This window comes from Streptomyces sp. NPDC002513 (genome assembly GCF_053595355.1).
In genome coordinates, this window is record NZ_JBSFXK010000019.1 from 1 (window position 1) to 56,284 (window position 56,284).

The window sequence follows — 56,284 nt, forward strand, 5'->3', positions numbered from 1 at the left end:
GTGGCCCGGATGTACTGCGGCGCCTTGGGCAAGCGCGGCAACTGCCAGATAGGCGTGAGTGTCAACCTGGTCAGCGACCACGCCTCGGCGGCCGTGTTGACACTTTGGCACTCAGAGAGACCCCATCGTAGACGCAGAGTGACACTTCTGGTGGCTCCGCACACTCTCCGTGACCTTACCGTGCGGAGGGGCGGGCGTTGGCTGACGTCGACGAGGCACCCACGAACGCGCGGAAGCCCGCTCCCGGGAGTCCCGGGGCGGGCTATCCGTCACTGACTGTTACTTTGTTCTCGCCTCTTCCTCATCCAGCTTCCTGCGGAGGTAGGCGGCGTTCCACGCAAGATCCTCGGGCGGCTCTTGCAACGCGCCCTTGATGGTCACCCGAGCCCAGATGGCCCTGTCGACGACGCGACGGTCCGCGTCGGCACCCTCTGGCACCGTCAATGCCTCCAGAGCGGCGCTCAGCAGGTCGCGGAGATCACGCGCCTCGCTCATACCGCCACCTCCAGGGCGACGGGGAGGACGCCAGGGGCCGTCAGTGCGGCCACCCGCGCGGCCTCAGCAACGCAGGGAGCGCACACGGACACGGTCCAGGTGTCGCCGACAAGGACAGGGGCCGCACTCGGGTCCATCTCGAAGCAGTGACCGCACGTCGTGGTGGGCTCGAAGGAGTACAGCGTTCGCGTGTCGATGCAGAACATGTCTGCCCCTTGTGCCTCGACACCCAGGACGACGCTGTCGACGCTGTCGAGCCAGTTGTCCGCCAACACGACACCGTCGAAGTCCGTGACGTCGTAGTCGCGGCCGACGGCCACCTTCGCAGGGACCTGGAGGCGGTCGGCGACGTCGAAGGCAAGGGCGGTGAGGTCTTCCAGGTCGACGGGGGAAGATGTGTTGCCGACGACGAGAACGGCGGGCTGTGCGAGCATGGTGGCTCCTTCGGGAGGTGGGGCCCGGCGTCTCGGGAAAGTCGCTCCGGGCCCCGTTTAACCTTGTCCAGGGTGGTTAACCACCTCGATAGTGACACAGCCTTGCCGGGTGGTCAACCACCCTGGCAGACTGAGGTCATGGCCAACATGCACAGTCAGAAGCTCCGCGGCATCCGCGGGATCAGCGACGAGAAATGGACCGCCTTCGACGCTGCCACCAAGAGCGCTTCGACGGACCGATCAGCAGCAGTACGGACGTACGTGGATTGGTACTTGGGGCGCACCGACGAACTCCCTCCCCGTCCGCCTGCGGGGCCATGGAGCCAGTTGCCCGCAGAGTGACGAGAGCCCCCTCCCGGCGTGGTGAGGGGGCTCTCTGGCGTCATTCTGGCGTCACTCCTCTGCGGGAGTCGCCCACTCGATGTCACACCGGGCGTCGCCGTCGAACGGGGCGCCTCGTCGAGCCGCTTGCGTGACGGTGATCTTCTCGATGGCGACGCGGAGCAAGTCCCTCTGTGTCGGCAAGTCGGCCGCCTCCCACGCCTCTTCGAGCATGCCAGCATCGTCGAACATGGTCAGATCGATGCGTCGCCCGCTCAGCGCGTCCGCGCGCTCCTGCGTCTCCCTGAGTGTCTCCTCCGCCTCCGCGACGAGGCGGGGGAAGTGCTTCCCCATGGCGCCGTCATAGAGCCCTTTGGCGCGGTCGTTGGCGAGGCGTTCGACGGCCGCCTCCGCCGCCTTGACGGCCCCCAACGCCTCTTGTGTCTCCTCAGTCTCCTCCGGGGCAACGAGGGCGGTCCACCGTTCCGCCACAGCGATCATCAGAGGGTCGCCCGCGTCGACGTCGGCCGCGCTGACCGTCCCAACCCACTCGCGGTAGACGTAATCCTCAATGCGTGCACGCATGGCCGATGCCGGGGCGGGACAGGGCTTGCCCATCGCATGGCCATTGCATACGTAGGAGCGTCCGCTCGTCGGCATCTTCGAGCCGCAGCCTGCGCACCGGAGGAGATCAGTCAGCAGATGCGATGCCTTGCCGACGCGAGGTCCCAGCGAGCCACGCTGGTGACCGGCGTGAACTCTGCGAGCCTTCGCCGCTAGGTCCGCGGGTGCTGGCTCGACGCCGTCAGCAAACACGCGGACACGTTCCCCCGCTTCGTTGCGGTAGGCGACGGGCCATGTGTAATCCCGAGACAGGGCGACCACTTGCCAGCCTTCGTATACCGGGTTGTAGACGATGCGACGAACGGTCGACGCGTTCCACGGCCCGCCCTTCGGTGAGGGCTTCCGGTCGTCGGTCAACCGTCGAGCGACGACCCGGGGCGCAAACCCGTCCGCGACGTCGGTAAGGATGTGAACGACAGTCGACCATTCTTTGCCGTGGTGCAGCTTCCCGTGTTTGTCCTTACGCAGGCCGAATGGGGCGGCGCCAAGCCAGACGCCCTTTCGCCGCTGCACCCTCTTCGTGTCGCGCACACGGTGCGACAGGAGGTCCGACGCTGCCTTCGCGCGCTCCGCGTCACTGACGATCCGCTCACGGTCGCGCGGATCCGCGCTGTCTAGCCGTTCGTAGTCGAAGATGATGCGTACGCCGGAATCGAGTAGCTGGAGTACCGAGAACGCGCCCTTACGGTCGAATCGGTCGACGGCATAGCACCACAGCGCAGGGACCTCTTTACGTCGAAGCGCTGATAGCGCCTTCTCGAAGTCAGGCCGTTTCGCGTCAGTCCACGCGCTGAGGTTGTCTTTCCAGACCTTTCGGACACGGTAGGCGTGACGACTTGCCCACTCCCGCCCCCTGGCCTCCTGTGTCTCGAAGGTGAGGGCCTCCACGCCCTCCCGTACGATTTTGCTCTTCCTCAGATAGAGGTCGATCTCCTCCATGTTCCCACCCCTCGTTGCCCCTTGGTGCGAGTATGACAGGGTGCGTGAACCACGTACGTCAAGAACATGGTCACCGGGGCCGCCCAGCTCGACGGGGCGATCCTCGTCGTCTCGGCGCTCGACGGGATCATGCCGCAGACCGCCGAACATGTGCTGCTGGCCCGGCAGGTGGGCGTCGACCACATCGTCGTAGCCCTCAACAAGGCCGACGCGGGCGACGAGGAACTGACCGACCTCGTCGAGCTGGAGGTCCGCGAGCTGCTGAGCGCGCAGGGCTATCCGGGCGACTCCGTCCCGGTGGTCCGCGTCTCCGGGCTCAAGGCCCTGGAGGGCGACCCCCGTTGGACCGCGGCGATCGACGCGCTGCTCGACGCGGTGGACACCTACGTGCCCATGCCCGAGCGGTACCTCGACGCGTCGTTCCTGCTGCCCGTGGAGAACGTGCTCACCATCACCGGGCGTGGCACGGTCGTCACAGGCGCGGTCGAGCGCGGCACGGTGCGGGTCGGCGACCGGGTCGAGGTGCTCGGCGCCGAGGTGGAGACCGTGGTCACCGGTCTGGAGACCTTCGGCAAGCCCATGGAGGAGGCGCAGGCCGGGGACAACGTGGCGCTGCTGCTGCGCGGAGTGCCGCGCGACGCGGTCCGGCGCGGGCACATCGTCGCGGCGCCCGGCAGCGTCGTGCCGAGCCGCCGCTTCTCGGCGCGGGTGTATGTGCTGTCGGCCCGCGAGGGCGGCCGTACGACTGCGGTGTCCACCGGATACCGGCCGCAGTTCTACCTCCGCACCGCGGACGTCGTCGGCGACGTCGACCTCGGCGAGACGGCGGTCGCCCGGCCCGGCGACACGGTCACCATGACGGTGGAACTGGGCCGCGAGGTCCCGCTGGAGCCCGGCCTCGGCTTCGCGATCCGCGAGGGCGGCCGGACCGTCGGCGCGGGCACGGTGACGACGGTGGGCTGAGCCGAACGCACGGCTGACGGCCGCCGACCCGGAAGCATCAGGGTCGGCGGCCGGTCCCGGGCGGCCGTCTTCGCCGCCTCCGCCGTGTCCGGCGGGTTGGGGTGGGGGTCGGGCGGTCGGACGTGTCCGGAGGGTTCGGCCGGTCCGGCGGTGGGGCGCCGGCCGCGTTCGGCGGATCCGAGGCCCGGCCGGACGGGTGGGGCCGCCCTCGCGCCGGCCGGTGAAATGCGCCGTACGGCCCTCCTGCGGCGGCCCGGCACAATGGAGCCGTGACTGAGTCGATACCCGTGACGCGTGCCGTGGACCACGGGACCGCCAAGCTGATGCCCGACGTGGACCGTGACCGGGCCTGGCTGCTCACGGTCGACGGGGCTCCGCAGTCGTACGTGGATCTCGACGCGCCGACGCATCTGGAGTTCGAGTACGCGCGACGGCTCGGTCATGCCCTGGACACGCTGGCGGAGCCGGGCCGTCCCCTGGACGTGCTGCACCTCGGCGGAGGCGCGCTCACCCTGCCGCGGTACGTCGCCGCGACCCGGCCGGGGTCACGGCAGGACGTGGTCGAGGCCGACCGGGGCCTGCTGGACCTCGTCGTGGAGCACCTGCCCCTGCCCGACGGTGCCGACGTCACGCTGCACCCGGCCGACGCGCGCGCCTGGCTGGAAGCCGCCCCGCCGGACTCCGCGGACATCGTGATCGCGGACGTCTTCGGCGGCTCCCGGGTGCCCGCCCATCTGACCACCGTGGCCTACGCCCACGCCGCCGAGCGTGTGCTGCGCCCGGACGGCGTCTATCTCGTGAACCTCGCGGACGCCGCGCCCTTCGCCTTCCTCCGCTCCCAACTCGCCACGCTCGCGGTGGTGTTCGAGGAGCTGGCGTTGATCGCCGAGCCGGGTGTGCTGCGCGGCCGCCGCTTCGGGAACGCCGTGCTCGTCGCCGCCCACCGGCCCCTGGACACGGCCGCCCTCGCCCGCCGCACGGCCGCCGACGCGTTTCCGGCCCGGGTCGAACAGGGCCCCGTCCTCCGGGAGTTCATGGGCGCCGCCGAGCCGGTCCACGACGAGGACGCCGTCCCGTCACCCGAACCGCCCGACGGGACCTTCACCATCGGCTGAGCGGGCCGGGACGAAACCACCAGGACGCGGTGACGGCCGTGGCGCGCGGGGCAGGCGCTTCTCGACCCGCCCGGGCGGTCATCCCGCGGTGATCGTCGTGCGACCCTGGCCGGGAGGGCTACTCATGGGTAACATCTCGCTCATGACAGTTGAGAGCGCCTCGATGGGCGACATGCTGGCCGCCGCTGTTCCGATGGTGCGGACCCTGAACCTGGAGTTCGTCGAGGTCACCCCGGAACGCGCCGTGCTTCGGCTGCCGGACCAACCGGACTTCCACAATCACATCGGCGGCCCCCATGCCGGTGCCATGTTCACCCTGGCCGAGTCCGCCAGCGGTGCCATTGTGCTCAAGGCCTTCGGCGATCAGCTCTCCCGTGCGGTGCCGCTCGCCGTGCGGGCCGAGATCGACTACAAGAAACTGGCCATGGGGCCGGTGACGGCCACGGCGACCTTGCGCCGTCCGGCCGCCGAGATCATCGCCGAGCTGGATGCGGGTGGGCGGCCGGAGTTTCCGGTCGGCATCGCCCTACAGCGCGAGGACGGGGCCGTCACGGGTGAGATGACGGTCGTGTGGACCTTGCGGCTCAACGGGTGACGTGCAGGAGCGAGGTAGACGTGGGTTCCGGTCGCCAGCACCGTGTCCGCCGTCGGGCCGCTGATGCCTGAGCACCTGTCGGACGCCGTGGAGGCGTCGGCGAGGTCGTTGACGGCCACGATCTCGACGCCGCGACGCCGCGACGCTGGATCGCGGCCCGGGCGACGGTGCGTCCGATGCGGCCGAATCCGTTGATGGCGATGCGTATGGCGAGAAATCTTCCTCCATCTCTTTTCATCGTTGTGGCGGTCGGTCGGTTGGTCTTGAATGCGGCCGCAGGCGTGTGCCGTTTTGGAGGCTGCATTTGGGTGACGCCCGAGCCACGCTGACCTTGGGGGGAACATGGAGATACGCTGGTTGGAGACGTTCGCCGTGGCAGCCCGGGAGGGCAGCATGAGCGGTGCCGCCGAGCGGCTTGGCTATGCGCGCTCCACCGTGACGGGCCATATTCAAAACCTCGAACGCTCACTGGGTGCCAAGCTGTTCGACCGCCGCTCCCCGGGCCATCCGCTGACCATGTCGGGTGTGGCCCTGCTGGAGCACGCGGAGAACGTCCTCGACAGCATGGAACGGGCCCGGGTCGCCGTCATCGAGGCGGAGGGCGGCCACAAGGCCCCGCTCCGCCTCGGCGCCACCGACTCCGTCTGCGCGTATAGGCTGCCAATCTTCTTGCGCATGCTGTCCCGTTTCATCCCCGATCTGAAGGTCGAGGTCGAGACGGGTCCGGCCACCGAGCTGCGGCAGCAGGTCCTCGGCGGCCGGCCAGAGGTCGTCCTCGTCAACGGGGTGTGGACCGAGGACGACCGCGGGGTGTCCGACTCCCAGCTCCTCGCCCGGCAGGGCTTGTGGGAGGAGGAGACGGTAGTGGTGGGCACGTACGAGGCGGCCGCCTCGCCGAAGCGGGTACTGGTCACCGGCCCGGAGTGCGTGTACCGCAATCTGACGGAGCGAGAGATCCTGCGCCAGCTGCCCGACGCAGAGGTGCTCCAGGTCGGCAATCTGGAAGGCGTGAAGTCGGCTGCTCTCGCTGGCCTGGGCGTCGGCCTGCTGCCGCTGGTGGCGGTCAGGCCGTGGTTGTCCAGCGGACACCTGAAGGAACTTCCGCTGTACACCGGCGCCAAGGTGATCACCGAGGTGGTGTGGAACCTTCGGAAGTGTCCGGCAGATGTGGCACTCCACCTGCAAAGGCTGCGGCTGTCCACACCTGACCACACCGCATGAGCGTGCGTCATGCCCTGTCGGCCTTCCGGGCGCGGTGCGCGGCGACGTAGTGGCGGTTGCCGCATGCCGCGGCGGAGCACCAGCGACGGCGGTGACCTCGGGAGGTGTCGAGGTACACCATGTCGCAAGTGGGGCCTTGGCAGACCCGCAGGTGCTGGCGCTCCGGCAAGCTGAGCAGGCGGATGGCGTCGTCGGCCACTGCGGCCAGCAACTGGTCGAGGCGGGGCGGGTGAGCCAGTCGGCGGCTCACCCGACCCCGCTCGCCCCGGACCAGCCGCAGCGTCGGCTGGCCCGCCGCGGCGGTGAGGTTCAACTGGGCGATGTCGGCCTCGGCAGGCTCTTCGCCGTGCAACGCGGTGTGCACGATCCGGTGCAGACGGCCGCGTAGTGCCGTGAACCCGGCCCGCCAGTCCGGCCCGACAGTCAGCGGCTCGTCATCGGGGACGAGTCCCGAGCGGTGCAGCCATTCGGCCAGGCGCTCGTCGCTGTCCAGGCGCTCCACCGGCCTCGGCGACAGGCGGGCGCCCACGGTGGCGAGCAGGTCCAGGCAGACCCGGCCGGTGTCGAAACGCAGTTCCGTGCTGGCGTACATGGATGCGTCACTCCCTCCCGGGTGCCAGCGGCACGGCCAGCAGTGTGGCAGCGGCACAGGTCACCCAGACCAGCGGCCAGGAGACCCCGGCTAGCAGGGGCACCATAAGCGGGGCAATGAATCCCGCTGCGAAGACTGTGGTGTTCTCCAGGTCGAGGGCGGTGCCCGCCCGGGCCGCCCCGGCCATATGAGCGATCTCGGTGTAGGCGACGCCGTGCCAGGCGTTGGCGAGGATGCCGGAGACGATCAGCGCGGCGACGACGGCAGGGGTGGGGGCGTGGCTCAGGACGGCCGCCGCTGCCAGGGCCACGGTGGCACTCACGCCCACTGCGCGCACGTACGGCCGACGGGTGCCGGCGTGCTTGTCGGTCCAACGGCCCGAGGCAACACGGGCGGCGGCCCCGCCAATCTGAACGATGACGATGGCGGTGGCCCCGACGGCGAGCGAGGCGTGATGTGCGTCGTGGAGGAAGACGCCGACGAAGGTGAGGATGGCGAACTGCGGGATCGTCAGCAAGCCCGAGGCGAGCGCCAGGCGCCACATCTTGCCGTCCTTCAGGGGCGAGGTCCGCAGCGCTGACGCTGCGGCCCCTGTGCCGTCGACCGAGGACTCCTCCTCCGGGGAGTGCATCCACCGGTAGGTCGCCGCAGCCGCGGCGAAGCAGAACAAGGCGAGGACACCGTAAACAGCGCGGAAGCCGAATCCGACGGCAAGCCAGGGAAGCAGGGCGGAGCCGATGGCTCCACCGGCGGGGATTGCCGTCTGCCGCAGGCTCATGGCCAGCCCACGCTGGCCGTCCTTGAACCATGCCATGACCGCACGTCCGGACGAGCCGTTGACCGATCCGCCGAGCATGCCCACCAGGAGCAGCCCCGCGCCGAGCAGGCCCACAGCCGGCACGGCGCCGCCGGTGGGAACGACCGCGCTGGCCATGAGGGCCAGCAACAGGCCAGTGGAGAGCAGTCCGGCGAGCAGGATGCGGCGCTCGCCGAACCTGTCGGTCCATATTCCCCAGGGCACCTCCGAGATCGCGATGCCCAGGGAGATGGCCGACAGGACGATACCCAGGGTGCCGTTGGTCAGGTGGTAGGCGGTGCGCATCACGGTCGAGGTGGTCGGGATTCCCTGGAAGGCGGCCGAGAAGGCGGCCTGGGAGGCGATGCCGATGCCGAGGATGACCCAGCGGTGGCGGGCGCCGAACCGGCGTGTCCCGGTCTTCATGCGCCCTCCGCCTGCGGGCACGTGCGTGCTGGTGAGTGGTACAGACACGAGTGTGCTCCTCCGTCCGGTGCGTGGACCGCGTCGCTGCGTCGATACAGCAAGTCAGGGGTGGTGCGGTGGTCCGCACCCGAGGTGTCGGTGATGCCGCTGCCGCGCGATCCGCTCGCGCCGGCCAGTCAGCGAGTAAGCGTTCCAACTACTTACGTGAGGATCGTGGCCGCCTGCCGGTGGCACAACCCGCCACCGGCAGGCGGCAACACGGTTCACAAACCGTGAACCGGGCTTGCTGTGCCGATCAGAGCGTGGTAACCGGCTGCTCCCAGACCACGAGCATCACCGCGCCTTGTAAGGAGTGCGGCACGTGGATCGATCCAGGTTCCATGACCAGCAGGCCCCCGGCGGGGTGCGCACCGGCGTCGGTTTCCAGCTGGCCGCTGAAGACGTAGATGATCTCGAAGCCCTCGTGCCGATGGGGCTGGGACGCCGTTCCCGGGGCCTATCGGACGATGCCGGCGGCCGGGCCCTGCGGGCCGGTCTGCTCACAGGGGCTCACCGGCAGGGCGGTGAGCGGATCCGGCGCCGGGGGGAGCGGTCACGGCGCCCCGTTCCGGCCTGAACCGACCAGCGTACGGACCTCGAACTCGTCGTAGGAAGCATCTTCCTGACGGTTGCTCAGAAGGCTCCCGAGCCAGCCGAGGAGGAAGCCCGCCGGGATGGAGACGATGCCCGGGTTCTGCAGCGGGAACCAGGCGAAGTCGGCGTGGGGGTACACCGAGGTGGGCTGGGAGGAGACCACCGGGGAGCACACCACGAGGAGCACGGAGCAGATCAGGCCGCCGTACAGGCTGAGCAGGGCACCCCACGCGGTGAACCGGCGCCAGAACAGGCCGTACACAAGCGCGGGCAGTATGGCCGACGCGGCGATGGCGAGGGCGAGGAACGCCAGGTTCGCCGTGCTGATCTCCCACGGCTGCAGGGCGAGCAGCATGGCCAGGGCCCCGATGACGGCGGCGCACAGGCGCGCCACGCCCAGCTCTTCCGCCTGGGTCGCCCTGCCCTTGCGGAGGACCTCGCCATAGAGGTCGTGGGCGAGCGAGGAGGCCGCGGCGAGGGTGAGTCCGGCCGCGACCGCGAGCAGGGTCACAAAGGCCAGGCAGGAGATCAGTGCGGTCAGCACGCCACCGCCGAGGGACTGGGCGAGCAGCAGGACGGCCGCGTCGCCCGTGGGGTCGGTCTGTACGATCGCCTCGCGGCCCAGGACGGCCGTCGCGCCCAGACCGATGACGCCCGCCGCGAGACAGACGAACCCGACCAGCCCCATGGCCCACACGGTGGAGGTACGCAGCACGCGGTTGGTGCGCGGGGCCAGGAGCCGCATCACCACGTGGGGGAGCGCGGCGAGACCGAGCACGATGGCCAGTTCGAGACTGAAGAAGTCGAGCTTGCTGGTGATGCCGTCGCCGTAGCGCAGCCCCGGCTCGAGGAAGCGGTGCCCGAGATCGCTGCCCTGCTCGGCGGCCGACAGGAGCGCGGCCACGTTCCAGTGGAAGTGGGCCAGCACGATCACCGCCGTGACCGCGATTCCGGACACCAGTATCACGGCCTTGACGACCTGGATGAAGGTCGCGCCGGGCATCCCGCCGAGCGCCGCGTACACCACCACGATGGTGCCGATGGCGACCACGCACAGGGTGCGCGTGGCCTGGTTCGGCTCGCTGATGAACTGGGTCAGCAGAGCCACCCCGCCGACCAGTTGGGCGACGAGATACAGCGTGGTGACGATCAGGGTGCACACGGTGAGGGCGAGGCGTACCGGCCGCTGGAGACGGGGCAGCCGCAGCGCCAGGGTGTCGCCGAGGGTGAACCGGCCCGCGTTGTGCAGGGGTTCGGCGATGACGAGCAGCACCGCCAGCCACGCGACCGTGGTTCCGGCCAGATACAGCAGGCCGTCGTAGCCGGTGAGGGCGACGAGGCCCGTGCCGCCCAGCAGGGTCGCCGCCGACACGGAGTCGCCGCACATCGCCAGGCCGTTGCGCAGCGGCGACATGTTCCGGTTGCCGAGGTAGAACTCGCCGATCTCGTCCCGCTGGGGGGCGGTCAGCAGCGCGGTGAAGAGAGTGACCACGACGACGGACAGGAAGAGGACGAAGGTCAGTTGCAGGCTGAACCGGTTCGCGACACTCGCGGAGACGGTCACCACGTGCGCGGCCACCTCTGCTGCGCGGGGCGCGGCCGGCCCCCTGGTCGCGTGCGGTCCCGTGCGGAGCGCAGGCGGCGCACCGCCGGGTCGACGCGCCTGCTCATGTGCGCGGTGTAGCGCCACACCGTGAGCGCCATGAGGCCGAACTGAGCGAGGCCGAGCGCGAGGCCGAGAGTGAGATGGCCTGCCAGCGGCTGGTTCATCAGGCCGGGAGCGAAGCTCGACAGCAGGACGTACAGCAGAAATCCGCCGACGGTGAGGGCCGCCGCCCTGGCGCCCACGGTGCGGAACGCCCGGCGCAGGGGCGGGAATTCAGGATGGTCGCGCAGCGGCGAGGGGCTCGCGGAATCCGCTGCCGTGGCGGGAGCAGTGGAGGGCGGAGCGGACGGAGAAGGGGAGCGGCCGGCGCGCTGCGGCGGATATCCGTTCATGATGCACCTTCTTTGCTGCCGTGTGCCGCGCTCCCGGTGGGCGGTGCCCGGGCCGGTCGGTTTCGAAGGGAGGTGAAGAGAAAGGGGAGTGAGGAGAAGGGGAGCGGAGGGAGGAGCGAGCCGTCGTCAGGTCTTTCCCGGAGGAATGGTCCGTCGAGGACTTCGGGGGGTCGAAACCGGGTTTTCGTGCGGCATGCGTGGGGGGTGTGCGATGCTCCGTTCCCGGCTTCTCCGGGAGGTGGCGACGGCCCTGTCCAGGGTGTCGACGGGGTCGGAAGCGGAGTATGGCAGTGGGCCCGTCGGCCGATCAACTGCCTGGACGCGGGGAGAGCGAACAGAATCGATTCCGCGTTCCGGGCCGCTCCGGTCAGGGTGTCCCAGGGCGTGGCGTACGCCCCCTCGCGACGCCCCCTCTCCGCCTGCCGGCACCGCGGCTGAACGCCGTCCTCGCCGGGCTCGCCCGCTGTGTAGGCTTTCAGGGGGTCCGTCCAAGGGGGCGAGCCCGCAAGGGGAAGCGGACGCGAATCCGGGAGGGCATGGCTTTGCACGTCCAGGAATGGCTCGACACGGTACCCCCGGCCGCCGTCTACGCCGTGGTGGCCCTCGTCATCGGGGTGGAGAGCCTCGGCATCCCGCTGCCGGGCGAGATCGTCCTGGTGTCGGCGGCGCTGCTCTCCTCCCAGCACAGCGGCATCGATCCGGTGGTCCTCGGGGCCTGCGCCAGCATCGGTGCGATCGTCGGCGACTCCATCGGCTACGCGATCGGGCGCAAGGGCGGACGGCCGCTGCTGGCCTGGCTCGGGAAGAAGTTCCCCCGGCACTTCAGCGAGGGCCATGTCGCGACGGCCGAGCGGTCCTTCGAGAAGTGGGGCATGTGGGCCGTCTTCTTCGGCCGCTTCGTCGCCCTGCTGCGGATCTTCGCCGGGCCGCTGGCCGGTGTGCTGCGGATGCCCTACTGGAAGTTCCTGACCGCCAATCTCCTGGGCGGTGTGATCTGGGCGGGCGGTACCACCGCGGTCATCTACTACGTCGGTATCGTCGCCGAGGCGTGGCTCAAGAAGTTCTCGTGGCTGGGGCTGGTGGCCGCGGTCCTCATCGGACTCGTGTCGATGCTGCTGGTCAGGCGCAAGGCCAGGAAGACCGCGGCGCAGCGGGAGGCGGCCGAGCCGGAGACCGTCCCGGCCGCCGACCGCGCGTAGTACTACAGGAACACTCAGTCCTGCCGGTGTGCGTCGCGGTGGGCCTTCGCCAGCTCCGCGTACATCGTGCCGTTCAGCGTGATGCCCTCGCGCTCCTCAGCGGTCAGTTCCCGCTTCACCTTGGCGGGCACACCGGCCACCAGGGAGCCCGGGGGCACTCGCATGCCCTGCGGCACCAGGGCCTGGGCCGCGACCAGGGAGCCCGCGCCGATCACCGCGCCGTTGAGGACCGTGGCGCCCATGCCGATCAGGCAGTCGTCCTCGACGGTCGCGCCGTGCACCACGGCGTTGTGCCCGATGGACACCCGCTCGCCGACGGTGACCGGGAAGCCCGGGTCGGCGTGCAGCGTGCAGTTGTCCTGGACGTTGCTGCGCGCGCCGACGGTGATCCGCTCGACGTCGCCACGCAGCACCGCGCCGTACCAGACGCTCACGCCCGCGTGCAGTGTGACGCCCCCGATCACCACGGACGTGGGTGACACGAACGCCTCCCCGTCCACCTCGGGGTCCCTGCCGCCGATGCCCGTGATCAGCGCCTTGTGCGTCATTGCCGTCTCCTCGTGGTCGGTCCCCCGGCACCGTACGCCATCGGTGGGGCGAAGATCACAGCGGTACGGGCTCATGGGCGTACCCGGTGCTGAGTAACGTGAGCGGGTGCTCACGAGCAAGAACACGTTCTCGTCATGGCGTCGCGGCTTGGCGCAGCGCGCCGTCCACGCGGGCTGGGCCTGGGTGCAGCGCGCGGGTTCCGTGACCGCGGAGCACCCCGGGCGCTTCCGCTTCGGCGCGATGGGAACGGGTACCAGGCTGGCCTTTCCGCTGGGCACGGTTTTCGGTGAGCCGTGGATCCGCGTCGGCGCCCACTGCATCGTCGGCGAACAGGTCACCCTGACGGCCGGACTGATGCCCGGCCTCGACCTCGGCTCCGACCCGATCCTGCGCATCGGCGACGGGGTCGTTCTCGGCCGGGGCAGCCATGTCATCGCCGACACCTCGGTCACGATCGGCAGCGACTGCTACTTCGGCCCGTACGTCTATGTGACCTCCACCAACCACTCGTACGACGACCCGCACGAGCCCATCGGCAAGCAGTGGCCGCGGATGGAACCGGTGGAGATCGGCCCCGGCTGCTGGATCGGGACCGGCGCGGTGATCCTGCCGGGTGCGCGGATCGGGCGGAACGTGGTGGTGGCGGCCGGGGCGGTGGTGCGGGGAGCCGTGCCGGACCACGCGGTGGTGGCCGGGGCGCCGGCCCGGGTCGTACGGCGCTGGACACCCGAGGACGGCTGGCAGCCGCCGCTCAGAACACCGGCCCCGGTGCCGGTACCGGACGGGGTCACGCCGGATCAGCTGCTGGCCCTGTCCGAGCTGGACGAGGCGGACGTCGCCCGGCTCGCGGAGCTGGAGGCCGAGTCCTGAGGGTCCGGGACGTGGGGCCGGCCGCCGAGGGGTGACGGCTTGGCTCGCCTGTCCGGCCGCCGAGTGCCGACGACTGTCAGACTCGCGGATTCGGTCGAGGAGTGCCGACGGCCATCCGGCTCGCGGATCCGGTCGTGGAGTGCCGACGACCATCAGGCTCGCGGATCGGGTCGCCGGTTGCCGAGGTCAGCCGGTGGCCGGCGGGTCCTGATGTCAGCCGGTGGCCAGCAGCAGCGTACCGACGAGCGCGAGGCCCGCTCCCGCGGCCTGCACCGCGCGCAGCCGTTCCCTGAGGAAGCCGCGCGCGGCGAGCGCCGTCACCACCGGGTAGAGCGAGGCGAGGACGGCGGCCACTGTGACCGGGCCGTGCTGGGCCGCGAGCGCGTACGTGCCGTTGGCGGCGACGTCGGCGAGACCGACGAAGGCGAGCGCGGGCAGGGAACGCCACGGGAAGTCACCCTGCGGGAGCGCCTGGGCGCCGCGCCGCTTCGCCGCTCCCAGGGCGGCACCGCCCACGACGACATTGGTGACGCGCTGTACGAACAGCGCCAGGAACAGCCCGGTCACCGTCGTCGACGCCTGGGCGATCAGCGCGAACACCGTGCCGAACCCCAGCGCCGCGACGAGGGTCAGCAGGATCGCCTGCCGTTGTACCGGGGCACCCCGTAGCTGCGGGCCGCCCGCGAGCGCCACACCGGTGACGGCGACGGCGATCCCGGCGGCCTGGAACAGTCCGGGGCGCTCGCCGAGCACGAGCGCCACGCCGACGGGGACCGCCACGCTCAGGGTGGCGAGCGGGGAGACGACGCCCATGGGGCCGAGAGCGAGCGCCTTGTAGAAGGAGAGCAGGGCGATCGGGCCGACCAGACCCGCGGCGAACGCGAACCACAGCCGGGGTCCCGCCTCGCTCCAGGCGCCGGTGACCACCACGACGGCGCCGAGCACGGACGCCGCGACGGTCTGCGAGACGACCACCACGGTCAGTGCGGGCATCCGCCGGGTCAGCAGGCCCCCGCCGAAGTCGGCCAGCCCCCACAGAAGGCTGGTGGCCAGGGCGAAGAGTGCTGTCATGGCCGCCTCGCAGTACAGTTCGGTGAACGATGGGGTGCACCACACCATAGTTCAATAAAATGAAATCTGTCATACAGAATATTGGACTCAATGTGTCGGATCTCGACCTGCTGACCCAGTCACTGGCGCGCAACGTGAAGCGCTGGCGCGGCGAGCGCGGCTTCACCCTGGACGCCCTCGCCGCCCGTGCCGGAGTCAGCCGGGGCATGCTCATCCAGATCGAGCAGGCCCGCACCAACCCGAGCATCGGCACGATCGTCAAGATCGGCGACGCGCTCGGGATCAGCATCACCACGCTGCTCGACTACGAGCAGGGCCCCCGGGTCCGGATCGTCCCGGCCGAGCAGGCCGTACGCCTCTGGCGCACCGAGGCGGGCAGCTACAACCGTCTCCTCGCGGGCACCGAGGCGCCCGGCCCGCTGGAGATGTGGGACTGGCGGCTGATGCCGGGGGACCGCAGCCCCTCCGACCCGCACCCCGCCGGCACGGTCGAACTCGTCCATGTCACAGCAGGCCGGCTGACGATCACCGTGGACGGCGAGGACTATGACGTCCCGACCGGCGCCAGCGCCTCCTTCGAGGCCGACACCCCGCACACCTACGCCAACGACGGCGATGAGCCGATGGAGATGGTGATGGCGGTCTCGGTGCCGCCCGTCCGCTGAGACACCGGTCCGGCCGCCGCCGCACGGCTGTTAGCGTGCCGTCATGCGCGCACCCATCGGAGACTTCGACCAGGCCACGCCCGCTCCCGACTGCCTCGACGAGCTGACCCGCCCGGTGGCCGACGCCGTACGCCACTGGAGCGGCAGCGTGCCCGCCGACCAGATCGTCTACGTCGACACCGAGCCGGACTGGGCCGACACCGCGACCTTCGTGGAGCACTACGGCAGGGACCTGCTCGACCGGTCCGCCAACTGCGTCGTGGTCGCGGGCAAGCGGGGCGGCGAGACGATGCTGGCCGCCTGTGTGGTCCTGTCGGCCACCCGGGTCGACGTCAACGGCGTGGTCCGCCGCCAACTGGGCGCCCGCAAGGCGTCGTTCGCGCCGATGGAGGTGGCGACGGGGGAGACGGGCATGGAGTACGGCGGCATCACGCCGATCGGACTGCCCGCCGACTGGCCGGTACTGATCGACTCGGCGGTCGTCGACCTGCCGTACGTCCTGGTCGGCAGCGGCAGGCGCCGGGGCAAGCTGCTGGTGCCGGGGAAGGCGCTCGCGGAGCAGGCGAACGCCGTGGTCCTGGAGGGGCTGGGCGTCTGAGCGTCGCGTGACCACCGCGCGGGATCCGCACCGGCAACGGCCGCCGTGGTGCAGGTGCCGTGCCGGGCTCCGCCGGGTCAGGGCCGGGGGCGGGCGTGGTGGGCCAGGGCCCGATGCGGGTCGGCCCGGCCCGGTGCCGGGGCCGGGTCGGCGTGGACCAGGGCCGCGGTCAGCCGCGGAACCGCGTGCAACAGGGCGTGTTCCGCTGCGACCGCGATGTCGTGCGCCCGGCGCACGCTCACCTCGCCGTCCACCACGACCGCGACCTCCGCCCGCAGCCGGTGGCCGATCCAGCGCAGCCGCAGCTCGCCGACCCCGAGCACGCCCGGCACCCGGCGCAGCGCCCGCTCGGCCCGGTCCACCAGTGCCGGATCGACGGCGTCCAGCAACCGCCGGAACACCTCCCGGGCCGCGTCCCGCAGCACCAGCACGATGGCGGCTGTGATCGCCAGCCCCACGACCGGGTCGGCCAGGTGCCAGCCGAGCGCCGCGCCACCCGCACCCGCCAGGACCGCGAGTGAGGTGAACCCGTCCGTGCGCGCGTGCAGCCCGTCCGCGACCAGTGCGGCCGAACCGATCGCGCGGCCCACCCGGATGCGGTGGCGGGCCACCCACTCGTTGCCCGCGAAACCGATGACGGCCGCACCGGCGACAGCGGGGATGTGCTCCATGGGGCGGGGGTCCATCAGCCGTTCGACCGCGCTCCAGGCGGCGAAGGAGGCCGACGCGGCGATCGTCAGCACGATGACGATCCCGGCGAGATCCTCGGCGCGGCCGTACCCGTAGGTGAAACGGCGCGTGGCCGCGCGGCGGCCCAGGACGAAGGCGATGCCGAGCGGCACGGCGGTCAGGGCGTCGGCCGCGTTGTGCACGGTGTCGCCGAGCAGCGCGACCGACCCGGAGATCACGACCACGACGGCCTGGGCCAGCGCGGTTCCGCCGAGGACGAACAGGGAGACCCACAGGGCCCGCATGCCTCGCGCGGAGGACTCCAGCGCGGCATCGAGCTGGTCGGCGGTCTCGTGGGAGTGGGGAGTGAGGAGGTGACGGAGACGGGGGAGCGGACCGTGGGAGTGCTCGTGGTGACGGGCGTGCGCGTCATCGTGGCTGTGGCTGTGGCCCGGTGCCCCGCCGTGCTCGTGTGCCTCGTACGGCTGTCCCATGGGAAGGTCCCTTCCTCGCGCGACAGTGGACGCGATCGCCCCCACGGAGCCATTATGTGCGTATGAGCGCACGCATGCACCTATCACCTGCACACGGTGCGCAGCCGCGCACGGACGGCGCGGCCGAGAGGCACCCCGGCTCTCCCGGCGAGGAGCAGTTCGCGCTCGCCGCCGAGCTGCTGGCCCTGCTCGGGGACCGCACCCGCCTCGCCCTGCTGCACGCCCTGACCCGGGGCGAGGCCGATGTCTCCACGCTCACTCAGGCGTGCGGCGCGGCCCGGCCCGCGGTCAGCCAGCATTTGGCGCGGCTCCGGCTCGCGGGCCTGGTGGACACCCGCAAGGAGGGCCGCCGGGTGATCTACGCGCTACGCGACGGCCATCTGCGCCGGGTCGTGGACGAGGCGCTCAGCCTCGCCGACCACCGGCTCACCGACCGCCCGGCCCACGGCTGACGGCGGCTCGGCGCAGCGACCGCAGGACGACGGGACGGACGACAGGGCACTGGGCGAGACGGCGCGTGAGGCCGTGGCCGCCACGCGCCGCGAGCCCAGCGCCCCGGGGGCGTTTCAGGGAGCGCCGTCGTCCTCGCCCGCCTCCCTGAGGTTGGCCGCCGTGCCCACGATGCTGGGATCGGGGGTGCCGACGACCTCCAGGTCCTTGTTGCCGTAGTCGAAGCGGGCCAGGACGCTGCGCATCGCCTCGACGCGCGCCCGCTTCTTGTCGTTGCTCTTCACCACGGTCCACGGCGCGAAGCCGGTGTCCGTGGCCCGGAACATGGCGACCTTGGCCGCGGTGTAGTCGTCCCAGCGGTCCAGGGAGGCCAGGTCGATCGAGCTGAGCTTCCACTGCCGCACCGGGTCCACCTGACGGATCGTGAAGCGGGTGCGCTGCTCGCTCTGCGAGACCGAGAACCAGAACTTCACCAGGTCCACCCCGTCGTCCACGAGCATCCGCTCGAAGAGTGGCGCCTGGCGCATGAAGCGGAGGTACTCGTCGTCCGTGCAGAAGCCCATCACGCGCTCCACGCCGGCCCTGTTGTACCAGGACCGGTCGAACATCACGATCTCGCCCTCGGTGGGCAGGTGTTCGACATAGCGCTGGAAGTACCACTGACCGCGCTCGCGCTCGGTCGGCTTCTCCAGGGCCACCACCCGGGCGCCGCGCGGGTTGAGGTGCTCGGTGAAGCGCTTGATCGTGCCGCCCTTGCCGGCCGCGTCACGCCCCTCGAAGACTATGACGAGCCGGCGACCGGACTCCTTGATCCAGCTCTGCAGCTTCAGCAGCTCGATCTGCTGGAGCCGCTTGTGCCACTCGTACTCCTTGCGCTCCATGCGGTGGGCGTAGGGGTAGTCCTCCCTCCAGGTGTCCACCGGGGTGCCGTCGGTCCTGAGCAGTACGGGGTCGTCGTGGTCGCTGTAGTCGACCCGCAGGCCGTCGGTCACCAGAGGTGTCATCGTCATCCTTATGTCGCACGCCTCAGTGGAACTGCGGCACGATCAGGTAGATCCCGTACACGACCACGGCCGCGCAGGCCAGGAAGCAGAGCCCGGCCTGGGCGATGGCCAGGGTGTGGCCGCCGCCGTCCCGTTCGCGGGTGTGCTCGGCCTGGGCCAGGCCGAGCACACCGAGCGCGAAGACGACGACCACGGCGACGGTGACTCCGACACTGACCGCGGTGACCACGCCGAGGGCGGTCCAGTCAAGGTGCATGGCTCGAACTCTCCCCGGCTCAGGCGGCGCTGCGGACGTGTGTGGGCTGGGTGGCGCGGAGGGTGACCTCGTGTGTCTCGTTCACATTGTCGGCGTGGACCGGATTGCGGCGCGAGGCGAGCACGATGAACGCGGCGATGGCTGCTGTGATGAGGGCGATGACCACGGTACCGGCGTTCCCGCCGTATTTCACAACGCCGGCGGAGACGCCGCCGACCAGCGCGGCCGCCGGGAACGTGACCAGCCAGGCGATCGCCATGCGGCCCGCGATGCCCCAGCGCACCTCGGCGAGCCGCCGGCCGAGACCCGCGCCGAGGATGCCGCCCGAGACGACCTGCGTGGTGGAGAGCGCGAAGCCGAGGTGGGCGGAGGTCAGGATGACGGTGGTGGACGCGGCCTCGGCGGCGAAGCCCTGCGGCGACTGGATGTCCGTCAGGCCCTTGCCCATCGTGCGGATGATGCGCCAGCCGCCCAGATAGGTGCCGAGGCCTATGGCGAGACCGGCCGCCCCGATCACCCACACGGGCGGGCTCGCGTTGTGGCCCAGCGCGCCCGCCGAGATCAGCGTCAGCGTGATCACGCCCATCGTCTTCTGGGCGTCGTTGGTGCCGTGGGCGAGGGAGACGAGCGAGGCGGAGGCGATCTGACCGAGTCGGAACCCCTTGGTCACCGACTCCTTGCGGGCCCGGGCGGTGATCCGGTACGCGAGGTAGGTGGCCATCAGCGCCGCGACTCCGGCGACGAAGGGCGAGGCGATCGCCGGGATCAGAATCTTCTCGACAACCTTGTCGACGTGCACGCCGTGGCTGCCGGCACCGACCCAGACGGCGCCGACCAGACCGCCGAACAGCGCGTGCGAGGAACTCGACGGCAGCCCGAGGAGCCAGGTCAGCAGGTTCCACAGGATGGCGCCCACCAGCCCGGCGAAGATCATTCCCGGGGTCACCAGGGTGTCGTCGACGATGCCGCCCGAGACGGTCTTGGCGACCTCGGTGGACAGGAAGGCGCCCGCGATGTTGAGCACGCCGCTGATCAGGACTGCGATCCGCGGCTTGAGGGCGCCCGTGGCGATGGAGGTGGCCATCGCGTTGGCGGTGTCATGGAATCCGTTGGTGAAGTCGAAGGCCAGCGCCGTGATGATGACGACGGCCACAAGTAACGTGATGTGGTCCATCCGGAGATCAAAGCAACCGAAGGCGTATTTCCGGAGAAGGACAGGAGACGGCGAGGCGTGCGGCGTATGGGCGATCGTGCCTCCGTGTGCCGACCGCGGCGAGGAGACCGGTGGGTGCCGCGTGACAGGCGCCGCGTCCGGTCTCGCCGCGCCCCGGTGAAAAAAGTGACCGTGGGTCAGGACATCCGGGTCCTGACCCACGGTCGGGTCATGCTCGGGGCCGGCCTCGAAGCCGGGATCCGCGGGGTCAGGCGGCGGGCGCGGCCTGGGAGAGCTGCTCGATGACCTTGGTCAGGCCCTCGACGACCTCGGTGTCGTCCGCCGGGTGGGTCTCGGCGAAGCGGGTCACGGAGCCGGGGATGGAGAGCTTGGCGTCCTCGAGGACCGTGCCACCGGCGATACCCAGGGCCTTGCGGGTCTCGTCCTGCGCCCACACGCCGCCGTACTGGCCGAACGCGGTGCCGACGACGGCGACCGGCTTGCCGGACAGGGCGCCGGTGCCGTACGGACGGGACAGCCAGTCGATCGCGTTCTTCAGGACGGCCGGGATGGTGCCGTTGTACTCGGGCGAGAAGAGCAGCAGGGCGTCGGCCTCGGCGGCGGCGGTGCGCAGCGCGGCAGCGGCCTCGGGGACGTTGCCCTCGACGTCGATGTCCTCGTTGTAGAAGGGCACCTGGCCCAGACCCTCGTGCAGCACGACCTCGACGCCCTCAGGGGCGTGCTTGACGGCCGCCTCGGCGAGCTGACGGTTGTGGGAACCGGCGCGGAGGCTGCCGACCAGGGCGAGGATGCGTACGGACATGGCGAAACTCCCAGGATGAAGCGATCGGTGGCAATCGGACCGTCCGAGCCCGTTGAACGTTGTACCAGATTAACCGGACTGCGGTCCATTTCTTCTGCCATCCTAAACGGACCAGGGTCCGATTATCTTCCCGGGCCGCTAACCTGGAGCCATGACCGAGCCGTTCGCGCCTTCTTCCGCGCCTCAGGGCCGGGACGACCAGGGGAGCCGCGCTGCCCTCTCCCTGCTGCCGACGGGACAGGAGCCCCAGCTCCGGGCGGATGCCGCGCGCAACCGCATCCGGCTGCTGGAGGTCGCCGCCCGGCTGGCCGCCGAGCGCGGCATAGCCAACGTGACCATGGACGACATCGCCTGCGGGGCCGGCGTCGGCAAGGGCACCGTCTTCCGGCGCTTCGGCGACCGCACGGGCCTGCTCGTGGAACTGCTCAGCCATTACGAGCAGCAACTCCAGGCCGCCTTCCTCTCCGGACCGCCGCCGCTCGGCCCGGGCGCGCCCCCGGCGGAGCGGCTGTACGCCTTCGGCTCGGCCGTCATCCATCATGAACACGCCCACCGGGACTTCTACCTGGAGGCCCCTATCGAGCCGGGCCGCCGCCGCACCGGCCCCGCGTACGGCTTCCGGCTGGGCCATGTCCGCATGCTGCTGCGCGAGGCGCGCGCGGACGGCGACAGCGAACTCGTCGCGCACCTCATGCTCGGCTATCTGGAGACGGTGCTCGTCGATCATCTGCTCTCCGTCCGGGGGATGCCCCTGGAGCGGGTGGAGGCGGGATGGCGCGATCTCGTCGATCGCTACACGGACCGATGACGCCGATGTACGGGCGGTAACACCGCGAGCGCGCCCGGCGCGGGGGCGCCCCGGGCGCCCGGTGACGGGTCCGTCCTGCTGCGGGAGCGGACCGACGGGGCCGTCGGGTGGTGAGGTGACGGGCCGGTCGCACGTCACCCGCACGGCGCGTCCCGGCCGCCGGCCGAGATCGGCCGATAGGGGTCATGCCCGGCTCGGCGCGCCGACGTCTCATCGTTTATGCAGGTCAGGGACGTATTATCGGACATGACAACGGTCACCGGTGCAGCCTTTGCCCCGAGGCGCCGCCATGCGTTTCACTGCGGTGAGGCACCCGATGCGCGGGGGAAGGCGGATCAGATGAGCGACCACGGTCATGGGCATGGCCCGGGGGGTCACGCGGGACACTCCCACGGTGTGGCGGCGGACGCCGACCGCCGCTGGCTCGGTGCCGCGCTCACCCTGATCACCGTGTTCATGGCGGCCGAAGTGGTCGTCGGTGTCCTCTCCGGCTCCCTGGCCCTGCTCTCCGACGCGGCCCATATGCTCACGGACGCCGCCTCCATAGTGCTCGCCCTCATCGCGATGCGGCTCGCCGCCCGCCCGGCCCGGGGCGGTTACACCTACGGCCTCAAGCGGGCGGAGATCCTCTCCGCCCAGGTGAACGGCCTCACCCTGCTGCTGCTCGGGGCCTGGCTGGCGTACGAGGCCGTACGGCGGCTCATCACCCCGCCGCCGGTCGCCGGCGGACCGATGCTGGTCACCGCACTCGCCGGAATCGTCGTGAACGTGGCCGCCGCCTGGTGCATCTCCAAGGCCAACCGCACCTCCCTCAACGTGGAGGGCGCCTACCAGCACGTCCTGAACGACCTGTTCGCCTTCATCGGCACCGCGGTCGCCGCGCTCGTGGTTCTGCTGACGGGCTTCGAGCGCGCCGACGCCGTCGCCACCCTCGTGGTCGTCGTGCTGATGGTGAAGGCCGCGTACGAACTGCTGCGTGATTCGGGCCGCATCTTCCTGGAGGCCGCGCCCGCCGATGTCGATCCGGACTCGCTCGGCGAGCAGCTCGTCGCCCGGCCGGACGTCGTCGAAGTGCACGATCTGCACGTCTGGCAGATCACCTCCGGCCAGGCCGCGCTGTCCGCGCACATCCTGGTGGAACCCGGCGGTGACTGCCACGCGGTCCGCCGCGACCTGGAGGACGTGCTGCACCACGACTACGGCATCACCCACACCACCCTCCAGGTCGACCACGCCTCCGAACGGGTCCTGCAGGTGGCGCTGCCCGGCGAACCCGGCACGGCGGACGACCCCGGACACTGCGAGGCCCCGCACGGTCCGGTGCACCGGGAGCCGCACCACCACTGACGGAGCGGGCCGGTCGGGGCGGCGCCTCGGAGGGAACGGCCGGCGGCACGGGGCCCTGGGCGGCCCGGAGCCTCGGATGGCACAGTCCTTCACCCCTTTTGACCGTCTCTTTCCGCAATACCTCTGACGCAGAGCTAATCTCGGACGCATGGAATCCGAGAAGTTCGCCGAGGATCTGGCCGCGGCCCTCGTGGCGGTGCAGCGGCTGATCCGGCGGCGGCTGCGCACCGGGGCCGCCGCACCGCGCCTGCGCGGCGCGGAGGTCGAACTGCTGCGCCTGGTGGTGGCGCGTCCGGGCATCGGTGTGTCGGACGCCGCCAAGGAGCTGTACCTCGCGGGGAACTCGGTCTCCACACTGGTCAATCAGCTCGCGCGGGACGGCTATCTGATCCGCGAGACGGACCCGGCCGACCGCCGGGCCGCCCGGCTGCTGCCCACCGAGGCGGCCGAGGCGCGGCTGCGTGACTGGCGCGAGCGGCGCACCGCACTCGTACGCCGCCAGGTCGCCCGCCTCGACGACGAGGACCGCACGGCGCTTCAGGCCGCCCTTCCGGCGCTGCGCAAGCTGGCGGAGAACCTGCATGAGGAGGCCGAGGAGAGATGACGAGCGACACGACGGTCGACGAGGCACCCGCGGCGGACGCCGTCACCTGTGACGGACTCCGCTACTCCTTCGGGGAGACGACGGCGGTCGACGGGCTCGACCTCCGGGTCCGCGACGGCGAGGTGTTCGGACTGCTCGGCCCGAACGGCGCGGGCAAGACCACCGCGATCCGCTGCATCACCACGCTCCTGCCGGTCCCGGCGGGCAGGGTCCGTGTCTTCGGCCATGACGCGGCCCGCGAGCGGATGGCCGTGCGGCGGCTGCTGGGCTATGTGCCGCAGCAGCTCTCCGCCGACTCCGGACTCACCGGCCGGGAGAACGTCGCCCTGTTCGCCCGCGTCTTCGACGTCCCCCGGCGCGAGCGGGCCCGGCGCGTCGAGCAGGCCCTCGCGGCCGTCGACCTGACCGCCGCGGCCGACCGCCTGGCGAAGACCTACTCCGGCGGCATGGTCCGCCGGCTGGAACTCGCCCAGGCGCTGGTCAGCGCGCCCCGGCTGCTGATCCTCGACGAGCCGACCATCGGCCTCGACCCGATCGCCCGGACCACCGTGTGGGAGCACATCAACGCCGTCCGCGCCGCCACCGGCATGACCGTCCTCGTCACCACCCACTACATGGACGAGGCCGACCAGTACTGCGACCGGGTCGCCCTGATGCACCGTGGCCGCGTCCGTGCCCTCGGCACCCCCGCCGAGCTGAGGAGCGGTCTCGGGGAACGGCTCGGCACCGAAGGCCCGCTGCCGACGCTGGAGGACGTCTTCCGCGACGTCGCCGGCAGCGGCCTCGACGACCAGTCAGGAGACTTCCGTGATGTCCGAAGCACCCGCCGCACCGCGTCCCGCGTCGGCTGACCGCGCACCGCAGCCGGACTTCGGCCTGCTGGTGACCCCGCCCCGGGCCCGCACCGGCTGGCGGGTACTGCCGGCGCGGGTCGCCGCGATGTGCGCCGTCGAGCTGCAGAAGCTGCGCCACGACCGCACCGAGCTGTACACGCGCGCGATCCAGCCGGCGCTGTGGCTGCTGATCTTCGGCGAGACGTTCACCCGGATCAAGGCCATCCCGACCGGCAGCATCCCGTACCTCGACTATCTGGCACCCGGGATCATCGCCCAGTCCGCGATGTTCATCGCCATCTTCTACGGCATCATGATCATCTGGGAGCGGGACGCCGGCATCCTCACGAAGCTGCTGGTCACACCGACCCCGCGGGCGGCGCTCATCACCGGCAAGGCGTTCGCCGCCGGGGTGAAGGCACTGATCCAGGCGCTGGTGGTCGTCGTGATCGCGGCGCTGCTCGGCGTCGCGATGACCTGGAACCCCCTGCGGCTGCTGGGCGTCGCGGCGGCCGTCGTCCTGGGCTCGGCCTTCTTCTCCTGTCTGTCCATGACGATCGCGGGCATCGTCCTGACCCGTGACCGGCTGATGGGCATCGGCCAGGCGATCACGATGCCGCTCTTCTTCGGCTCCAACGCCCTCTACCCGGTGGCCGTCATGCCCGGCTGGCTCCAGGCGATCAGCAGGGCCAACCCGCTGAGCTACCAGGTCGACGCCCTGCGCGGCCTTCTGCTCGGCACGCCGTCCCATCTCCCGCTCGACTTCGGTGTGCTGGTGGTGGCCGCGGCCCTCGGCGTCACGTCGGCCTCGTCGCTGCTGGGGCGGCTGGCCCGCTGAACCGCGGCCGGATCCCGGGCCGTCGCCGAGCAGCATCGACGGCGGCCACCTCACCTCTTCTTCCAGAACGCCATCAGATCCGCCAGGGCCCTGATGATCTCGGGACGTTCCGATGCCTCCGCCCGGCGCAGACTGATGACGAGTGCCAGGAGGATCATGACGACGAAGAGGGCGACGGCGTAAAGGAAGAGCTGCGGCGCGGCTCCGGCCACTTGCTCGAGTACGGCCCACATACTGCCTCCCGGACGGATCCGGCCGCTGCTTCCGGGAGACTTCGCCAGGGCGCGAGAACCTCCACGAACGCAGGCGGACACCTGTCATCACGCAGCGCCCGCCGACTGCGAACCCCGGCCGCGTGGTACCAGGAGGGGAAGGCGGATCCCACCGGGGGAGCCTTCCGCTGACTGGTCGGCAAGATGTGGCGCCCGTACGTCGAGAGGCTCGACGCCACTACCGTGTTGTGCTGCTCCGCGGGTTCGGCGGGGACGGCGTCATCGAGTCCGGCGAGTTCGGCGCCGGGTGCGGCTCCGTCTCGTCGACGCTGGCGGTGGCGGGGCAGACTCCTCGTCGCCGCCGGACCAGTTACTTCTCGGTATCAACCGTATCCGCGCGGCCCACTCGAACACGTCTGACTCGCGCATGCGTTCACCCGTTGGGTCGCCTGGCTCCCGTCCGGAGCGTGGGTACCGCGCCTGTCCGCGGGGCGGGTGGCATCCGTTCACCAGGGGGTGCCGCCCTTCCCCGAGGAGGGCAGAGCGGCACTTCCTCGGACTACCCCAGCATCGGAATCTCGATGGCCGGGCAGTGATCCATGACCATCTCCAGGCCGGCCGCGCGCGTGCGTGCGTAGGCGTCTTCGTCGACCACGTCCAGCTGGAACCAGACGGCCTTGGCGCCGATCGCGGCGGCCTGGTCGGCCACCGGGCCCGCCAGGTCGCTGTTGACGAAGACGTCGACGACGTCGACCGGGAACGGGATCGCGTCCAGCGACGGGTATCCCTGCTCGCCGTGGACCGTCTCCGCCTTGGGATGGACCGGCACGATCCGCTTGCCGTAGCGCTGGAGGACCGCGGCGACCCGGTAGGCGGCACGCTGCTGGTTCCCGGACAGGCCCACGATCGCCCAGGTGTCGCCCAGCTCGGTGAGGATCTTGCGGATCGTTGCTGAGTCGCCGTACACGGCCGGTCTCCTTCGACGTCCCGCGACGCGGCGGACCCGCGCCGTCTGCTGTGAGGCAACAGCGGGTGGGACAAACGGATTCCCCGCACCCACGACCGCACGGTGGCCAGGCGGTAGCCCGAAACGGGCCCCACCGCTCTGCACCGAAGCGCTGATCCGCCTACGCTCGCCCCGTGCTTCGTATCATCGACGCCCGCAATGGCGAGCCCACCGACGTCCGCCCGGGCCTGGTCCGGGTTCACGCCCATGTCACCGGCGCCGACACCTCGGCCCTGCGGGTGCTGCTGGTGGCCGACGTGCTGGCCCGGGCGCTGGAACTCGGCGGAACGCCCGTGGTCACGGTCGCCGCCCCGGCCGCCGCCCTGCGAGAACGCGCCGACGCCCTCGGTATCCGCCCCGCGGAGCCGGACGCGCCGGGCCTCGGCCGGGCCCTGCACGTGGTCGGGGCGGAGTCCGCCGCACCCGACGGCGTGCGTATCGAGGTCGCACCGGCCACCGGACCCGCCGACACCGCCGCCCCGCCGTCGGCCCTGCGCCTTGCCCTGCTCACCCGTCCGCGCCGCCAACCCGTGGTCCTCGACCCGGCCGCCCTGAGCGCGGCGCACGACACGCTCGGACGCTGGCGCCGGGCCGTCGCCGGGTGGGCGATCCATCCCTCGCGGCCCATCCCGGAACGGGTGCGGCACGCACTGCGCGCCGCCTGGGAGGACGATCTCGACGTACCGGCCGTCCTGACGGTGCTGGGGCGCGTGGAGGGCGACGACGACCTGCCGGAGGGCGCGCGCTTCGAGACGTACGCCTACGCCGACCGCCTGCTCGGCCTGGACCTCGCCCGCGAGATCGGAGCCTCGGCGTGATCACCCGTGCCGGGGTGGGCCCGCTGCGCAGACTCGTGGTCCTGCGGCACGCCAAGTCCGCCTGGCCCGAGGGCGTCGCCGACCACGAGCGGCCCCTCGCGCCCCGCGGCCGCCGGGACGCCCCGGCCGCCGGGCGTGCGCTCGCCGAGACCGACTGCCTGCCCGATCTCGCTCTCTGCTCCACCGCCGTGCGCGCCCGCCAGACCTGGCAGCTGGCCTCGGCCCAGTGGGGCACCCCGCCGCCCGTACGATTCGACCCGCGGCTGTACGCCGCCGACGTGCCCGATCTGCTGCAGGCCGTGCACGAGACGCCCGCCGAGGTGGAGACGCTGCTGCTGGTCGGGCACAACCCGGAGCTCACGGACCTGGTGCTCGCCCTCGCCGGGGAGGGACTCGACGACACGCTGGAGCGTGTCAGGACCAAGTTCCCCACCGCGGCGATCGCCGTCCTCGTCGCCCACGGCGGCACCTGGGAGGCCCTCGCCCCCGGCAGGGCACTCCTGACGGAGGCGATCGTGCCGAGGGGAAAGAAGGCGTAGCTGTCCGAGCTGTCCGGGCTATCCGACGTGGACGCGGGGGCGCCGCTCCGGATCGGGCTCGGCGCGCCGCAGCACTTCGCGGGTGACCGGGGCGACCTCGCCGTCCCCGAACACGAGGAAGCGCAGCAGATGGCTCAGCGGGGCGCCCTCGGTCCAGTTGAAGTAGGCGTGCGGCACCTGGCCGGTGCGGTCGCGCAGCTCCATCAGGACGGCCGCGATGGTGTTGGGCACGGTCGCCCCGGACACCCTGAGCCTGCGCACCCCGAACTTCTTGTCGCCGTGCACCGTCAGATCCGTGGTGAAGTCCGAGGAGTCGGTGACGAAGGCCTCCAGGAACAGCACCGGCCGCCCGTCCGGGATATGGGTCTGCTCGCGCTGGCTGTGCTCCTTGGCGCGGTACTCCCGTCTGCTGTGCTCCTGGGGCTCGTTGGCGATCAGCAGCAGCGGCCCGTGCGCCGCCGCCTCCTCGATGAACCGCGCCGCCGGTTCGTCGAAGGTGACGGTCGCGGCACGCAGTTCGAAGGCGCGGTGCACCCGCGAGGCGAACGACGTGACCAGGATCGCGAGGATGAAGATCAGCGCGATCTTGAGGCCGTCGGGGCGCTCGATCACATTCGTGACCAGGGTGTATGCGAAGACGGCGGTGATCGTTCCGAAGCCGAGCGCGGCGGCCCGCCGACCGCGCCGGTGTACGGCGACCGTCGAGGCGAACGCCGCGGAGAGCATCAGTACGAGCACCCCCGTCGCGTAGGCGCCGCTCTGGGCGTCGACATCGGCGTGGAACCACAGCGTGATGAGGAGGGCGGCCACCATGAAGACCAGCACCAGAGGGCGGACGCCACGGGTCCACTCCGGCGCCATGCCGTAGCGCGGCAGATAGCGCGGCACCAGGTTGAGCAGCCCGGCCATGGCGGAGGCGCCCGCGAACCAGAGGATGGCGATGGTGGAGACGTCGTAGACCGTGCCGAAGGCCCCGCCCAGGTGCTCGTGCGCGAGATAGGCGAGCGCCCGTCCGTTGGCGGGGCCGCCGTTCTTGAAGGCGTCCTGCGGAATCAGGATCGTCGTGGCCAGGCTGGACAGCAGCAGAAAACAGCTCATGATCACGGCCGCCGTGGTGAGCAGCTTCCGCGTGTCACGCACGCGCCCGGCCGGATGGTCGTAAGTGTCCGTCGGATCGCCCTTGATCTGCGGCATCACCGCCACACCCGTCTCGAAGCCGGACATGCCGAGCGCCAGCTTCGGGAAGACGAGCAGCGCCACACCGATCATCGCGAGGGGCGAGGAGTGCTGGGCGGTCATCGCGTGTGTCCAGTCGCCGACCTTCACCGGGTGGCTCAGCACCTCCCAGACGGCGACCGCGAGCACGATCACGTTGAGGCTCAGATACGTCACGACCAGGGCCACCGCGATGCCGATGGCCTCCTTGAACCCCTTCAGGAAGACGGCGCCGAGCGCGGCGAGCAGAAACAGGGTGATCCAGAGGTTGGCGCCCTCCGCCCCGTGCGGGGCGTACGGGTTCTCCACGACGTGCGCGGCGGCGTCCGCGGCCGACAGGGTCATCGTGATCATGAAGTCGGTGGCCGCGAAGCCCAGCAGCACCAGCACGAGGATCTTCCCCGCCCACCACGGCAACAGCCGCTCCAGCATGGCGATCGAGCCCTCGCCGTGCGGGCTCTCGTGGGCCACCCGGCGGTAGACGGGCAGTGCGCCGAAGAGGGTCAGCGCGATCAGCACGAGCGTCGCGAGCGGCGACAGCAGGCCGGCCGCGAGGGCGGCGATACCGGGCTGGTAGCCGAGAGTGGAGAAGTAGTCCACACCCGTCAGGCACATGACGCGCCACCAGGGGTGCCCCTCCTGCGCGGCGTCCGGGGTGGCGTGCGGGCCGGGATGCCGGGCCGTCCGCTCGCTCAGTCCCTCCAGGAGCCAGGCCCGGTAGCGGGACCTGGCGGCGGAGGGCGGCGAATGGTCGGGTTCGGCGGCGTCCGGACTCTCCACCTGGGTGCCGGTCATGCTGCGCTCTCCTGTGCTCGCTCGGGCGACCTCGCGGGGCCGCTGGTCCGGCCCGGGCCCAGGACGGCCCGGAACTCGGCAACGACGAGCGAGTATCCATTACGGGGGCAGTGTGCCCGGGCGCCCGGGGGCGGACGCGCCGACGCGGGAACGAACCGGGTGAGACGTATGGCACACCCTGTTCACAGAAGTGGGAGGGCGCGGTGGACCGGGGGACGCGGAGGCCGGGACGGACGGCTTGGCGGGCGCGCAGAGTTGGGGGGAAGCGCAGGACCGGACGGACCGCTCGGCGGGCGCTCGGCACGGCTGGTGGGCAAGGCGCGCAGGCGCCCTCGTGCGGCGCGCCCGCAGGCGCCGCATAGGCTGGCGTGATGCAGGACGAGTACCGCACCGTCGCCCGCGCGGGCGTGCACGAGACCGAGGTCAACCGCTCCCGCTTCCTGTGCGCACTCGCCCCGGCCGCCACCGAACAGGAGGCGCAGGACTTCATCGCCGGCGTCCGCAGGGAGCACGCCGACGCCACCCACCACTGCTACGCGTACGTCATCGGCGCCGACGCCGCGATCCAGAAGGCCAGCGACGACGGCGAACCGGGCGGCACCGCAGGCGTCCCCATGCTCCAGATGCTGCTGCGCCGCGACATGCGGTACGTGGTCGCCGTCGTCACCCGTTACTACGGCGGGGTGAAGCTCGGCGCGGGCGGGCTCATCAGGGCCTACGGGGGAGCGGTCGGCGAGGCCCTGGACGCGCTCGGCACCCTCACCCGCCGCCGGTTCCGGCTCGCCACGGTGACGGTGGACCACCAGCGCGCGGGCAAGGTGCACAACGACCTGAGGGCGACCGGCCGCGAGGTGCGCGACGTGCACTACGGCGAGGCCGTCACCATCGAGATCGGACTGCCCGACGCCGACGTCGAGGCCTTCCGGGCATGGCTCGCGGACGTCACCGCGGGCACCGCCGGGTTCGAACTGGGGGGAGAGGCCTACGGGGACGCCGACCCAGGACGGTGAGGGCTCCGGTGTGCTGTCCTCGTCCAGCGCCCATGATGGTGGCTCAGTCAGCGGCAGGCGTTAGCGTGGTGAGTGCTGACCGTGAGCCCGTGCTGGTCGGTGCTGGGTTTGTAGGCTTTTCAGGGGAAACGTGCGGTTCGGAGTGGTTTCTTGAGATTGCTGCACACGTCCGACTGGCATGTGGGCCGGGCGTTCCACCGCGTGAACATGCTCGACGCCCAGGCCGTGTTCATCGACCACCTCGTCGCGACCGTGCGCGAGCGCGGCGTGGACGCCGTGGTCGTGTCGGGAGACGTGTACGACCGGGCGGTGCCGCCCCTGGCCGCGGTCGAGCTGTTCGACGACGCCCTGCACCGCCTCGCCGCACTGGGTGTGCCCACGGTGATGATCTCCGGGAACCACGACTCGGCGCGCCGCCTCGGCGTCGGCGCGGGTCTCCTCGACCGCGCGGGCATCCATCTGCGCACCGAGCCCGCCGCCTGCGGCACCCCCGTCGTGCTGGAGGACGCCCACGGAGACGTCGCCTTCTATGGCCTGCCGTATCTCGAACCGGCCCTGGTCAAGGACGAGTTCGGTACCAAGGCGAGCCACGAGGCGGTGCTCGCGGCCGCCATGAACCGGGTCCGTGCCGACCTCGCCACGCGCCCGCGGGGCACCCGTTCCGTCGTCCTCGCCCACGCCTTCGTCACCGGTGGCGAGCCCAGCGACAGCGAGCGGGACATCACGGTCGGCGGGGTCGCCGCGGTGCCCGCGGGCGTCTTCGCCGGGGTGGACTACGCGGCCCTGGGCCACTTGCACGGCAGCCAGACCATCACCGAGCGCGTGCGCTACTCCGGCTCCCCGCTGCCGTACTCCTTCTCGGAGGCCGGCCACCGCAAGAGCATGTGGCTCGTCGACCTCGGGGCCGACGGCTCCCTGACGGCGGACCGCGTCTCCTGCCCGGTGCCGCGCCCCCTCGCCCGGATCCGGGGGAGACTCGAGGACCTCCTCGCCGATCCGGAGCTGGCACGCCACGAGGAGGCCTGGCTGGAGGCCACCCTCACCGACCCGGTGCGGCCCGCCGAGCCGATGGCCCGGCTGGCCGCTCGCTTCCCGCACACGCTCAGCCTCGTCTTCGACCCCGAGCGCGCCCCCGAGGACCCCGCCGCGTCGTACGCGCGGCGGCTGGCGGGCCGTTCCGACCAGCAGATCGCGGAGGACTTCGTGGCCCACGTGCGCGGAGCCGGGCCCGACGAACACGAACGGGCGGTGCTCCAGGACGCGTTCGACACGGTGCGCGCCGACGAGACCGTCCGGGAGGTCGCGTGACCTCGCGGGCTCGGCAGACGGAGGGGGCCCGGTGAGGCTGCACCGGCTCGACATCACCGCCTTCGGCCCCTTCGGCGGCACCCAGAGAGTCGACTTCGACGCGCTGTCCACCGCCGGGCTGTTCCTGCTCCACGGACCCACGGGCGCGGGCAAGACCTCGGTCCTGGACGCCGTGAGCTACGCGCTGTACGGGGCCGTCCCCGGTGCCCGGCAGAGCGGCCAGGGACTCACCCTGCGCAGCGACCACGCGGCGCCGGGCACCCGTACCGAGATCCGGCTCGAACTCACCGTCGCCGGACGCCGGCTGGAGATCACCCGGCAGCCGCCGTGGGAGCGGCCGAAGAAGCGCGGCACCGGCACGACGACCGACAAGGCGCAGACGTGGCTGCGCGAGTACGACGCCACCGTCGGCGCCTGGAAGGACCTCAGCCGCTCCCACCAGGAGATCGGCGAGGAGATCACCCGGCTGCTCGGCATGAGCCGTGAGCAGTTCTGCCAGGTCGTGCTGTTGCCGCAGGGCGACTTCGCCCGCTTCCTGCGCGCCGACGCCGAGGCCCGCGGGAAGCTGCTGGGCCGCCTCTTCGACACCCGCCGCTTCGCCGAGGTCGAAAAGCGCCTCGCCGAGCGGCGCCGGGCCACCGAGGCCGATGTGCGCGAGGGGGACGCGGCGTTGCTCGCCGACGCGCACCGGATGCAGCAGGCCGCGGGCGACCCGCTGCCTCTGCCGGATCTGGCGCCGGGCGACCCGGGCCTCGCCGCCGCCGTCCTCGGCTGGGCCGCCGTCGCCCGGAGCACGGCCCGGGAGCGGCTCACGATCGCGGACTGCGGGCGGACGGCCGCCGAGTCGGCGCGCACCGCCGCCGAGCGCGCTCTCGACGACGTACGCGAACGGGCCCGGCTCCAGCGCCGGTTCGCCGAGGCCCGGGAGCGCGCGGCGCTGCTCGCGCAGCGGGCCGACGCCCACCGGGAGGCGCAGACGCGCCTGGAGCGCTCGCGGAAGGCGGAGGCCGTGGCGCCCGCCCTAGACCTGCGGGAGTCCGCCGAGACCGAGCACCGTGGGGCCGCCGCCGAGGAGGCACGCACGCGCGCCCTGCTCCCGGGGACGTTCGCGGACGCCGGCGCGGCCGGGCTCGCCGCCGCCGCGCGCCGTGCCGCGGAGGAACTCGGCGGCCTGGAGTCGGCCCGCCGTGCCGAGCGGCGACTGGCCGCCGTCACCGCGGAACGGGCGGACCTCGACCGTGAGGAGCGCGCCGACGAGGCGGTCCTCCAGGACGCCGAGGACTGGCTCGCCGAGTGGGAGGCGACCCGCGCGGGATGGCAGGCCCGGATCGACTCCGCCCAGGAGGACGCCGCCCGGGCCGAGCAGCTCGCGGTGCAGCGCGAACCCGCGCGCAAGCGGCTCGAGGCGGCCCGCGAGCGGGACCGGCTGACCCGGGACGCCGAATCCGCCCGGACCCGCGCCCTCGCCGCACGGGAACGCGCGCTCACGGCCCATGGGCACTGGCTCGACCTCAGGGAACAGCGCCTCAAGGGCATCGCCGCCGAACTCGCCGCCGGACTCGTCGACGGCGAACCCTGCGCCGTCTGCGGAGCGACCGGCCATCCCGCGCCCGCGCGGAAGGTCGCCGGACACGTCGACCGGGAGGCGGAGCAGCGCGCCCTGGCCGCCCATCGGCACGCCGAGGAGGAGCACGCCGAGGACGAACGGCGGCTCGGCGTCGTACGCGAGGCGCTGGCCGCCGCCACCGCCGAGGCCGGCGACGCGCCGACCGCCGAACTCGCCGCCCGGGCACAGGACATGGAGCGGCTCTACGGCATCGCCCGGGAAGGCGCCTGTCGGCTGCACGCGGCGCAGGAGGACCTGAGGCGGGCCGAACACGAGCGGGAGCAACGGGCGGCGGCCCGCCAGGAAGCCGCCGTACGCGGCGCGGCCCGTGCCTCCCGCAGGGACACCCTGGAGAGGGAACGTGCCGCCCTGGAAGAGGAGTTGGCCCGCGCCAGGGGCGACGCCGTGAGCGTGGCCGCGCGCTCGGCGCAGGTGGAGCGCCGGGCCGCCCTGCTCTCCGACGCGGCCGACGCCGCACGGTCCGCCGAGGACGCCGCGCAGCGCCTCAAGGAGGCCGACGCGCGCCTCGCCGACGCGGCCTTCCGCGCCGGGTTCGACACCCCGGGGGCCGCGGCCGCCGCACTCCTGGACGACGCGGCCCACCGCGGGCTGCAACGACAGCTGGACGCCTGGCAGCAGGAACAGGCCGCCGTGCGCGCGATGCTGGCCGAGGACGACACGACGGCCGCCGCGCAGCAGCCGCCCGCCGATCTCGCCGCCGCCGAACGGGCCGCCGAGACCGCGGCCCGGCGGCTTCAGGAGGAGGTCTCCGGGCGGGACGCGGCGGCCCGCCGGTGCGCCGAACTCGACCGGCTGTCCGCGCGTGCCACCGCGTCCGTACGGCGACTCGCGCCGCTGCGCGAGGAGTACGACCGGGTGGCCCGGCTGGCCTCCCTGACGGCCGGCACCTCCGCCGACAACGAACGCAGGATGCGCCTGGAGTCGTATGTGCTCGCCGCCCGCCTCGAACAGGTGGCGGCCGCCGCGACCGTGCGGCTGCAGCGCATGTCCTCCGGCCGCTACACCCTCGTGCACTCCGACGACCGCTCGGGACGCGGTCGCAGCGGCCTCGGGCTCCATGTCGTCGACGCGTGGACGGGACGGGAGCGGGACACCGCGACGCTCTCCGGCGGGGAGACGTTCTTCGCCTCCCTCGCGCTCGCCCTGGGCCTCGCGGACGTCGTCACCGACGAGGCCGGCGGCGTCCGTCTCGACACCCTCTTCATCGACGAGGGGTTCGGCAGTCTCGACGACCAGACCCTCGACGAGGTCCTCGACGTGCTGGACGCCCTGCGGGAGCGGGACCGCAGCGTGGGCATCGTCAGCCATGTCCCGGACCTGCGGCGGCGCATCCACACGCAGTTGGAGGTGGTCAAGGGCAGGACGGGTTCGGTCGTACGACAGCGGGGAGAAGGCTGAGGCGCGTCCGCGCCGCCGCGCGGCCGTACCGCCCTCGTCACCGGGGCGAGACGGCCGCGCGGGTGCGGTCAGAGCCGGGACAGCTCGTCCACCAGGTCGTCCAGGCCCAGGGAGCCCTGCGAGAGCGCCGCCATGTGCCAGGCCTTCGCGTCGAACGCCTCGCCGTGGCGGTTCCTGGCGTTCTCCCGGCCCTGCAGCCAGGCGCGCTCGCCGAGCTTGTAGCCGATCGCCTGGCCGGGCATGGACAGGTAGCGGATCAGCTCGCTCTCCACGTAGTCGGCCGGGCGGCTGCTGTGCGCGCCGAAGAACTCCTGTGCCAGCTCCGGTGTCCAGCGCTCGCCCGGATGGAACGGCGAATCCGCCGGGATCTCCAGCTCCAGATGCATGCCGATGTCGATGATCACGCGGATTGCCCGCATCATCTGCGCGTCCAGATAGCCGAGGCGCCGCTCCGGATCGGTGAGGAAGCCCAGCTCGTCCATGAGACGCTCCGCGTACAGGGCCCAGCCCTCGATGTTGGCGCTGACACCGCCCACCGTCGCCTGGTAGCGGGAGAGGTTCTCCGCCACGTGCGCCCACTGGGCGAGCTGGAGGTGGTGGCCGGGCACGCCCTCGTGGTACCAGGTCGAGACCAGGTCGTACACCGGGAACCGGGTCTGCCCCATCGTCGGCAGCCAGGTCCGGCCCGGGCGGGAGAAGTCGGCGGACGGCGCCGTGTAGTACGGCGCCGCGGCGGTGCCGGGCGGCGCGATGCGCGACTCCACCTTCCGTACCCGCTCCGCGAGTTCGAAGTGCGTGCCGTCGAGCGCCTCGATCGCCTCGTCCATCAGATCCTGGAGCCAGGCGCGGGTCTCGTCGACGCCCTCGATATGGGCCCCGTGCTCGTCGAGGTGCGCGAGCGCCACCCACGGCGTCCCGGCGCCGGGCAGGACCTTCTCGGCCTCCTCCTTCATCTCGCCGAGGAGGCGGTGGTACTCGGACCAGCCGTACGCGTACGCCTCGTCGAGGTCCAGGTCGGTGCCGTTGTAGAAGCGGACCCAGCGGGCGTAGCGCTCGCGGCCGACCGTGTCCGGCGCGCCCTCGACCGCCGGCGCGTACACATCGCGCAGCCAGTCCCGCAGCTCGACGACGGCCACGGTCGCCGCACGAGCGGCCTCGTCCAGCTCCGTACGCAGCGACGTCGGCCCCTGGGAGGCGAAGTCCTCGAACCAGCCGCGGCCCGCACCGTCCAGGTCCGACCACTCGGTGAGCTGCTCGACGAAGGTCGCGGTCGCGCGCGGGCCCCCGTACAGCTTGCGCTCCAGACCGAGGGAGAGGGACTCGCGGTAGCCGCGCAGGGCCTCCGGTACGGCCCGCAGCCGTTCGGCCACCGCGGCCCAGTCCTCGTCGGTCTCGGTGGGGGTGAGCGTGAAGGCGTGACGCACGGAGTGCGCCGGGGTGCGCATGTTGCCCACCGTCCGGAGGTTCTCGTCCGCCTCGTGCACGGCGAGTGCGGCGGTCAGCCGCTCGCGCAGCAGCCGTGCGCACCGGCGCTCGATGCCGCTGTCCGCGCCGGGCCGGCGCTCCGCCTCGTCCAGCCGTGCGAGGGTCGCCCGCGCCAGCTCGGCGAGCGCCTCCCGGCCCGCGGGCGAGGTGTCGGGCAGCTTGCTCGCGCTTTCCTTCACCCCGAGGTACGTGCCGGTGACCGGGTCGAGGGCGACGAGGTCGTCGACATAGGCGTCGGCGACCTCCCGGGGCAGGAGTCTCCTGGTGGTGTCTGACATGCGGACCATCCTCATACGGTGACGTGGTCCGCGTCACGTGGTTTCAGCGCTCGACCTACGCCTGCTCAGCGGGTTTCGGCGCGGCGTGGCCGGGTGGCAGCAGCGGGCCGCAGTCCCACTGCTGGAAGATCAACCGGGTCTCCACCCGCGCCACTTCGCGCCGGGCCGTGAACTCGTCGAGCACCAGCCGCTGGAGATCCGCCGTGTCCGCCACCGCGACATGCACGAGATAGTCGTCGGGTCCGGTGAGATGGAAGACCGTACGGGACTCCGGCAGCGCCCGGATCCGCTCCACGAAGGGTCCCACCAGTTCCCGTCGGTGCGGTCTGACCTGTACCGACAGCAGCGCCTCGAGTCCGCGCCCCAGCTTCGCCGGATCCAGTCGCAGCTGATGGCCGAGAATCACTCCCGCGCGGCGGAGCCGGGTCACCCGGTCGAGACAGGTCGAGGGAGCCACCCCCACCTGCGCGGCCAGATCGCGGTACGTCGTCCGGGCGTCGTTCTGCAACAGACGCAGAAGGCGGAGATCCACCGGGTCCAGTACGACAGAATCGGCCATGTGCCGAACGTAACACGGGTATCGCGGCCATGACCCCGTGCGGTGTTCAGGCTGCGGCCCATGGATTCCCGTACTCAGGACACGCAGAACGGATTCCCCGGCGGCGGCCTGCCCTGCCTTCGGGCACTGGCCACCGAGGCCGTGCACGCCGGACGTGAGGACCTCGTCGCCCAGGGGCTGCACGCCCCGCCCCTCGACCTCTCCACCACCTACCCCTCCTACGACAGCCGTGGTGAGGCCGCCCGGATCGACGCCTTCGCGGCCGACGGCGCGGAGCTGACCGGCCCGCCCGTCTACGCCCGGCTCGGCAACCCGACCGTCGCCCGCTTCGAGACCGCGCTCGCCCGGCTGGAGGGCACCGAGAGCGCGGTCGCGTTCGCCAGTGGGATGGCCGCGCTGAGCGCCGTCCTGCTGGCGCGCAACGCGCTCGGGCTGCGCCATGTCGTGGCCGTACGACCGCTGTACGGCTGCAGCGACCATCTGCTGAACGCCGGTCTGCTGGGCTCGGAGGTGACCTGGACCGACCCGGCGGGCATCGAGGCGGCGCTGCGTCCCGACACCGGTCTCGTCATGGTCGAGTCCCCGGCCAACCCGACGCTCGCGGAGGTCGACCTGCGCGCGGTCGCCCACGCCTGCGGTTCGGTTCCGCTGCTGGTGGACAACACCTTCGCGACGCCCGTACTGCAGCGCCCCGCCGGCCGCGGCGCCCGGCTGGTGCTGCACAGCGCCACCAAGTACCTCGGCGGGCACGGCGATGTGATGGGCGGGGTGGTGGCGTGCGACGAGGAACTGGCGCGCCGGCTGCGCCAGGTGCGTTTCGCGACGGGCGGGGTGCTGCATCCGCTCGCCGGCTATCTGCTGCTGCGCGGTCTGTCGACACTGCCGATACGGGTCCGGGCCGCGTCCGCCACCGCCGCCGAACTCGCCGGCCGGCTCGCCGCCGACCCGCGCGTCGCCCGTGTGCACTACCCGCGCATCGGCGGCGCGATGATCGCCTTCGAGGTGCACGGCGATCCGCACGCGGTGATCGCCGGGGTCCGGCTGATCACCCCCGCGGTGAGCCTCGGCAGCGTGGACACCCTCATCCAGCACCCGGCGTCCATCAGCCATCGCATCGTCGACGCGACCGACCGTCACGGCGCCGGGGTGAGTGACCGGTTGCTGCGGATGTCGGTGGGTCTGGAGGACGTCGAGGACCTGTGGACCGATCTCGACGCGGCGCTCGGGAGCGAGCGGACCGACGGCGAACGGCACAGGGAAGGGGTCGCGGGGCGGTAGCCGGACGGCCTGCGTCCGAGGTCCCCGGATACGCCGATGAGGCTCCTGGACACGGCGAACGGCCCGGCGCACCGCGCCGGGCCGTTCGCCGTGTCTCGTGGGCCGTGTGCGGCGTCGTCGTCCGGTCGACTGCGACAGGCGCGGCGTGCCCGCCCTCAGTCCTGGGTGCCCTTCGCGCCGTGCTGCTCGCAGGCGTGGCCGTAGGGCGGCCCCGACGCCACCGGGGTGGCGTCCAGACGGGCCGTGATGACGAGGGTGCCCTCCTCGATCTGGTATTCGAGGGGCAGCCCGAGGCCGCGCAGCGCGGCGACCATGCCCGTGTTCGACGCCTGCGTGACCGCGTAGACGCTCTCGCAGCCCGCCTCGACCGCCATCGTCACCAGGCGTCCGAGGAGTTCGCCGCCGATGCCGCGCCGCTGCCACTCGTCCTCGACGAGCAGCGCGACCTCGGTCTCGTCGCCGTCCCACAGCAGATGCCCGAGGCCGACGATGCGCCCCGACGGGGTCTGCACCGCGAGGGTGCGGCCGAAGCGGGGGCTGAGCAGGTGGTTGAGGTAGCGGTCCGCGTCGTCGACCGGCCCGTGGTAACGCATGCCCAGGGTGCGCGGCGAGCACCGGCCGTGCATCTCCTTCGCCGCGTCGAGGTCCGAGGTGTCGGCCCGCCGCACGGTGATCGCGGTGCCCTTCGGCAGGGTCAGTACGTCCTGGCCGGCGGGGATACGCGGTCCGAGCCTGGCGTCCAGTTCGACCAGCGCCCGCGCCCGGGCGAACTCCGTCGGAGTGAAGGGCAGATACGGCCGCTCCACCGTGATCACCCCGCCCTCCGGCGCCCGCAGTCGCATCACCGTGTCCTCCAGGGATCCCTCGACGGGAGCGTCCGCCTCCGGGTGTCCGGAGCCGGGGACGACGGCGGGCAGGGAGCGGATGGTGCACCGGCCGAGCAACTGACGCAGCGCGAGCGGGAGTTCCGCCGCGTCCAGCGCGGTGCGCGTGGCCAGGCCGAGGACCCGGGTCGGGGCGTCCACGAGGTCGTGTGCGTCGGCCCGCTCGATCCAGGTCTCGCGGCCACCGGAGAGCGAGACGGACCGCGTGATCTCGCCCGCGTCCAGCTCGGCCGGTGCCCGCACCAGGAACTCGTCGACCGTGCCCTGGGCCAGCGGGTGCGTCTGCAGGGACAGGATGTCGATCCGTTTCCCGGCCAGCGCCGTGCACAGCGCGGCCAGTGTGCCCGGTTCGTCCTTCACCGTGGTCCGCATCCGCCACAGCGCGGTCGCCCCGGCGGCCGCGTCGCGCTCGGACGGCCCGGCCTGCTGCCCCTCGGCGGGCGGCCCGGCGTCGGTATCACGTGTCGGGGGTGCGTGACCGTGGCGGCGTGTCCACCAGGTGTGGAAGCCGGCCGTCGCGACCAGCGCCGCGGCCGACAGCCCCAGCAGAGCGGGACCGTCGGGGCCGTGCCCGACCAGATTGGCGGTCACGTCCGCCACGGCGACCGCGGTGAACAGGGCGGCCAGCTCGATCAGATCCCGTCGCCAGTGGTGGACCGGGCGACCGTGCTTCGCGCGCCTCACATCAGACATGTCAGAAGTCATGCAACCACTGTGGAGGAAGGGTGTTGCGTGATCACAAACGCTTTGTGTCTGATGAGTAAAGTGTGCTTCTGTCCCTTTTTGTTGTTCTTTTGATGAAGCTTTGCATGCGGGCCGATCAGCCACCGGCACCGCGCACCGGGGGATGACTCCGGTGCGCGGCGTGATCACCGAGGGTACGCGAACCGGCCGCCGGTCGCGGACCGGTGGCACCGTCGTGCGCCTCTCAACCAGCCGTAGGGGCAGGAGAGTTCGGCAGCGTACGGAAGGGCCGCCGGCTACTGTCCGACCTGGCCCGGCTGGAGCACCTGCGTGAACAGCACGGTCCCGTCCTGCTCCCTCAGCCGGACCGTCAGCTCCCCGCTGCCTGAGTCGATGTCGACCTCGCCGAAGAACTGGTAGCCGCCCGCGGGGGAGACGTTGGAGGCGGTCGGCGCCTTCACGAACACCCGGTCCGGGCCGAACGTGTTGTCGAGCGCGTTCGCCGGGAACGCACCGGCGTTGAGCGGTCCGGAGACGAACTCCCAGAACGGCTCGAAGTCGGTGAACGCGGCGCGCGAGGGGTGGTAGTGCTGCGCCGAGGTGTGGTGCACGTCGGCCGTCAGCCACAGCGTGCCCGTGATCTTCCGGTGCTTGACGAACCGCAGCAGATCGGCGATCTGCAGCTCCCGCCCGAGCGGCGCGCCCGGGTCGCCCTGTGCGACCGCCTCGATGTGGGGCAGGTTCTCCATGGGGTCCGGTACGACCAGGCCCAGCGGCATGTCCGCGGCGATGACCTTCCACACCGCGCGCGAGCGGGCGAGCTCCCGCTTGAGCCACTCCACCTGCTCGGCGCCGAGGATGCCCTGCGGGTCGAGAGTCTGGTCGTCGGTCGAGTTGGCGTTGCGGTAGGTGCGCATGTCGAGGACGAAGACGTCCAGCAGGGGGCCGTGCCGCATGACCCGGTACACCCGGCCGTCCCGGTCTCCCGGCCGTAGCGTCGAGATCGGGAAGTACTCGCTGAACGCACGGCGGGCGCGGGCGGCGAGCACGTCGATGCTCTTCTCGGTGTAGCGGGTGTCGGAGGAGGCGATCACCTCGCCGGGGTACCAGTTGTTGCGGACCTCGTGGTCGTCCCACTGGACGATCGACGGGACCTGGGCGTTGAACCTTCTGAGGTTCTCGTCCAGCAGGTTGTACCCGGGTCGAGCTTCGCCATCGCGTCGTAGATCCGGTAACCGCCGAGATCCGGGTTGATGCCCCAGCCCTGGCCCGCCAGGTCGCCCGACCACAGGAAGCGGACCCCACGGCGCCGTCCGAGCGGGGTCGTGCGGAAGGTGCCCGTCACGGGTGCGCCGGTGCGCCGCGGGTCGTCCGGGTCGGCGAGCAGCACGCGGTAGTGGATCTGCTCGCCGGCCGGCAGCCCGTGCAGCCGCGTGGTGCCGGTGAAGTCCGTGTCCGCGCCGAGCAGCGGGCCCTGCCATCTGTGCGGATTGCGGAACGACTCGGTCGCCGAGGTCTCGACGATCATCCGGGCGGGGCGGTCGGAGCGCACCCAGACAAGACCGGAGTGCGCGCTCACGTCACCGGCCTGGACACCCCAATCCGCCTTCGGACGCCCCGACAGGGCGAACGCCGGTGCCGCGCCGAGCGCGGTGGGCAGAGTGAGGGCCGCCGACGCGGCCAGGGAGCCGCGCAGGACGCTGCGGCGGGCGGGGAAGGGACGGTGCGACATGAAGGCGCCTCCGGTGGACGGTTCCTGTCAAACGGGCACTGCCACACCTACTGGTGCGCCGCGGCGCACATGGAAACCACGGGTGAACAACCGGGCCTGGTACCACGGGGACCCGGATCGCCTCGCATGCGCTCTTCCGGGCGCCGGACGCATGCCGTGCCCGGTCGTCGTCCCGTACGCGGCCGGCGAGCGCACCGCCGCGTGGGCCTCACGCGCACGCTTCAGGAAAGGGGTGGGGGACCGGACCGCAGCGTCCGGGCCGGGTCGCGCGTCGGGGCGCGACGGGCGTCCGCGCCGATGCTCCGCTCCCGGCGCGCCTACCGGCTGCCGTCCAGGATGACCCGCGCGACCAGCGCCGGATCGTCGTTCATCGGCACGTGTCCGCAGCCGGGCAGCCGTACGAGGCGGGCCCTGGGGATGATCCGCAGGGCCCGCACGCCCTGACGGTGTATCAGAAGCCGGTCCCGGGTGCCCCATGCCACGGTGACGGGCAGCCCGGGCAGGTCCCCCGTGAACCGGAGCGAAGCGCCCGCCCGGAGGGTCGCGGCGAACCCCTCGGCATGGGCCAGCGCGAGGGTCTCGGCGGCGACGGCCTCGGGTGAACGGCGGCCGGGGCGGGCGTAGATGGTGCTCGTCAGCACCGTGCGTCCGGCCGCCGTGCGGGACAGCCGCTCCACCGCCGCCGGCGGCATGGCCCGCGCGGCCTGGCGCATCGCGCGGAGCACCGTGAACGCGTACCGCCGCTCGGCGGGGGTCCAGAACCCGGCCGGGGAGAGCGCGGTGACGGATCGCACGAGCTTCTCGCGGCCCAGTTCCAGGGCCAGCAGACCGCCCAGCGAGTTGCCCGCCACATGCGGACGGCCGAGCTCCAGTGCCTCGCACAGCGAACCGAGCGCGGGCACCAGCGTCGACAGGTCGTAGGTGAGTCCGTCCGGCAGGGCCGGGGACGCGCCGAAGCCGGGGAGGTCCACCGCGATCACGTCACGCTCAGTGGCCAGGATGTCCACGACCGGGTCCCAGGCCTGACGGTGATGACCGACGCCGTGCAGCAGCAGGAGCGGTTCGCCGGTGCCCACGCGCGCGTACGAGATGGTGACGGTCCGCGGGCCGTGCGGGGAGGGGACGCTGAAGGAGACCGTGGCGGCCATGCTGCTGCTCCTCGTCTGGGGACACGCTGCTGATCGCTGTTCGTAGACAGCTTGTCAGCAAGTACTACCGGCCGGTAGCCCCCGGTCGGTCCCGGTCGAGGACGCAATGCCTTCTTACGTGAACGTTCGCGGACGAAAGGTTCGCCCTCGTGTCATTCATGTCGCGCACCGCGAACGCCGTGTGAACGCCCTGCGGCACCGCCCCCTGCGCTGCGCACGTGATCGAGGATTGGTCTTGACCAAGGGTGAGGGTCGCCCTATGGTCGCAGAGAAGTACAACAACCTTTAATAAACAAGGGCGCTAAAACGCCGCCGCACCACGGCGATTGCGGAGGACAGGGTGGGGACCACGCAGCTGGAATCGGTGCCGGAACCCAAGTACCGGCATCTCAAGACCGTGCTCACCGAGGCACTCGACTCCGAGTTCTCGGTGGGCGAGATCCTGCCCAACGAACGGGACCTCGCGGCCCGCTTCGGCGTCGCCCGTGCCACGCTCCGGCAGGCACTGGAACAGCTCGAACTGGAAGGCCGGCTGCAGCGCCGCCGCGGCGTCGGGACGACCGTCGCCCCGCCGCGCGTGGGGGTCGCCGTCGGTGCCGAGCGGCATGCGTGGCCGGGCGCCGCGGGCGACGCCTGGCAGCCGGTCGACTGCACGGCCGCGGTCCCGCCCGCCGCCGTGGCGGATCTCCTGAAGACCGCCCGGGACGAGCAGGTGCACATCGTGCGCCGCTCCCGCACCACGCACGGCCAGCCCGTCGCCGCCGAGCTGCTCTACGTCCCGGACTCCTCGGTGCCCGACCTCTCCGCGATCGACGCACCCTCCGGTGCGGCACGCGCGCGTGCCGTGCTGCGCGAGCTGCAGCACCTGGAGCTTCAGGACCAGGACCAGGCCGTCGAGCTGGGCTCGGCGAGCGCCGAGGACGCCAAGGAGCTGGACCGGCTGCCCGGAGCACCCGTCCTCGTCGTCACCACCCGCTACCACGCCGGGGGCCGGACGGCGGCGGTCTCGCTCGCCACGTACCGCGCCGACACCTGCCGCCTGACCTTCGGTGCCTCGGGCCGCGTCGAGATCCACCACGATCCCGAGCGCCGCGCCTCCTGACCGGCCGCGGGAGGGACACCGGGGCCGACCCCGCCCCGGCGCTCCGCCGTGCCGGGGATCGAGCGAACCGTGGGCCCACGAGGCGACCGCCGAGAGCCGCCGCCGGCACACCCACGCGGCCGGACCCGGCCCCGTCCGGTTCAGCGCCGCGCCGTGACCGTGCTCTCCACCGCGAACAGCTGCCCCTCCACATGGTCCAGCGCCAGCCGCAGTGCCCCCGTCGCCACCGCGGCCTCGCCGAGCCGTGACAGGGTCACCTTCGGCGGGCGCAGGCAGTAGCGGTCCAGCTCGCGGCGCAGCGGATCCAGTACACCGTCCAGCCCCGCGGCCCAGCCGCCGATGACGACCAGTTCGGGATCGAGGGCCAGGACGAGGGCGGCCACATCGTGCACCAGCCGCTGCAGGAAGCGGTCCACGGCCGCGCGGGCCCGCTGGTCGCCCTCGCGGGCGAGGGCGAAGACATCGGCGACCTGCTGTTCGTCCAGCGGCTGCAACGGTTCGTCCGTGGTCGACAACAGCGTCTCCGGAGCCGCCTCGCGGCCCAGCAGGTGCAGGGCGCCGATCTCCCCGGCCGCTCCGCCGTAGCCGCGGTGCAGCCGTCCGCCGATCAGCGCACCGGCGCCGGGACTCAGCCCCGCCAGCACGAAGACGATGTCGTCGGACTCGGTGGCGGCGCCCTTCCAGTGCTCGGCCACGGCCGCCGCGTTGGCGTCGTTCTCGACGAGGACCGGGCACTTGAAGGAGCGGCTCAGCCGTTCGCCCAGCCGCAGACCGGTCCACTGCGGCAGGGCCGTGCCCAGACGCACGGTGCCGTCCGTCTCCACGATCCCGGGGCTGCCCACACCCACCGCGCGCAGCGAACCGCGTGCCACGCCCGCACGGCGCAGCAGCTCGGCGACCGTGCCCCGCAGCCGGTCCAGACGTTCGTCCGCCGGCGCCGTCTCGGAGATCTCCTTGGACAGTGAGCCCAGCTCCCGGCCGTCGAGGTCGGCGAGGAGGGCGGTCACCCGGTGGGAACCGACGTCCAGGCCGAGCAGATGGCCCGCCTCCGCCCGGAACCGGAACCTTCGCGCGGGCCGTCCCTGCCGACGGGCCGCACCCTCCTCGGCCGCCTGCTCCACCACGAGCCCGGCCTCGATCAGCCCCTCGACCACGCCCTCGACGGTCGGCCGGGACAGCCCGGTCACCCGGGTGACCTCGGTGAGCGTCGCGCAGTCCGTGGCACGCAGCGCGTGCAGCACCACCGCGGAGTTGATCCTTCTGAGCAGAGAGGGGTCCCCGCCGGTCAGCCGCCCCACGGTCCGTCCTCCCAGCTCGCGCGCGTGTTGGCCGGATCGTACTCGGAGCCGCGCACAGCCGCGAGGGCCGTGCGGCAGCCGAGCGGAACGGGCGCGGCCGGCCGTCCCACGGCAGGCACCGCACAGCCGCCGGGCCGGCCGCACGCCCGGCGGATGTCTGACGCCACGCCACTTGTCAGTGGTGACCGCTTTACTGGACCACATGGACATCGTGAGGTGCCTGTCCGTCATAGACCTTCTGTGTGCCCGGGAGTTCCCCGCGGCGCACGGCAGGACGGAGCACGGTGAGAGCGGCCCCGGGTATCACACGGCGGCTTTACGGACGAGCGGCGGATTCCGGGAGAACGGCGGGAGCGGGCGGGAGGAGGCGGAGGCGCAGTACGAGGCCGACCGGGACGGCCTCGGCGAGCGGCTGGCCGAGCGATGGGGGCCGCCCCAGGTCTTCAGTCTCTACAGCGTGCTCGAACGGACCCTGGACGGCGAGGGCATCGAGGAGCCCTGGGCCGCCCTGAGCGGGCATGTGCCGGACGTCCAGCTGTGGAAGTCGCCCGAGACGGGCAGGTGGGTCGCCCTCGGCGTGTACCGGTGGGACACGGAGCTGCCGCTGCAACTCCTCGCCGTCGTCACGGAGACGGATCCCCCGTGACCCTCCCCGCCGGCGGCGGCGGGCACCCGACACTCCGGGCATCACGTGCGGGTCATGCGGTCGGCAGGTTCCACTTCTGGTTCGCGCCGCCGTTGCAGTCCCAGATCTCCAGGCGCGTGCCGTTGGCCGAACCGCCACCGGTGGCATCCAGGCAGCGGCCGGAGGGCGGGTTGATCAGCGTTCCGGTGGCCGTGTCGTACGCCCACTGCTGCGACCCGCCGCCGTTGCAGTCGTACAACTCCACCTGAGTCCCGTTCGTGGTCGCGCCGCCGGTGACGTCCATGCACTTGCCGTAGATCCGGAGTGTGCCGTCGTTCTGCACGGTCCACTGCTGCGCACTCGTGCCGTTGCAGTCGTACAGCTCGATCGCAGTGCCGTTGGCCGTGCCCATGGCCGTGTCGTCGACGCACTTCCCGGCGATGCCGGTGATCGGGCCGGTCGGACCGGTGGCGAGGGACTGGCCGGTCCAGGAGTTCAGGTTGAACTGCCCCTTGGGGAATTCGATGCGCACCGTGTGGTAGGTGCCCGGGGCGAAGTCGAACGTGCCGGCGTCGACCGTCTGGTAGGTCTGCCAGCCACCGGTGTTGGGCAGGCCGACGGTGGGGCCGGCGACTCCGTCGATCACGAAGCGGAGCTGGGCACCGTTGTTGGGGGTGGCGACGCGGACCTTCAGGTTCTCGCGGCCCTGCATGCCGATCTGCTGCCACTGCAGCCACTCGTTGTCGTCGATGCTGCCGACGTTCCAGCCGCCGCCGGTGTCACCGGTGGCCTGGACGTCAAGATCACCGTCGCGGTAGGTGTTGAAGACGTTGCCCGGCGTCGCGTCGCTGTAGCTGTCCGCGGTCTCCGCCTGGATCTGCACGGTGTCGGGGAACGGGCTGCGCGAGTAGCGGCGCAGGATGTTCAGCATCTGGTTGGGGTAGTCCACATGCCGCTGGTCGTACGTGCCATCGGCCTCCCGTCCGAGCAGGGCATTCTCCTGCCAGTCGGTGAAGCCCTCCACCAGGGTGGTGTCGGCACCGGAGTTGACCGTGTTCTCCATGTCCTGGCTCAGCGTCTGGCCGTGGTTGGGATCGATGACCATGTTCGTCGTGTCCATCACGACGCTGAAGCCGGGGACCGCCGCGCCGAACTTCATCCCGTTGGTGGTGTCGAGGGTGCTGGGGTTGGTCAGGCCGAACCAGCCGTCGGAGCCGTCCTGCTGGACGGTGGGGTCCAGCCGTTTCCAGCTGTCGTCCAGGATGTAGAAGGGGTTGACGCCGAATTCGGACTCCGCGTGCGACCGGCCGTAATTGAGCATATTGGCAAGGTTGCCATTTCCCTGGTTGGTGAAGAAGGGGTCCGTCACGGACCACTCGTAGACCACGGGCCGACCGTTGATCTTGAAACGCAGGTTGTCCGGGACGGCCTGGAAATAGGCTCGCTCGTTGTTCTCCCAGAAGTACTGGTAGCCGCCTTCGCCGGTGCCGGCGGCGTCACCGATGTCAAAGGGCGGCGTGCCGCCACCGGTGTGGTGCACCACCTGGTTTTTCCGGTCCGTGAGGGAGGCCGCGGTGTCGTCGAACGCCGCGATCTTGAGTCGGTCTCCCGCGCCCAGCCGATTGATCGCGTCGACCAGGCCGGTCAGGTAGCGCGGGTCGCCCGCCTGGTCGGGTTGCGCACTCCCAGGTGTGAAGCCCCGGATGTCCATCGCCACGTAGTCGACGCCGGCCGTGAGCAGTTCCTCCACGTAGTTGTCCCAGAAACCGGTGGGGTCCGAAAGGGACGCTTTGTACATGGGGATGTTGTAATGGGTGTTGGCGGTGTAATTGTAGTTGCCCGACAGGGTGTTCTGGTCGTACCCGAAGGTGACGCCGAGGGTTCCCGTCCGGCCGGCGGCCCTGCCGGGAAGCACCGTTCCTCCGGTGTCGACCACATCAGGGGTGGCGGCCGAGGCGGTGGTCGCGCCGTTCAGTGTGGCGGTGAGCATGGTCAGGCCTGCTCCCGCCGCCGCGGCGGCGACCATCCAGCTTCTTCTCTTTTTCCTGCTACCTGACATTTTGCGCATCCTTGCCGTTGGTGCCGACAGCCTTTGTACGCCGCCGCAGGCTATGGGCCGCTCGCAACAGGGTCAATCAGTCATTCCCAGGCACCTTCGATGAGTGCCCGAACAGGCAATTTTCATCCCGTCGAGATGCCCGACACGCTTCCCCGCGCTACGCTCCTCCCCCACTTTCGACTTCGCTCGAGCGGGGGACCCTCATGCGCGGGCGGTGGCCCCATCGTCGTATTGGTCAAAAGCCCACATACGTCCAGTTCGAGGGCTTTCGGCCGGCAATCCCGCGGCCCTTCGGGCAGAGGGGCACCCAGAGCCGCTCCCCACGCCATGCCTGCGGCGCCATCGGCACACTGATCAATCCGCCGGTCGGGTCACTGCGCCGCCGGCCGGACCCTGCAGCAAAAACCCCAGCGCCCCGCGCGCCACTCCACTTTCTCGGTAGGGGAACACCAGTGAAACGCACAAAAAGACTTGCCCTGTTGGTCGTACTGGCCTGGCTCGCTGTCTTCCTGACGGTGGACACTGTGCCGGCGCAGGCCGATTCCACGACGTCCGTGACCGTGGACGGAGCCAAAAGCGGCCGGACATTTGACGGTATCGGTGCCATCAGCGGAGGCGGCGGCAATTCGCGCCTGCTGACCGACTATCCGGCGGCTCAGCAGAACCAGATCCTGGATTATCTCTTCAAGCCGGACTACGGCGCCAACCTCCAGATGCTCAAGGTGGAGATAGGCGGTGACGCCAACTCGACCGATGGTTCGGAGCCGTCGATCGAACACAGCAGGGGCACAGTGAACTGCTCCGCCGGCTACGAGTTCTGGCTGATGGAGCAGGCCAAGTCCCGCAACCCCGGCATCAAGCTCTACGGCCTGGCCTGGGCCGCGCCCGGCTGGATCAACGGCGGATTCTGGTCCACCGACACGATCAATTACCTCGTCTCCTGGCTGGGGTGTGCCAAGCAGCACGGTCTGGCCATCGACTACCTCGGCGGATGGAACGAACGCGGATACGACGTCAACTGGTACATCCAGCTGAGTGCCGCCCTGAACGCCGCGGGCTACTCCAGCGTGCAGATCGTGGGTGACGACACGAGCTGGAACGTCGCCGACGACATGGCCACCAACTCCGCCTTCAACGACGCGATCTCAGTCATCGGCTCGCACTACCCCTGCGCCGGTGCCATCGGTGGCAACGCCGAGACCTGCTCCAGCACAGCCAATGCGAAGAACAACGGCAAACCGCTGTGGGCCAGCGAGAACGGCTCGCAGGACATGGACAGCGGAGCGCCCGCGCTGATCCGCTCCATCACCCGCGGCTACATCGACGCGAACCTGACCGCGTACTTCAACTGGCCGCTCATCGCCGCGGTCTACCCCAACCTCCCCTTCCCCACCGTCGGCCTGATGACGGCGAACTCGCCCTGGTCGGGCCAGTACAGCGTGGGTGAGAACGTGTGGGCCACCGCGCAGGTCACCCAGTTCACCCAGCCGGGCTGGAAGTTCATCGACTCCGCCTCCGGCTATCTCGGCGGAGCCGAGAGCAACGGCAGCTACGTGACGCTGAAGTCGCCGAACGGCAGTGACTACACCTCCGTGCTGGAGACCACGACCGCCAACTCCCCGCAGACCGCTGACTTCCACGTCCAGGGCGGCCTGTCGACGGGCACCGTCCACGTGTGGGCGACGGATGTGAACTCCCCCAACGCGGGCGTGAACCTCGTGCACACCCAGGACATCACCCCGTCCGGCGGCTCCTACTCGCTGACCATGCAGCCCGGCTACATCTACACGGTCACCACCACCACCGGCCAGGCCAAGGGCACTGCCACCAGCCCCGCCGCCCACGCCCTGGCGCTGCCGTACTCCGACAACTTCGACGCCGACGCCACGAACACCCAGGCGAAGTACCTCTCCGACATGCAGGGCTCCTTCGAGGTCCAGCCCTGCACGGGCGGCCGGTCGGGCCAGTGCGTCCAGCAGATGGCCCCGGTCAAGCCGATCGAGTGGCAGGGCGACTCCGACGCCTTCTCCCTCCTCGGCGACACGACGTGGTCGGACTACACGGTCAGCACCGATGTCAACCTCCGGCAGGCCGGCACGGTGACCCTGCTCGGGCGGGCCGGTGTCCAGGCGCGTCCGCAGAACCGTCAGACCGCCTACCAACTGCGGCTCAGTGACACGGGGACCTGGTCGATCGCCAAGAACGACCTCGGGGGGTCCCTGATCACCCTGGCCTCGGGCAGCCACGCGTCGCTCGGCCTCAACACCTGGCACACCCTCTCGCTCGGCTTCTCCGGCGACCAGATCACCGCGACCCTGGACGGTGCCGCCCTCGGCACCGTCCACGACAACTCGTACAGCGCCGGGCAGGTCGGCGTCGGGGTGGTCGGCTACCAGACCGACCAGTTCGACAACCTCTCCGTCACCCCCAACGCCGCCGGCGATGTCACCGGCGTCCTGCGGGGCGTGGACTCCGGGCTGTGCGCGGACGTCACCGGCCAGAGCCAGGCCGACGGCACCCCGGTCGAGCTGTGGGACTGCAACGGCGGCAGCAACCAGAGCTGGAGGGCCACCACGTCCAAGCAGCTCATGGTCTACGGCAGCAAGTGCCTCATGCCCAACGGCGGCGGCACCGCCGACGGACTGACCGTCCAGATCACCGGCTGCGACGGCAGCGCCGCCCAGCAGTGGAACGTCAACGCGGACGGCACCGTCGTCAACGTCTCCTCCGGCAAGTGCCTGGACGCGACGGGCCAGGGCACGGTGGACGGCACCCCGCTGGAGATCTGGTCCTGCACCGGCGGCAAGAACCAGCAGTGGCTTCGCGGCGATGTCGACGGCCTGCTCCACGGCCGGCAGTCGGACCGCTGCGTGGACGTTCCCGGGTACAGCCAGACCAACGGCACCCAGCCTACGCTGTACTACTGCAACGGCGGAGCCAACCAGGAGTGGACCTCGACGGCCGCCAACCAGCTGACCGTCTACGGCACCAAATGCCTCCAGCCCGTGGGCGGGGGCACCGCTGACGGCACCCGCGTGGAGATCACCGACTGCACGAACACCGCCGCCCAGCAGTGGAGGGTCATGGGCAACGGCACGGTCATCGGTGTCGCGTCGGGTAAGTGTCTCGACGTGGTCGGCCAGGCCACCGGCGACGGCGCCCCGTTGGACATCTGGACCTGCAACGGCGGCAGCAACCAGAGCTGGTCGCGTACCTGACCCATCGGTGGGGCGGTCGTACGGGGCATACTCCGCACGACCGCCCCACCCCCGTACGGACGCCCCCTGCCGGCTTCGGCACTAGAAACGGTCGCGGGCGGCCCGAGACTCCACCGGGGTGAACCGGGTCAGAGGATCGCTCCCGGGGTGTAGCCGGCGGCCTCGGGGTGCTGCTTCGCGATCTCCTCGACGCGGCCCACCACGGTGGCGACCTGGTCGGCCGCGGCGCCCGTGAAGGACAGCTTGTCCGCCATCAGCGCGTCGAGCTGCGCGCGGTCCAGCGGGATACGCTCGTCGGCGGCCAGCCGGTCCAGCAGCTCGTTGCGCTCGGCGCCCTGCTCGCGCATCGCGAGCGCGCAGGCCACGGCGTTCTCCTTGATGGCCTCGTGGGCCACCTCCCGGCCGACGCCCGCGCGCACCGACGCCATCAGCACCTTGGTCGTGGCGAGGAACGGCAGATAGCGGTCCAGCTCGCGTGAGATGACGGCGGGGAAGGCGCCGAACTCGTCGAGCACCGTCAGGAACGTCTCCAGCAGACCGTCCAGCGCGAAGAACGCGTCCGGCAGTGCGACCCGGCGCACCACCGAGTCGGACACGTCGCCCTCGTTCCACTGGTCGCCCGCCAGCTCGCCGGTCATCGAGGCGTAGCCGCGCAGGACCACCATCAGGCCGTTGACGCGTTCGCAGGAGCGGGTGTTCATCTTGTGCGGCATCGCCGACGAGCCGACCTGACCGGGCTTGAAGCCCTCGGTGACCAGCTCGTGCCCGGCCATCAGCCGGATCGTCCTGGCCAGCGACGACGGCGCGGCGGCGAGCTGCACCAGCGCGGTGACCACCTCGTAGTCGAGTGAGCGCGGGTAGACCTGGCCGACCGAGGTGAAGGCGTGCGAGAAGCCCAGGTGACGGGCGATCCGCCGCTCCAGCTCCGCGAGCTTGGCCGCGTCCCCGCCAAGCAGGTCGAGCATGTCCTGGGCCGTGCCGACGGGGCCCTTGATGCCGCGCAGCGGGTAGCGGCCGAGCAGCTCCTCGACCCGGCCGTAGGCCACGAGCAGTTCGTCGGCGGTGGTCGCGAAGCGCTTGCCGAGGGTGGTGGCCTGCGCGGCCACGTTGTGGGAGCGGCCGGCCATGACCAGCTCGCCGTACTCGGCCGCGAGCTTGCCGAGGCGCGCCAGCACGGCCACCGTGCGGTCGCGCATCAGCTCCAGGGAGAGCCGGAGCTGTAGCTGCTCGACGTTCTCCGTCAGATCGCGGGAGGTCATGCCCTTGTGCACCTGCTCGTGTCCGGCGAGGGCGTTGAACTCCTCGATCCGGGCCTTCACATCGTGCCGGGTGACCTTCTCGCGCTCGCTGATCGAGGCGAGGTCGACCTGGTCGAGCACACGCTCGTAGTCGGCGATCGCCGCGTCCGGCACGTCGACCCCCAGGTCCTTCTGGGCCCGCAGCACGGCGAGCCAGAGCTGTCGCTCCAGCCTCACCTTCTGCTCGGGGGACCAGAGCGTGGCAAGCTCGGCGGAGGCGTAGCGTCCGGCGAGGACATTCGGGATTCGGGGCTTTGCGGGCGCAGCAGTCACGTGTCCCGATTCTACTGGCGCTTAGTGCAAGCCGGCGCCACCGGGCGGTTCGGAGGAAGCCACGAGACCGCCGTCACGCGGGCGCTGAGGCAGGTCCCGGCCGCCCCTGACCAGGTGCCGCCCGACGTGGACCACATCGCCGGGGGCGTACTCCGGCCGGGGACCGAAGTCCGGGAGCCGGCCCCTTGACGTTGATCACCCTGGTGGTCACGCGCGACTCCCCTCGCGGCGGCCCCTACTCCTGGACGGCCGGCCCCTCGTACGGCAGCAGGTCCGGACGCTTGGCCGGGCGGCCGTCGCCCGATGAGCGGCCCGTCAGCCGCCGCCCTATCCACGGCAGCAGATGCTGCCGGGTGAAGCGGACGTCCGCGGCCCGGCGCGCGAGCCAGCCGGGCGGAGCGCTCGGCGGCATCGGCGTACGCCACTCCGTGTCCTCCGGCTCGTATCCGAGCGTCTGCCACACGGCTTCCGCCACCCGGCGGTGTCCCTCGGCCGTCAGATGCAGCCGGTCCACGTCCCACAGGCGCGGATCGGCGAGCGAGGGCGCGCCGTAGAGGTCGACCACCAGCGCGCCGTGCCGCTCGGCGAGTGCGTCGACGCAGGCGAACAGTTCCTCCATACGAGGCCGGAAGCGTTCGAGGACCGGGCCCTGACGGCCTGGGCTGCGCATCAGGACGAGCTGCTTGCACGAGGGGGCGAGCCGCTCCACGGCCTCGGTCAGCAGATCCCGTACCCGGCCCATGTCGTAACGGGGCCGCAGTGTGTCGTTCAGGCCGCCGACCAGAGTGATCACGTCGGGCCGCATCGCCGCGGCGCGGTCGACCTGCTCCTCGACGATCTGGCCGATGAGCTTGCCGCGCACGGCCAGGTTGGCATACCGGAATCCGGGCGTCCGGGCGGCCATCCGGCCCGCGAGGACATCGGCCCAGCCGCGGTACGAGCCGTCGGGAAGCAGGTCCGACATGCCCTCGGTGAAGGAGTCGCCGACCGCGACCAGGCTGGTGTGGGTGGGGTTCGTCTGCATGGCGCCGACGATGGTATCCCGCACCCATACCCGTCGGTCGGTCGGCCCGCTCCCGGCCGCCGTCGTCCGGCGCGGGTCGCCGGCCGCCGGCCACCCCGCTCCGCCGGGCCGCGGTACCCCCGAGCCCCGCTGCGGCGCACCCGAGCCCCCACCGGGGGTGCCCGCCGTGGCACCTGATGCGTCAGGGCCGCCGGCCGAACAACTCCCGCAGGACGTCCTCCATCGTGACCAGGCCCGCCAGGCGGCCGTCCGCGCCCTGGACCGCCGCCAGGTGCGTACGGCTGCCGCGCATCGCCGTGAGCACGTCGTCCAGCGGCGTGCTCTCCCGTACCCGCGCGATGGGCCGCATGTCCTGCAGCCGGAACGGCTCGTCCCGCGGCGACGCGTCCAGTGCGTCCTTGACGTGCAGATAGCCGGCGATCAGCCGCCCCTCGTCGACCACCGGGAACCGCGAGAACCCGGACTCGGCCGACAGCCGCTCCAGCTCCTCCGGAGTGATGCCCACACGCGCGTACCTCACCCGCTCCAGCGGCACCACCACGTCGCGCACCGGCCGCCGGCCCAGTTCCAGGGCGTCGTGCAGCCGCTCCAGGGCGCGGTCGTCGATGAGCCCGGCCTGGCTGGAGTCCGTGACGAGCCGTGCCAGTTCGTCGTCCGAGAAGGTGGCGGTGACCTCGCTCTTCGTCTCCACGCGCAACAGCGTGAGCAGCCCGTTCGCGAACGCGTTCACGGCGAAGATCACCGGCTGCAGGGTCCGGGACAGAGCGACCAGCGGCGGGCCGAGCAGCAGCGCCAGCCGCACCGGCTCGGCGAGTGCGACGTTCTTCGGCACCATCTCGCCGAGCAGCATGTGCAGGTACGTCGCCAGGGCCAGCGCGATCACGAACGACACCGCCCGGCCCGCGCCCGGCGGCACGCCGACCGCGTGGAACACCGGCTCCAGCAGATGCTCGATCGCCGGCTCCGCGACGACACCGAGGACCAGGGTGCACAGGGTGATGCCGAGCTGCGCGGCCGCGAGCAGCGCCGACACATGCTCCAGGCCCCACAGCACACTGCGGGCCCGTCGGTCGCCCGCCTCGGCGTGCGGCTCGATCTGGCTGCGGCGGACGGAGATGAACGCGAACTCGGCGCCCACGAAGAAGGCGTTCACGACGAGCGTCAGCAGACCGATCAGCAATTGGACGAGGGTCATCGCTCCTCCTCCTGCTGTTCGGCGGCCGGCGCGCGCAGGAGCACCCGCGCGGCCCGGCGCCCCGTCGCGTCCACCACGTCGAGGCGCCACCCGGCCACCTCGACGCTGTCCCCCTTGGCCGGTATGCGCCCGATCTCCGTGGCGATCAGCCCGGCGAGCGTCTCGTACGGGCCTTCGGGCACCCGCAGCCCGACCCGTGCGAGCTGGTCGACACGGGCCGAGCCGTCGGCCGAGTACAGCGCGCGGCCGGCGGCGTCCGCACCGGCCGGGGCCAGATCGGGCGTCTCGTGCGGGTCGTGCTCGTCGCGCACCTCGCCGACGACCTCCTCGACGATGTCCTCCAGGGTGGCGACTCCGGCGGTGCCGCCGTACTCGTCGATGACGACGGCCATGGTGTTCTTGCCGGAGAGCCGGTCCAGCAGCCGGTCGACGGTGAGGGACTCCGGGACGAAGAGTGATTCGCGCATCATCTGCGCGACCGAACGGTGCGGCCGCGCCTCGGCGGGCACGGCCACGACGTCCTTGATGTGCGCGATGCCGACGACCGAGTCCAGGTTGCCCCGGTAGACGGGGAAGCGGGACAGGCCCGTCGCGCGCGTCGCGTTCGCCACGTCCTCGCAGGTCGCCTGGACGTCCAGGGCGATCACCTGGACGCGCGGGGTCATCACGTTCTCCGCGGTCAGGTCGGCGAGGTTGAGGGTGCGTACGAACAGCTCGGCGGTGTCCGCCTCCAGGGCGCCCTCCTTGGCGGAGTGCCGGGCGAGCGCCACCAGTTCCTGGGGGCTGCGCGCGGAGGCCAGCTCCTCGGCCGGTTCGAGGCCGAAGCGGCGGAC

Annotated in this window: 50 protein-coding genes and 4 pseudogenes (1 of these 54 cut by a window edge); 25 read left to right on the forward strand and 29 right to left on the reverse strand. The window is 71.5% G+C overall.

Features of this window, described 5'->3' with window-relative positions:
• Positions 1-93, forward strand: a pseudogene (locus ACWD5Q_RS15290) (transposase); the annotation flags it as partial.
• Positions 94-279: 186 nt separating this feature from the next.
• Here the strand turns inward: ACWD5Q_RS15290 and ACWD5Q_RS15295 are convergent.
• Both ACWD5Q_RS15295 and ACWD5Q_RS15300 read right to left on the reverse strand, forming a co-directional pair.
• Complete coding sequence (locus ACWD5Q_RS15295; protein WP_451427464.1) at positions 280-495, reverse strand: hypothetical protein; 216 nt, start codon at positions 493-495, stop codon at positions 280-282.
• A complete protein-coding gene (locus ACWD5Q_RS15300) occupies positions 492-929 on the reverse strand; it encodes a hypothetical protein (protein WP_451427465.1) in 438 nt (145 codons plus the stop codon). Before ACWD5Q_RS15300 ends, ACWD5Q_RS15295 begins: the two co-directional genes overlap by 4 nt.
• A gap of 138 nt (positions 930-1,067) precedes the next feature.
• Between ACWD5Q_RS15300 and ACWD5Q_RS15305 the strand changes: the two genes are divergently transcribed.
• Entirely contained in the window at positions 1,068-1,271 is a 204-nt protein-coding gene (locus ACWD5Q_RS15305; protein ID WP_451427466.1) for a hypothetical protein, read from the forward strand.
• Positions 1,272-1,322: 51 nt separating this feature from the next.
• On the opposite strand, the gene ACWD5Q_RS15310 is transcribed toward ACWD5Q_RS15305, so the two are convergent.
• Positions 1,323-2,813, reverse strand: a complete 1,491-nt coding sequence (locus ACWD5Q_RS15310; RefSeq protein WP_451427467.1) for a recombinase family protein — start codon at positions 2,811-2,813, stop codon at positions 1,323-1,325.
• A gap of 54 nt (positions 2,814-2,867) precedes the next feature.
• On the opposite strand from ACWD5Q_RS15310, the pseudogene ACWD5Q_RS15315 reads away from it, so the two are divergent.
• The 4 genes and pseudogenes from ACWD5Q_RS15315 to ACWD5Q_RS15330 all read left to right on the forward strand — a co-directional run.
• A pseudogene (locus ACWD5Q_RS15315) lies at positions 2,868-3,776 on the forward strand (elongation factor Tu); the annotation flags it as partial.
• 269 nt (positions 3,777-4,045) lie between these two features.
• Positions 4,046-4,891: a spermidine synthase gene (locus ACWD5Q_RS15320; protein ID WP_451427468.1), complete on the forward strand. Its 846-nt coding sequence runs from the start codon at positions 4,046-4,048 to the stop codon at positions 4,889-4,891.
• 163 nt (positions 4,892-5,054) lie between these two features.
• Entirely contained in the window at positions 5,055-5,486 is a 432-nt protein-coding gene (locus ACWD5Q_RS15325; protein WP_451427469.1) for a DUF4442 domain-containing protein, read from the forward strand.
• Positions 5,487-5,828: 342 nt separating this feature from the next.
• Positions 5,829-6,707 (forward strand): LysR family transcriptional regulator, encoded by an 879-nt coding sequence (locus ACWD5Q_RS15330; RefSeq protein WP_451427470.1) that lies wholly within the window; start codon positions 5,829-5,831, stop codon positions 6,705-6,707.
• 7 nt (positions 6,708-6,714) lie between these two features.
• Here ACWD5Q_RS15330 and ACWD5Q_RS15335 read toward each other — a convergent pair whose 3' ends face one another.
• From ACWD5Q_RS15335 to ACWD5Q_RS15355, 5 genes and pseudogenes are all read right to left on the reverse strand, one after another.
• The gene (locus ACWD5Q_RS15335) at positions 6,715-7,299 is read right to left on the reverse strand and encodes a CGNR zinc finger domain-containing protein (RefSeq protein ID WP_451427471.1); all 585 of its coding nucleotides are present in this window, start codon (positions 7,297-7,299) and stop codon (positions 6,715-6,717) included.
• 7 nt (positions 7,300-7,306) lie between these two features.
• The gene (locus ACWD5Q_RS15340) at positions 7,307-8,521 is read right to left on the reverse strand and encodes an MFS transporter (RefSeq protein WP_451427472.1); all 1,215 of its coding nucleotides are present in this window, start codon (positions 8,519-8,521) and stop codon (positions 7,307-7,309) included.
• A gap of 295 nt (positions 8,522-8,816) precedes the next feature.
• Positions 8,817-9,005: pseudogene (locus tag ACWD5Q_RS15345) on the reverse strand (cupin domain-containing protein); the annotation flags it as partial.
• Between the two features lie 108 nt (positions 9,006-9,113).
• Entirely contained in the window at positions 9,114-10,721 is a 1,608-nt protein-coding gene (locus ACWD5Q_RS15350) for a solute symporter family protein (RefSeq protein WP_451427473.1), read from the reverse strand.
• A complete protein-coding gene (locus ACWD5Q_RS15355; protein WP_451427474.1) occupies positions 10,715-11,152 on the reverse strand; it encodes a DUF485 domain-containing protein in 438 nt (145 codons plus the stop codon). The genes ACWD5Q_RS15350 and ACWD5Q_RS15355 overlap by 7 nt, the downstream gene beginning before the upstream one ends.
• A gap of 542 nt (positions 11,153-11,694) precedes the next feature.
• Here ACWD5Q_RS15355 and ACWD5Q_RS15360 point away from each other — a divergent pair.
• Complete coding sequence (locus tag ACWD5Q_RS15360; protein WP_451427567.1) at positions 11,695-12,351, forward strand: DedA family protein; 657 nt, start codon at positions 11,695-11,697, stop codon at positions 12,349-12,351.
• Between the two features lie 14 nt (positions 12,352-12,365).
• On the opposite strand, the gene ACWD5Q_RS15365 is transcribed toward ACWD5Q_RS15360, so the two are convergent.
• Complete coding sequence (locus ACWD5Q_RS15365; protein ID WP_451427475.1) at positions 12,366-12,899, reverse strand: gamma carbonic anhydrase family protein; 534 nt, start codon at positions 12,897-12,899, stop codon at positions 12,366-12,368.
• A 106-nt stretch (positions 12,900-13,005) separates the two neighbouring features.
• Between ACWD5Q_RS15365 and ACWD5Q_RS15370 the strand changes: the two genes are divergently transcribed.
• On the forward strand, positions 13,006-13,770 hold the full coding sequence (locus ACWD5Q_RS15370) for an acyltransferase (protein WP_451427476.1): 765 nt from the start codon (positions 13,006-13,008) through the stop codon (positions 13,768-13,770).
• Positions 13,771-13,983: 213 nt separating this feature from the next.
• Here the strand turns inward: ACWD5Q_RS15370 and ACWD5Q_RS15375 are convergent, their stop codons facing one another.
• Positions 13,984-14,841: an EamA family transporter gene (locus ACWD5Q_RS15375; protein ID WP_451427477.1), complete on the reverse strand. Its 858-nt coding sequence runs from the start codon at positions 14,839-14,841 to the stop codon at positions 13,984-13,986.
• 92 nt (positions 14,842-14,933) lie between these two features.
• Between ACWD5Q_RS15375 and ACWD5Q_RS15380 the strand changes: the two genes are divergently transcribed.
• Both ACWD5Q_RS15380 and ACWD5Q_RS15385 read left to right on the forward strand, forming a co-directional pair.
• Complete coding sequence (locus tag ACWD5Q_RS15380; RefSeq protein WP_451427568.1) at positions 14,934-15,506, forward strand: helix-turn-helix domain-containing protein; 573 nt, start codon at positions 14,934-14,936, stop codon at positions 15,504-15,506.
• A 43-nt stretch (positions 15,507-15,549) separates the two neighbouring features.
• Entirely contained in the window at positions 15,550-16,104 is a 555-nt protein-coding gene (locus ACWD5Q_RS15385) for a YbaK/EbsC family protein (protein WP_451427478.1), read from the forward strand.
• A gap of 77 nt (positions 16,105-16,181) precedes the next feature.
• On the opposite strand, the gene ACWD5Q_RS15390 is transcribed toward ACWD5Q_RS15385, so the two are convergent.
• Positions 16,182-17,267, reverse strand: coding sequence for a cation diffusion facilitator family transporter (locus ACWD5Q_RS15390; RefSeq protein ID WP_451427479.1), 1,086 nt, complete (start codon positions 17,265-17,267; stop codon positions 16,182-16,184).
• 62 nt (positions 17,268-17,329) lie between these two features.
• Here ACWD5Q_RS15390 and ACWD5Q_RS15395 point away from each other — a divergent pair, with 62 nt between their 5' ends.
• Positions 17,330-17,719 (forward strand): ArsR/SmtB family transcription factor, encoded by a 390-nt coding sequence (locus ACWD5Q_RS15395; protein WP_451427480.1) that lies wholly within the window; start codon positions 17,330-17,332, stop codon positions 17,717-17,719.
• 114 nt (positions 17,720-17,833) lie between these two features.
• Here ACWD5Q_RS15395 and ppk2 read toward each other — a convergent pair whose 3' ends face one another.
• The 4 genes from ppk2 to ACWD5Q_RS15415 form a co-directional block, all read right to left on the reverse strand.
• Positions 17,834-18,721, reverse strand: a complete 888-nt coding sequence (gene ppk2, locus ACWD5Q_RS15400; RefSeq protein WP_451427481.1) for a polyphosphate kinase 2 — start codon at positions 18,719-18,721, stop codon at positions 17,834-17,836.
• Positions 18,722-18,743: 22 nt separating this feature from the next.
• Complete coding sequence (locus ACWD5Q_RS15405; RefSeq protein ID WP_451427482.1) at positions 18,744-18,977, reverse strand: hypothetical protein; 234 nt, start codon at positions 18,975-18,977, stop codon at positions 18,744-18,746.
• Between the two features lie 19 nt (positions 18,978-18,996).
• The gene (locus ACWD5Q_RS15410) at positions 18,997-20,151 is read right to left on the reverse strand and encodes an anion permease (protein WP_451427483.1); all 1,155 of its coding nucleotides are present in this window, start codon (positions 20,149-20,151) and stop codon (positions 18,997-18,999) included.
• Between the two features lie 247 nt (positions 20,152-20,398).
• Positions 20,399-20,953 carry an NAD(P)H-dependent oxidoreductase gene (locus ACWD5Q_RS15415; RefSeq protein WP_451427484.1) on the reverse strand — a complete coding sequence of 185 codons (555 nt, stop codon included), beginning with the start codon at positions 20,951-20,953 and terminating at the stop codon, positions 20,399-20,401.
• Between the two features lie 151 nt (positions 20,954-21,104).
• Here ACWD5Q_RS15415 and ACWD5Q_RS15420 point away from each other — a divergent pair, with 151 nt between their 5' ends.
• The 5 genes from ACWD5Q_RS15420 to ACWD5Q_RS15440 all read left to right on the forward strand — a co-directional run bounded on the left by ACWD5Q_RS15420 (position 21,105) and on the right by ACWD5Q_RS15440 (position 25,383).
• A complete protein-coding gene (locus ACWD5Q_RS15420) occupies positions 21,105-21,761 on the forward strand; it encodes a TetR/AcrR family transcriptional regulator (protein ID WP_451427485.1) in 657 nt (218 codons plus the stop codon).
• Positions 21,762-22,100: 339 nt separating this feature from the next.
• Positions 22,101-23,108, forward strand: a complete 1,008-nt coding sequence (locus ACWD5Q_RS15425; RefSeq protein WP_451427486.1) for a cation diffusion facilitator family transporter — start codon at positions 22,101-22,103, stop codon at positions 23,106-23,108.
• 148 nt (positions 23,109-23,256) lie between these two features.
• Entirely contained in the window at positions 23,257-23,712 is a 456-nt protein-coding gene (locus tag ACWD5Q_RS15430; RefSeq protein ID WP_451427487.1) for a MarR family winged helix-turn-helix transcriptional regulator, read from the forward strand.
• Positions 23,709-24,563, forward strand: coding sequence for an ABC transporter ATP-binding protein (locus ACWD5Q_RS15435; protein WP_451427488.1), 855 nt, complete (start codon positions 23,709-23,711; stop codon positions 24,561-24,563). The genes ACWD5Q_RS15430 and ACWD5Q_RS15435 overlap by 4 nt, the downstream gene beginning before the upstream one ends.
• Positions 24,523-25,383 carry an ABC transporter permease gene (locus tag ACWD5Q_RS15440; RefSeq protein ID WP_451427489.1) on the forward strand — a complete coding sequence of 287 codons (861 nt, stop codon included), beginning with the start codon at positions 24,523-24,525 and terminating at the stop codon, positions 25,381-25,383. The genes ACWD5Q_RS15435 and ACWD5Q_RS15440 overlap by 41 nt, the downstream gene beginning before the upstream one ends.
• Before the next feature lie 50 nt (positions 25,384-25,433).
• On the opposite strand, the gene ACWD5Q_RS15445 is transcribed toward ACWD5Q_RS15440, so the two are convergent.
• Entirely contained in the window at positions 25,434-25,616 is a 183-nt protein-coding gene (locus ACWD5Q_RS15445; RefSeq protein WP_451427490.1) for a hypothetical protein, read from the reverse strand.
• A 538-nt stretch (positions 25,617-26,154) separates the two neighbouring features.
• The gene (locus tag ACWD5Q_RS15450) at positions 26,155-26,562 is read right to left on the reverse strand and encodes a CoA-binding protein (protein ID WP_451427491.1); all 408 of its coding nucleotides are present in this window, start codon (positions 26,560-26,562) and stop codon (positions 26,155-26,157) included.
• 173 nt (positions 26,563-26,735) lie between these two features.
• On the opposite strand from ACWD5Q_RS15450, the gene ACWD5Q_RS15455 reads away from it, so the two are divergent.
• Together ACWD5Q_RS15455 and ACWD5Q_RS15460 are read left to right on the forward strand one after the other, a co-directional pair.
• Positions 26,736-27,419, forward strand: a complete 684-nt coding sequence (locus tag ACWD5Q_RS15455; protein ID WP_451427492.1) for a hypothetical protein — start codon at positions 26,736-26,738, stop codon at positions 27,417-27,419.
• A complete protein-coding gene (locus ACWD5Q_RS15460; protein WP_451427493.1) occupies positions 27,416-27,958 on the forward strand; it encodes a SixA phosphatase family protein in 543 nt (180 codons plus the stop codon). Before ACWD5Q_RS15455 ends, ACWD5Q_RS15460 begins: the two co-directional genes overlap by 4 nt.
• A gap of 18 nt (positions 27,959-27,976) precedes the next feature.
• Here the strand turns inward: ACWD5Q_RS15460 and ACWD5Q_RS15465 are convergent, their stop codons facing one another.
• A complete protein-coding gene (locus ACWD5Q_RS15465) occupies positions 27,977-29,968 on the reverse strand; it encodes an amino acid transporter (protein WP_451427494.1) in 1,992 nt (663 codons plus the stop codon).
• Between the two features lie 371 nt (positions 29,969-30,339).
• Between ACWD5Q_RS15465 and ACWD5Q_RS15470 the strand changes: the two genes are divergently transcribed.
• The 3 genes from ACWD5Q_RS15470 (at position 30,340) to ACWD5Q_RS15480 (ending at position 35,311) form a co-directional block, all read left to right on the forward strand.
• On the forward strand, positions 30,340-30,978 hold the full coding sequence (locus tag ACWD5Q_RS15470) for a YigZ family protein (RefSeq protein WP_451427495.1): 639 nt from the start codon (positions 30,340-30,342) through the stop codon (positions 30,976-30,978).
• 150 nt (positions 30,979-31,128) lie between these two features.
• On the forward strand, positions 31,129-32,286 hold the full coding sequence (locus tag ACWD5Q_RS15475; RefSeq protein ID WP_451427496.1) for an exonuclease SbcCD subunit D: 1,158 nt from the start codon (positions 31,129-31,131) through the stop codon (positions 32,284-32,286).
• Between the two features lie 31 nt (positions 32,287-32,317).
• Complete coding sequence (locus ACWD5Q_RS15480; protein ID WP_451427497.1) at positions 32,318-35,311, forward strand: AAA family ATPase; 2,994 nt, start codon at positions 32,318-32,320, stop codon at positions 35,309-35,311.
• A gap of 68 nt (positions 35,312-35,379) precedes the next feature.
• Here ACWD5Q_RS15480 and ACWD5Q_RS15485 read toward each other — a convergent pair whose 3' ends face one another.
• Both ACWD5Q_RS15485 and ACWD5Q_RS15490 read right to left on the reverse strand, forming a co-directional pair.
• Positions 35,380-37,074: a DUF885 domain-containing protein gene (locus ACWD5Q_RS15485; RefSeq protein WP_451427498.1), complete on the reverse strand. Its 1,695-nt coding sequence runs from the start codon at positions 37,072-37,074 to the stop codon at positions 35,380-35,382.
• 55 nt (positions 37,075-37,129) lie between these two features.
• A complete protein-coding gene (locus ACWD5Q_RS15490; RefSeq protein ID WP_451427499.1) occupies positions 37,130-37,633 on the reverse strand; it encodes an Lrp/AsnC family transcriptional regulator in 504 nt (167 codons plus the stop codon).
• A gap of 60 nt (positions 37,634-37,693) precedes the next feature.
• On the opposite strand from ACWD5Q_RS15490, the gene ACWD5Q_RS15495 reads away from it, so the two are divergent.
• Positions 37,694-38,911, forward strand: a complete 1,218-nt coding sequence (locus ACWD5Q_RS15495) for a trans-sulfuration enzyme family protein (RefSeq protein WP_451427500.1) — start codon at positions 37,694-37,696, stop codon at positions 38,909-38,911.
• A gap of 155 nt (positions 38,912-39,066) precedes the next feature.
• Here the strand turns inward: ACWD5Q_RS15495 and ACWD5Q_RS15500 are convergent, their stop codons facing one another.
• The 3 genes and pseudogenes from ACWD5Q_RS15500 to ACWD5Q_RS15510 form a co-directional block, all read right to left on the reverse strand.
• On the reverse strand, positions 39,067-40,488 hold the full coding sequence (locus tag ACWD5Q_RS15500; protein ID WP_451427501.1) for a GNAT family N-acetyltransferase: 1,422 nt from the start codon (positions 40,486-40,488) through the stop codon (positions 39,067-39,069).
• A gap of 287 nt (positions 40,489-40,775) precedes the next feature.
• Positions 40,776-42,211, reverse strand: a pseudogene (locus tag ACWD5Q_RS15505) (alkaline phosphatase D family protein).
• A 317-nt stretch (positions 42,212-42,528) separates the two neighbouring features.
• Positions 42,529-43,359: an alpha/beta fold hydrolase gene (locus tag ACWD5Q_RS15510; protein WP_451427502.1), complete on the reverse strand. Its 831-nt coding sequence runs from the start codon at positions 43,357-43,359 to the stop codon at positions 42,529-42,531.
• 340 nt (positions 43,360-43,699) lie between these two features.
• Here ACWD5Q_RS15510 and ACWD5Q_RS15515 point away from each other — a divergent pair, with 340 nt between their 5' ends.
• Entirely contained in the window at positions 43,700-44,461 is a 762-nt protein-coding gene (locus ACWD5Q_RS15515; RefSeq protein ID WP_451427503.1) for a GntR family transcriptional regulator, read from the forward strand.
• A gap of 140 nt (positions 44,462-44,601) precedes the next feature.
• Here ACWD5Q_RS15515 and ACWD5Q_RS15520 read toward each other — a convergent pair whose 3' ends face one another.
• Positions 44,602-45,759 carry an ROK family transcriptional regulator gene (locus tag ACWD5Q_RS15520; RefSeq protein ID WP_451427504.1) on the reverse strand — a complete coding sequence of 386 codons (1,158 nt, stop codon included), beginning with the start codon at positions 45,757-45,759 and terminating at the stop codon, positions 44,602-44,604.
• Positions 45,760-45,961: 202 nt separating this feature from the next.
• Between ACWD5Q_RS15520 and ACWD5Q_RS15525 the strand changes: the two genes are divergently transcribed.
• Positions 45,962-46,405, forward strand: a complete 444-nt coding sequence (locus ACWD5Q_RS15525; RefSeq protein WP_451427505.1) for a hypothetical protein — start codon at positions 45,962-45,964, stop codon at positions 46,403-46,405.
• Between the two features lie 52 nt (positions 46,406-46,457).
• On the opposite strand, the gene ACWD5Q_RS15530 is transcribed toward ACWD5Q_RS15525, so the two are convergent.
• Entirely contained in the window at positions 46,458-48,443 is a 1,986-nt protein-coding gene (locus ACWD5Q_RS15530) for a DUF5010 domain-containing protein (protein ID WP_451427506.1), read from the reverse strand.
• Positions 48,444-48,895: 452 nt separating this feature from the next.
• On the opposite strand from ACWD5Q_RS15530, the gene ACWD5Q_RS15535 reads away from it, so the two are divergent.
• Positions 48,896-51,661 (forward strand): ricin-type beta-trefoil lectin domain protein, encoded by a 2,766-nt coding sequence (locus ACWD5Q_RS15535; RefSeq protein WP_451427507.1) that lies wholly within the window; start codon positions 48,896-48,898, stop codon positions 51,659-51,661.
• Between the two features lie 128 nt (positions 51,662-51,789).
• Here ACWD5Q_RS15535 and purB read toward each other — a convergent pair whose 3' ends face one another.
• The 4 genes from purB to ACWD5Q_RS15555 form a co-directional block, all read right to left on the reverse strand.
• Complete coding sequence (purB, locus tag ACWD5Q_RS15540; RefSeq protein WP_451427508.1) at positions 51,790-53,232, reverse strand: adenylosuccinate lyase; 1,443 nt, start codon at positions 53,230-53,232, stop codon at positions 51,790-51,792.
• A 235-nt stretch (positions 53,233-53,467) separates the two neighbouring features.
• The gene (locus ACWD5Q_RS15545; RefSeq protein WP_451427509.1) at positions 53,468-54,256 is read right to left on the reverse strand and encodes an SGNH/GDSL hydrolase family protein; all 789 of its coding nucleotides are present in this window, start codon (positions 54,254-54,256) and stop codon (positions 53,468-53,470) included.
• 181 nt (positions 54,257-54,437) lie between these two features.
• A complete protein-coding gene (locus ACWD5Q_RS15550; RefSeq protein ID WP_451427510.1) occupies positions 54,438-55,451 on the reverse strand; it encodes a hemolysin family protein in 1,014 nt (337 codons plus the stop codon).
• Positions 55,448-56,284, reverse strand: the 3' portion of a protein-coding gene (locus tag ACWD5Q_RS15555; RefSeq protein WP_451427511.1) for a hemolysin family protein. The gene runs 492 nt beyond the window's last position; the window shows 837 of its 1,329 coding nt (coding positions 493-1,329); its start codon lies beyond the right edge, outside the window; the stop codon is at positions 55,448-55,450. Before ACWD5Q_RS15555 ends, ACWD5Q_RS15550 begins: the two co-directional genes overlap by 4 nt.

Excerpts from the sequence above, each read along its gene's own strand:
- ACWD5Q_RS15365 (WP_451427475.1), bottom strand. The coding sequence starts at position 12,899 with ATGACGCACAAGGCGCTGATCACGGGCATCGGCGGCAGGGACCCCGAG.
- ACWD5Q_RS15445 (WP_451427490.1), bottom strand. The coding sequence starts at position 25,616 with ATGTGGGCCGTACTCGAGCAAGTGGCCGGAGCCGCGCCGCAGCTCTTC.
- ACWD5Q_RS15335 (WP_451427471.1), bottom strand. The coding sequence starts at position 7,299 with ATGTACGCCAGCACGGAACTGCGTTTCGACACCGGCCGGGTCTGCCTG.
- ACWD5Q_RS15310 (WP_451427467.1), bottom strand. The coding sequence starts at position 2,813 with ATGGAGGAGATCGACCTCTATCTGAGGAAGAGCAAAATCGTACGGGAG.
- ACWD5Q_RS15465 (WP_451427494.1), bottom strand. The coding sequence starts at position 29,968 with ATGACCGGCACCCAGGTGGAGAGTCCGGACGCCGCCGAACCCGACCAT.
- ACWD5Q_RS15490 (WP_451427499.1), bottom strand. The coding sequence starts at position 37,633 with ATGGCCGATTCTGTCGTACTGGACCCGGTGGATCTCCGCCTTCTGCGT.
- ACWD5Q_RS15330 (WP_451427470.1), top strand. The coding sequence starts at position 5,829 with ATGGAGATACGCTGGTTGGAGACGTTCGCCGTGGCAGCCCGGGAGGGC.
- ACWD5Q_RS15375 (WP_451427477.1), bottom strand. The coding sequence starts at position 14,841 with ATGACAGCACTCTTCGCCCTGGCCACCAGCCTTCTGTGGGGGCTGGCC.
- ACWD5Q_RS15305 (WP_451427466.1), top strand. The coding sequence starts at position 1,068 with ATGGCCAACATGCACAGTCAGAAGCTCCGCGGCATCCGCGGGATCAGC.
- ACWD5Q_RS15420 (WP_451427485.1), top strand. The coding sequence starts at position 21,105 with ATGACCGAGCCGTTCGCGCCTTCTTCCGCGCCTCAGGGCCGGGACGAC.
- ACWD5Q_RS15550 (WP_451427510.1), bottom strand. The coding sequence starts at position 55,451 with ATGACCCTCGTCCAATTGCTGATCGGTCTGCTGACGCTCGTCGTGAAC.
- ACWD5Q_RS15425 (WP_451427486.1), top strand. The coding sequence starts at position 22,101 with ATGAGCGACCACGGTCATGGGCATGGCCCGGGGGGTCACGCGGGACAC.
- ACWD5Q_RS15415 (WP_451427484.1), bottom strand. The coding sequence starts at position 20,953 with ATGTCCGTACGCATCCTCGCCCTGGTCGGCAGCCTCCGCGCCGGTTCC.
- ACWD5Q_RS15495 (WP_451427500.1), top strand. The coding sequence starts at position 37,694 with ATGGATTCCCGTACTCAGGACACGCAGAACGGATTCCCCGGCGGCGGC.
- ACWD5Q_RS15390 (WP_451427479.1), bottom strand. The coding sequence starts at position 17,267 with ATGGGACAGCCGTACGAGGCACACGAGCACGGCGGGGCACCGGGCCAC.
- ACWD5Q_RS15300 (WP_451427465.1), bottom strand. The coding sequence starts at position 929 with ATGCTCGCACAGCCCGCCGTTCTCGTCGTCGGCAACACATCTTCCCCC.
- ACWD5Q_RS15545 (WP_451427509.1), bottom strand. The coding sequence starts at position 54,256 with ATGCAGACGAACCCCACCCACACCAGCCTGGTCGCGGTCGGCGACTCC.
- ACWD5Q_RS15355 (WP_451427474.1), bottom strand. The coding sequence starts at position 11,152 with ATGAACGGATATCCGCCGCAGCGCGCCGGCCGCTCCCCTTCTCCGTCC.
- ACWD5Q_RS15325 (WP_451427469.1), top strand. The coding sequence starts at position 5,055 with ATGGGCGACATGCTGGCCGCCGCTGTTCCGATGGTGCGGACCCTGAAC.
- ACWD5Q_RS15405 (WP_451427482.1), bottom strand. The coding sequence starts at position 18,977 with ATGCACCTTGACTGGACCGCCCTCGGCGTGGTCACCGCGGTCAGTGTC.
- ACWD5Q_RS15395 (WP_451427480.1), top strand. The coding sequence starts at position 17,330 with ATGAGCGCACGCATGCACCTATCACCTGCACACGGTGCGCAGCCGCGC.
- ACWD5Q_RS15295 (WP_451427464.1), bottom strand. The coding sequence starts at position 495 with ATGAGCGAGGCGCGTGATCTCCGCGACCTGCTGAGCGCCGCTCTGGAG.
- ACWD5Q_RS15435 (WP_451427488.1), top strand. The coding sequence starts at position 23,709 with ATGACGAGCGACACGACGGTCGACGAGGCACCCGCGGCGGACGCCGTC.
- ppk2 (WP_451427481.1), bottom strand. The coding sequence starts at position 18,721 with ATGACACCTCTGGTGACCGACGGCCTGCGGGTCGACTACAGCGACCAC.
- ACWD5Q_RS15525 (WP_451427505.1), top strand. The coding sequence starts at position 45,962 with ATGGACATCGTGAGGTGCCTGTCCGTCATAGACCTTCTGTGTGCCCGG.
- ACWD5Q_RS15440 (WP_451427489.1), top strand. The coding sequence starts at position 24,523 with ATGTCCGAAGCACCCGCCGCACCGCGTCCCGCGTCGGCTGACCGCGCA.
- ACWD5Q_RS15485 (WP_451427498.1), bottom strand. The coding sequence starts at position 37,074 with ATGTCAGACACCACCAGGAGACTCCTGCCCCGGGAGGTCGCCGACGCC.
- ACWD5Q_RS15530 (WP_451427506.1), bottom strand. The coding sequence starts at position 48,443 with ATGTCAGGTAGCAGGAAAAAGAGAAGAAGCTGGATGGTCGCCGCCGCG.
- ACWD5Q_RS15500 (WP_451427501.1), bottom strand. The coding sequence starts at position 40,488 with ATGTCTGATGTGAGGCGCGCGAAGCACGGTCGCCCGGTCCACCACTGG.
- ACWD5Q_RS15385 (WP_451427478.1), top strand. The coding sequence starts at position 15,550 with ATGCGCGCACCCATCGGAGACTTCGACCAGGCCACGCCCGCTCCCGAC.
- ACWD5Q_RS15510 (WP_451427502.1), bottom strand. The coding sequence starts at position 43,359 with ATGGCCGCCACGGTCTCCTTCAGCGTCCCCTCCCCGCACGGCCCGCGG.
- ACWD5Q_RS15430 (WP_451427487.1), top strand. The coding sequence starts at position 23,257 with ATGGAATCCGAGAAGTTCGCCGAGGATCTGGCCGCGGCCCTCGTGGCG.
- ACWD5Q_RS15470 (WP_451427495.1), top strand. The coding sequence starts at position 30,340 with ATGCAGGACGAGTACCGCACCGTCGCCCGCGCGGGCGTGCACGAGACC.
- ACWD5Q_RS15410 (WP_451427483.1), bottom strand. The coding sequence starts at position 20,151 with ATGGACCACATCACGTTACTTGTGGCCGTCGTCATCATCACGGCGCTG.
- ACWD5Q_RS15340 (WP_451427472.1), bottom strand. The coding sequence starts at position 8,521 with ATGAAGACCGGGACACGCCGGTTCGGCGCCCGCCACCGCTGGGTCATC.